Source organism: Sorangium sp. So ce281 (assembly GCF_051527395.1).
Lineage (GTDB): Bacteria > Myxococcota_A > Polyangia > Polyangiales > Polyangiaceae > Sorangium > Sorangium cellulosum_B.
The window spans coordinates 115,343-173,013 of record NZ_CP150322.1 but is presented as its reverse complement, the minus strand read 5'-3'; the positions used below and the strand labels follow the sequence as shown (position 1 = coordinate 173,013).

45 protein-coding genes (2 of these 45 running past the window's edge) are annotated in these 57,671 nt (G+C 70.4%); 26 read left to right on the top strand and 19 right to left on the bottom strand.

The window, feature by feature from the left end:
- Nucleotides 1–728: the 5' portion of a hypothetical protein gene (locus WMF27_RS00650; protein ID WP_437943719.1), read on the bottom strand. Its footprint begins 181 nt before the window's first position; only the first 728 of its 909 coding nucleotides appear in the window; the start codon lies at nt 726–728; its stop codon lies off the left edge, out of view.
- Between the two features lie 219 nt (nt 729–947).
- Between WMF27_RS00650 and WMF27_RS00645 the strand changes: the two genes are divergently transcribed.
- The 3 genes from WMF27_RS00645 (at nt 948) to WMF27_RS00635 (ending at nt 3,821) form a co-directional block, all read left to right on the top strand.
- The gene (locus WMF27_RS00645; RefSeq protein WP_437943718.1) at nt 948–1,568 is read left to right on the top strand and encodes a hypothetical protein; all 621 of its coding nucleotides are present in this window, start codon (nt 948–950) and stop codon (nt 1,566–1,568) included.
- Between the two features lie 168 nt (nt 1,569–1,736).
- Nucleotides 1,737–1,904 carry a hypothetical protein gene (locus tag WMF27_RS00640; protein ID WP_437943717.1) on the top strand — a complete coding sequence of 56 codons (168 nt, stop codon included), beginning with the start codon at nt 1,737–1,739 and terminating at the stop codon, nt 1,902–1,904.
- A gap of 48 nt (nt 1,905–1,952) precedes the next feature.
- Nucleotides 1,953–3,821 (top strand): hypothetical protein, encoded by a 1,869-nt coding sequence (locus WMF27_RS00635; protein WP_437943716.1) that lies wholly within the window; start codon nt 1,953–1,955, stop codon nt 3,819–3,821.
- 21 nt (nt 3,822–3,842) lie between these two features.
- Here the strand turns inward: WMF27_RS00635 and WMF27_RS00630 are convergent, their stop codons facing one another.
- Nucleotides 3,843–3,992, bottom strand: a complete 150-nt coding sequence (locus WMF27_RS00630) for a hypothetical protein (RefSeq protein ID WP_437762214.1) — start codon at nt 3,990–3,992, stop codon at nt 3,843–3,845.
- A gap of 98 nt (nt 3,993–4,090) precedes the next feature.
- Here WMF27_RS00630 and WMF27_RS00625 point away from each other — a divergent pair, with 98 nt between their 5' ends.
- The gene (locus tag WMF27_RS00625) at nt 4,091–5,404 is read left to right on the top strand and encodes a hypothetical protein (protein ID WP_437943715.1); all 1,314 of its coding nucleotides are present in this window, start codon (nt 4,091–4,093) and stop codon (nt 5,402–5,404) included.
- Here WMF27_RS00625 and WMF27_RS00620 read toward each other — a convergent pair.
- Complete coding sequence (locus tag WMF27_RS00620; RefSeq protein WP_437943714.1) at nt 5,394–5,534, bottom strand: hypothetical protein; 141 nt, start codon at nt 5,532–5,534, stop codon at nt 5,394–5,396. The genes WMF27_RS00625 and WMF27_RS00620 overlap by 11 nt on opposite strands.
- A gap of 55 nt (nt 5,535–5,589) precedes the next feature.
- Between WMF27_RS00620 and WMF27_RS00615 the strand changes: the two genes are divergently transcribed.
- Nucleotides 5,590–5,910: a hypothetical protein gene (locus WMF27_RS00615; RefSeq protein ID WP_437943713.1), complete on the top strand. Its 321-nt coding sequence runs from the start codon at nt 5,590–5,592 to the stop codon at nt 5,908–5,910.
- A gap of 146 nt (nt 5,911–6,056) precedes the next feature.
- Here WMF27_RS00615 and WMF27_RS00610 read toward each other — a convergent pair whose 3' ends face one another.
- A complete protein-coding gene (locus tag WMF27_RS00610) occupies nt 6,057–6,563 on the bottom strand; it encodes an RDD family protein (protein WP_437943712.1) in 507 nt (168 codons plus the stop codon).
- Between the two features lie 418 nt (nt 6,564–6,981).
- Here WMF27_RS00610 and WMF27_RS00605 point away from each other — a divergent pair, with 418 nt between their 5' ends.
- On the top strand, nt 6,982–8,613 hold the full coding sequence (locus WMF27_RS00605; RefSeq protein ID WP_437943711.1) for a DUF1552 domain-containing protein: 1,632 nt from the start codon (nt 6,982–6,984) through the stop codon (nt 8,611–8,613).
- A 217-nt stretch (nt 8,614–8,830) separates the two neighbouring features.
- Here the strand turns inward: WMF27_RS00605 and WMF27_RS00600 are convergent, their stop codons facing one another.
- Nucleotides 8,831–9,064: an FG-GAP repeat domain-containing protein gene (locus WMF27_RS00600; protein ID WP_437762220.1), complete on the bottom strand. Its 234-nt coding sequence runs from the start codon at nt 9,062–9,064 to the stop codon at nt 8,831–8,833.
- Between the two features lie 289 nt (nt 9,065–9,353).
- On the opposite strand from WMF27_RS00600, the gene WMF27_RS00595 reads away from it, so the two are divergent.
- The 5 genes from WMF27_RS00595 (at nt 9,354) to WMF27_RS00575 (ending at nt 18,111) form a co-directional block, all read left to right on the top strand.
- Nucleotides 9,354–9,701, top strand: coding sequence for a hypothetical protein (locus WMF27_RS00595; protein ID WP_437943710.1), 348 nt, complete (start codon nt 9,354–9,356; stop codon nt 9,699–9,701).
- A gap of 522 nt (nt 9,702–10,223) precedes the next feature.
- The gene (locus WMF27_RS00590; protein ID WP_437943709.1) at nt 10,224–12,959 is read left to right on the top strand and encodes a Kelch repeat-containing protein; all 2,736 of its coding nucleotides are present in this window, start codon (nt 10,224–10,226) and stop codon (nt 12,957–12,959) included.
- Between the two features lie 563 nt (nt 12,960–13,522).
- Complete coding sequence (locus tag WMF27_RS00585; RefSeq protein ID WP_437762223.1) at nt 13,523–14,386, top strand: DUF6209 family protein; 864 nt, start codon at nt 13,523–13,525, stop codon at nt 14,384–14,386.
- A gap of 55 nt (nt 14,387–14,441) precedes the next feature.
- A complete protein-coding gene (gene metG / locus WMF27_RS00580; RefSeq protein ID WP_437943708.1) occupies nt 14,442–16,532 on the top strand; it encodes a methionine--tRNA ligase in 2,091 nt (696 codons plus the stop codon).
- Nucleotides 16,533–16,704: 172 nt separating this feature from the next.
- Complete coding sequence (locus tag WMF27_RS00575; protein WP_437943707.1) at nt 16,705–18,111, top strand: hypothetical protein; 1,407 nt, start codon at nt 16,705–16,707, stop codon at nt 18,109–18,111.
- 10 nt (nt 18,112–18,121) lie between these two features.
- Here the strand turns inward: WMF27_RS00575 and WMF27_RS00570 are convergent, their stop codons facing one another.
- The 4 genes from WMF27_RS00570 to WMF27_RS00555 all read right to left on the bottom strand — a co-directional run bounded on the left by WMF27_RS00570 (nt 18,122) and on the right by WMF27_RS00555 (nt 24,742).
- Nucleotides 18,122–19,813, bottom strand: a complete 1,692-nt coding sequence (locus WMF27_RS00570; protein WP_437943706.1) for a glycoside hydrolase family 43 protein — start codon at nt 19,811–19,813, stop codon at nt 18,122–18,124.
- Nucleotides 19,814–19,925: 112 nt separating this feature from the next.
- Nucleotides 19,926–21,740: an SLC13 family permease gene (locus tag WMF27_RS00565; RefSeq protein WP_437943705.1), complete on the bottom strand. Its 1,815-nt coding sequence runs from the start codon at nt 21,738–21,740 to the stop codon at nt 19,926–19,928.
- Between the two features lie 163 nt (nt 21,741–21,903).
- The gene (locus tag WMF27_RS00560; RefSeq protein WP_437943704.1) at nt 21,904–22,905 is read right to left on the bottom strand and encodes a universal stress protein; all 1,002 of its coding nucleotides are present in this window, start codon (nt 22,903–22,905) and stop codon (nt 21,904–21,906) included.
- Between the two features lie 286 nt (nt 22,906–23,191).
- Nucleotides 23,192–24,742, bottom strand: a complete 1,551-nt coding sequence (locus WMF27_RS00555) for an FAD-dependent oxidoreductase (RefSeq protein ID WP_437943703.1) — start codon at nt 24,740–24,742, stop codon at nt 23,192–23,194.
- On the opposite strand from WMF27_RS00555, the gene WMF27_RS00550 reads away from it, so the two are divergent.
- Entirely contained in the window at nt 24,741–25,259 is a 519-nt protein-coding gene (locus WMF27_RS00550; RefSeq protein ID WP_437944565.1) for a MarR family winged helix-turn-helix transcriptional regulator, read from the top strand. The genes WMF27_RS00555 and WMF27_RS00550 overlap by 2 nt on opposite strands.
- A gap of 30 nt (nt 25,260–25,289) precedes the next feature.
- Here the strand turns inward: WMF27_RS00550 and WMF27_RS00545 are convergent, their stop codons facing one another.
- Nucleotides 25,290–26,507 (bottom strand): cytochrome P450, encoded by a 1,218-nt coding sequence (locus WMF27_RS00545; protein WP_437943702.1) that lies wholly within the window; start codon nt 26,505–26,507, stop codon nt 25,290–25,292.
- Nucleotides 26,508–27,439: 932 nt separating this feature from the next.
- Between WMF27_RS00545 and WMF27_RS00540 the strand changes: the two genes are divergently transcribed.
- The 3 genes from WMF27_RS00540 to WMF27_RS00530 all read left to right on the top strand — a co-directional run bounded on the left by WMF27_RS00540 (nt 27,440) and on the right by WMF27_RS00530 (nt 33,890).
- Complete coding sequence (locus WMF27_RS00540; protein WP_437943701.1) at nt 27,440–29,143, top strand: OmpA family protein; 1,704 nt, start codon at nt 27,440–27,442, stop codon at nt 29,141–29,143.
- Entirely contained in the window at nt 29,140–33,240 is a 4,101-nt protein-coding gene (locus WMF27_RS00535) for a hypothetical protein (RefSeq protein ID WP_437943700.1), read from the top strand. Before WMF27_RS00540 ends, WMF27_RS00535 begins: the two co-directional genes overlap by 4 nt.
- Nucleotides 33,241–33,476: 236 nt before the next feature.
- Nucleotides 33,477–33,890 carry a PilZ domain-containing protein gene (locus WMF27_RS00530; protein ID WP_437762232.1) on the top strand — a complete coding sequence of 138 codons (414 nt, stop codon included), beginning with the start codon at nt 33,477–33,479 and terminating at the stop codon, nt 33,888–33,890.
- Between the two features lie 64 nt (nt 33,891–33,954).
- Here the strand turns inward: WMF27_RS00530 and WMF27_RS00525 are convergent, their stop codons facing one another.
- From WMF27_RS00525 to WMF27_RS00515, 3 genes are all read right to left on the bottom strand, one after another.
- Nucleotides 33,955–34,128, bottom strand: coding sequence for a hypothetical protein (locus WMF27_RS00525; RefSeq protein ID WP_437943699.1), 174 nt, complete (start codon nt 34,126–34,128; stop codon nt 33,955–33,957).
- The gene (locus WMF27_RS00520; protein WP_437943698.1) at nt 34,128–35,822 is read right to left on the bottom strand and encodes an amidase; all 1,695 of its coding nucleotides are present in this window, start codon (nt 35,820–35,822) and stop codon (nt 34,128–34,130) included. The genes WMF27_RS00525 and WMF27_RS00520 overlap by 1 nt, the downstream gene beginning before the upstream one ends.
- A gap of 524 nt (nt 35,823–36,346) precedes the next feature.
- Nucleotides 36,347–36,721 carry a hypothetical protein gene (locus WMF27_RS00515; protein WP_437762235.1) on the bottom strand — a complete coding sequence of 125 codons (375 nt, stop codon included), beginning with the start codon at nt 36,719–36,721 and terminating at the stop codon, nt 36,347–36,349.
- A gap of 411 nt (nt 36,722–37,132) precedes the next feature.
- Here WMF27_RS00515 and WMF27_RS00510 point away from each other — a divergent pair, with 411 nt between their 5' ends.
- Nucleotides 37,133–37,360, top strand: a complete 228-nt coding sequence (locus tag WMF27_RS00510) for an alpha/beta fold hydrolase (RefSeq protein WP_437762236.1) — start codon at nt 37,133–37,135, stop codon at nt 37,358–37,360.
- Nucleotides 37,361–37,392: 32 nt separating this feature from the next.
- On the opposite strand, the gene WMF27_RS00505 is transcribed toward WMF27_RS00510, so the two are convergent.
- The 3 genes from WMF27_RS00505 to WMF27_RS00495 all read right to left on the bottom strand — a co-directional run bounded on the left by WMF27_RS00505 (nt 37,393) and on the right by WMF27_RS00495 (nt 39,858).
- Nucleotides 37,393–37,869 carry a DUF2059 domain-containing protein gene (locus WMF27_RS00505; RefSeq protein WP_437762237.1) on the bottom strand — a complete coding sequence of 159 codons (477 nt, stop codon included), beginning with the start codon at nt 37,867–37,869 and terminating at the stop codon, nt 37,393–37,395.
- A 121-nt stretch (nt 37,870–37,990) separates the two neighbouring features.
- Complete coding sequence (locus tag WMF27_RS00500; RefSeq protein ID WP_437762238.1) at nt 37,991–38,809, bottom strand: MOSC domain-containing protein; 819 nt, start codon at nt 38,807–38,809, stop codon at nt 37,991–37,993.
- Between the two features lie 65 nt (nt 38,810–38,874).
- Nucleotides 38,875–39,858, bottom strand: coding sequence for a hypothetical protein (locus WMF27_RS00495; RefSeq protein WP_437762239.1), 984 nt, complete (start codon nt 39,856–39,858; stop codon nt 38,875–38,877).
- A 79-nt stretch (nt 39,859–39,937) separates the two neighbouring features.
- On the opposite strand from WMF27_RS00495, the gene WMF27_RS00490 reads away from it, so the two are divergent.
- The 3 genes from WMF27_RS00490 to WMF27_RS00480 all read left to right on the top strand — a co-directional run bounded on the left by WMF27_RS00490 (nt 39,938) and on the right by WMF27_RS00480 (nt 42,615).
- On the top strand, nt 39,938–40,594 hold the full coding sequence (locus WMF27_RS00490; protein WP_437762240.1) for a ferritin-like domain-containing protein: 657 nt from the start codon (nt 39,938–39,940) through the stop codon (nt 40,592–40,594).
- A gap of 380 nt (nt 40,595–40,974) precedes the next feature.
- On the top strand, nt 40,975–41,313 hold the full coding sequence (locus WMF27_RS00485) for a four-helix bundle copper-binding protein (RefSeq protein ID WP_437297157.1): 339 nt from the start codon (nt 40,975–40,977) through the stop codon (nt 41,311–41,313).
- A gap of 180 nt (nt 41,314–41,493) precedes the next feature.
- Nucleotides 41,494–42,615: a DUF4185 domain-containing protein gene (locus WMF27_RS00480; protein ID WP_437762241.1), complete on the top strand. Its 1,122-nt coding sequence runs from the start codon at nt 41,494–41,496 to the stop codon at nt 42,613–42,615.
- 527 nt (nt 42,616–43,142) lie between these two features.
- Here the strand turns inward: WMF27_RS00480 and WMF27_RS00475 are convergent.
- Nucleotides 43,143–44,063 carry a transposase gene (locus tag WMF27_RS00475; RefSeq protein ID WP_437769916.1) on the bottom strand — a complete coding sequence of 307 codons (921 nt, stop codon included), beginning with the start codon at nt 44,061–44,063 and terminating at the stop codon, nt 43,143–43,145.
- Nucleotides 44,064–44,598: 535 nt separating this feature from the next.
- On the opposite strand from WMF27_RS00475, the gene WMF27_RS00470 reads away from it, so the two are divergent.
- Together WMF27_RS00470 and WMF27_RS00465 are read left to right on the top strand one after the other, a co-directional pair.
- Nucleotides 44,599–45,564: an AraC family transcriptional regulator gene (locus tag WMF27_RS00470; RefSeq protein WP_437762242.1), complete on the top strand. Its 966-nt coding sequence runs from the start codon at nt 44,599–44,601 to the stop codon at nt 45,562–45,564.
- A 217-nt stretch (nt 45,565–45,781) separates the two neighbouring features.
- Nucleotides 45,782–47,326, top strand: coding sequence for an IMP dehydrogenase (locus WMF27_RS00465; RefSeq protein ID WP_437762243.1), 1,545 nt, complete (start codon nt 45,782–45,784; stop codon nt 47,324–47,326).
- 124 nt (nt 47,327–47,450) lie between these two features.
- Here the strand turns inward: WMF27_RS00465 and WMF27_RS00460 are convergent, their stop codons facing one another.
- Nucleotides 47,451–48,362: a LysR family transcriptional regulator gene (locus tag WMF27_RS00460; RefSeq protein WP_437943697.1), complete on the bottom strand. Its 912-nt coding sequence runs from the start codon at nt 48,360–48,362 to the stop codon at nt 47,451–47,453.
- Between the two features lie 229 nt (nt 48,363–48,591).
- On the opposite strand from WMF27_RS00460, the gene leuC reads away from it, so the two are divergent.
- The 5 genes from leuC (at nt 48,592) to WMF27_RS00435 (ending at nt 56,799) form a co-directional block, all read left to right on the top strand.
- Nucleotides 48,592–50,001 (top strand): 3-isopropylmalate dehydratase large subunit, encoded by a 1,410-nt coding sequence (leuC, locus tag WMF27_RS00455; RefSeq protein ID WP_437762245.1) that lies wholly within the window; start codon nt 48,592–48,594, stop codon nt 49,999–50,001.
- Between the two features lie 27 nt (nt 50,002–50,028).
- The gene (gene leuD, locus WMF27_RS00450; protein WP_437762246.1) at nt 50,029–50,646 is read left to right on the top strand and encodes a 3-isopropylmalate dehydratase small subunit; all 618 of its coding nucleotides are present in this window, start codon (nt 50,029–50,031) and stop codon (nt 50,644–50,646) included.
- 941 nt (nt 50,647–51,587) lie between these two features.
- Nucleotides 51,588–52,946 (top strand): hypothetical protein, encoded by a 1,359-nt coding sequence (locus WMF27_RS00445; RefSeq protein WP_437762247.1) that lies wholly within the window; start codon nt 51,588–51,590, stop codon nt 52,944–52,946.
- Nucleotides 52,947–53,217: 271 nt separating this feature from the next.
- Nucleotides 53,218–53,439 carry a hypothetical protein gene (locus tag WMF27_RS00440; RefSeq protein WP_437769992.1) on the top strand — a complete coding sequence of 74 codons (222 nt, stop codon included), beginning with the start codon at nt 53,218–53,220 and terminating at the stop codon, nt 53,437–53,439.
- A gap of 843 nt (nt 53,440–54,282) precedes the next feature.
- Nucleotides 54,283–56,799: a glycoside hydrolase family 31 protein gene (locus WMF27_RS00435; RefSeq protein WP_437762248.1), complete on the top strand. Its 2,517-nt coding sequence runs from the start codon at nt 54,283–54,285 to the stop codon at nt 56,797–56,799.
- A 40-nt stretch (nt 56,800–56,839) separates the two neighbouring features.
- Here WMF27_RS00435 and WMF27_RS00430 read toward each other — a convergent pair whose 3' ends face one another.
- A protein-coding gene (locus WMF27_RS00430; protein WP_437943696.1) for a UbiA family prenyltransferase crosses the window boundary here: on the bottom strand, nt 56,840–57,671 show its 3' portion. It continues 791 nt past the right edge of the window; only the last 832 of its 1,623 coding nucleotides appear in the window; the start codon falls outside the window, past its right edge — the gene reads right to left on this strand; it ends in the stop codon at nt 56,840–56,842.

Below are 57,671 nucleotides of genomic sequence, written 5' to 3'. Positions count from 1 at the left end.
TCGCCGGTCGCGACCACCTCGCCGGAGCAGCGGTCCTCGAGCGTGAAGCCCCCGGACGCGTCCAGGAGGAGCGTCCGCAGCCCCGCAGCGTAGAGGCCGACCAGCTCTGCCTCCGCGCTGCCAGGCTCCAGCGCGCCGCCTCTGGCGGCCGCTGGCACCGCGGCGAGCGCGTCCAGGGCGTCCTGCGCCGCCGAGGGCGCGAGCGCGGCGGGATCGCCGGGATCGCGCCGCGCGTCGGGCAGGGCCTCGATCACGCCCTCGGGCGGCTCGAGGAAGGAGCCACGCTCCAGCAGATCCGGCGCCGTGAGCGTCCACATGCCGTCGCGGCGCGGGGAGATCTCGCCGCCGACGAGCGCCGCGAGCGCCGCCGCGGCCGCTTTGCTCGCGTGCAGCGTCAGGCGGTCGTCCCGCGCCTCCTCCCCCAGCGCGAGCCAGCGGATCTCGCCCTCGGCGCCGCGGACGTGCGCGAGCATGCCCCCGCGCAGCGCGATCCGCTCCGCGCCCTCCGGGCCGCGCAGCACGGCCTTCTCTTCCACGTCGAGGGCGACCGGCAGGATCGGCGCGCCTTGCCAGCCGTCGCTGGCCACGGTCCAGCGAGCGCGCGCCGCGGGATCGAGCAGCACGTACGCGGTCGCGTCCGGAGCGTCGATCGGCGCGGCACACCCGGCGGAGAGCAACGCCGGACAAAGAAGGGAGAACGCAAGGAAGAGACCACGACGTCTGGGCATCGGGCGGAACCTCCGGGGAGCTGAGACGCCCCACGGCGGTGAAAGTTTCATGATGAATGCTTACAGGACGCGCCCTGCCTACCAGCAAAACGATGATATCGGGTGGATCCATCGAGCGAGGCGGCAGGACACCAGGGAGAAGCGCCTCCGCCAGAGGCTGGATGAGCTCGAAGCCGGCGGTGGTTACATGAACATGAAACATCCGGCATCGGAGAAGACATGAGTTATCCCGCGGAAGGGAACGGCGAGTCCCTGTTGGCCTATGTGTTCTGGCACTGGAGGCAACCGCAGGCCGCCGCGGGCGAGTACGAGCGCCGGCAGCGCGCCTTCCACGCGGCGCTCGCCGCGGCGCCCGCGCCGGGCTTTCTCCGGTCGTTCAGCGTCGGGCTCTCCGGGGCCCCGTGGGCGGCCGGCGGCGGCGACGTCTACGAGGACTGGTACCTCGTGCAGGATTTCGGTGCGCTCGGCGCCTTGAACGAGGCCGCGGTCTCCGCCAGCCGCTCGGCGCCGCACGACGCGGCGGCCGCGGTCGCCGGCGGCGGCGCCGGGGGCCTGTATCGCCTCCGGGGCGGGGTTGCGCTGAACGCGCCCGGCTACGCCCACTGGTTCGGCAAGCCCGGCGGCGTGTCCTACGGTGAGCTGTTCGCCCGGCTCACGCCGATCCTGGAGCAAGCGAGCGCCGGCCTGTGGATGCGCCAGATGGTGCTCGGGCCCGGCCGGGAGTTCTGCTTGCACGCGGCGACCCCTGTATCGCTGCCCGCGCCGTTCGATGCGCTCGTCCTCCCGCTCCGGCCGGCCTGGCCGGCGCTCGACGGCACGGGCATGCCTCCGGCGCGCTGAGGCGCGCGCCCCGCGGCGTTCGATCGCGTCTGGATCGAGCTCTTCTCCCTCGTGCGGCCGGCCCTTGTCGACCTCGGCATGCCCGAGTCGCTCATCGCGCTGGCCCGCTGATACGACAGCGCCCGGCAGCAGCGAACAGCACGAGCGCTCCGAGTCGACGCCGAGAGCGTGTACTGGACGAACGACGACGGCAGCGTGAAGAAGGTGCCCATCGGAGGCGGCGATCCCGAGACGCTCGCGACGGGGCAAGATCATCCGCTGGGCATCACCGTGGACGCGACCAGCGTCTACTGGACGAACAGCGCCGCAGGCACGGTGATGAAGCTCCCGAAGTGACACCCCGCTTGCCAGGAACCCGGTTCGAGCGCGACGATCGGCGCCTCCATGAAGCGCGCCGCCCTCCTCCCGATCGCCCTCCTCACCGCGTGCGCCGGCGCCCCGGCCCCCCAGCGTGCTCCTGTCGCGCCGCTGCCCGCGGCGCCGCGCCCCGCCGTCGCCGCGCCCGCGGTCGCGGCGGCGCAGCCCGTGAGCGCGCCGGCGGAGCTCGCCTTCGTGCTGAGGATCGCCCATCCGAAGCGGTCCTGGAACAACGCCGCGCAGCTCCTGCCGAGCAGCGCGCTCGTGTTCAGCATGGGCTCGACGGACCCCACGAAGAGGCTCGAGCCAGCGGTGGGCCCGGACCTCGCCGAGATCGTCGATCTGGACAGGCCGCTCGACATCGCCTTCCTGGGCACCACGCGCGATCACGTGGTGGCCTCCCTGTCGGTCGCGGAGCAGGAGGTGCCGCGGCTGGCCGATCGCTTCGTGCTCAGCGAGCTCAAGGAGCACCCGGGCCTGTTGCGCGTCGAGCGCGCGCGTGACGCAGAGCCCGACGAGGAGGCGCCGCCCTGGGCCTGCGCCTTCGATCCCGGCGAGCGGCGGGGCGGCGCGCGCCTGCTCTGCGGCGAGGACGTGGAGGACATCGAGACCGCCGCGGCCTACCTCGTCCAGGTCGTGGCCCGGGAGCCGCTCGACGCGGACGCCCGGATCGAGCTCTCGGAGCGGACCCTCCGCCAGGCCGTGGAGGAGGCGACCGCCACGGACGACGCGGACGAGGACGACGGCCGCGCGGAGGCGCTGGGCCAGGAGCTCGCCGCGGGCTTCCTGCGCGACATCGAGAGGTTGAACGTCGACCTCACGTGGGGCCGCGCGGACGTCGAGGTCGGCCTCACGCTGCGCTTCGCGAGCCGGCGCTCGCCCCTCACGCTGGCCTTCGTGCCGGCGGCGGCGCAGGACGCCGCGCCGCCGCCGGCGTTCTTCCGCCTCCCGGCCGACACGGCGGTCGCGTTCCACACGCAGGGCGCGTCGCGCGCCGAGCTCGCCCCGGTGCGGGAGGCCGTCTTCAAGGCGCTGCGCGACGACATGATCGACGACGGCTACGACGAGACGCGGCTCGATCAGGTCCTCGATCGCCTCGGCACCCTGGCCCTCACGGGCGGCCCCCTCGTCGTCGGCGCGGGCGCGAACGGCGCGGCGGCGGAGAAGGCGCTCGCGGCCTACCAGCGCGACAAGGGCGCGCCGCGCGCGCGAAAGGCGGCGCGCCTCGCGCTCCAGGGGTGGGTGCTGGCCTCGGTCGAGGAGCCGGCGCAGACCTGGATCTCCGGGGTGAAGGAGCTCCTCCAGCGCGGCGATGAGCTCGACAAGCTCAAGCGGAGCGCGCCGAAGGACGGCGCTCGCAAGGACGACGAGGACAAGCAGAACACGACGCACGCGATCGTCCGCGCGCCCGCCTCGCTGCCCGCGGGGACGCTCCACGTCGAGCTCCGCTCCAGGCCGCTCACGAAGGGCGCCCCGCCCGCGCACACGACCCACCTCTATGTCGTCCCCGCCGGCCAGCGGACGTGGCTCGGGATCGGCGAGGACGACGCCGCCCTGGTGGCTCGGCTGCGCGTCGCGGTGGATCCGGGGCGCGACGAGGGCACGCTCGGCGCGGCGCCGGACATGGACGTGCTGCGGAGGCGCGGGACGCTGGCCGGCGGGCTCTTCTCGCTGGCTGGCGTGGCGCTGCTCACGGCGAGCGGCGACACGCCGGAGGCGCTGGACGAGGCCGCCAAGGGCCTCGCCGCGCTCGCTGCGCTGCCGGCGCGGGGCGCGGTCGCCACCCCGCTCGCCGTCACCTCCGAGGTGCTCGACTCCGGCGCGGCCCGCCTCGACGTCCGCGTACGGCTGACCCACGCCGGGATCCAGGACGCGATCGCGCTCCTCGCCCGCTGACGTGCCCCGCGCGCCTCGCGGTCAGCCCCACCCCTCCAGCACCGGCTTGCCCACCTCGGTGCTCTGCGTAGTGAAGATGAGCTCCACGTGCTGCAGCCCCGCGGCCTCGAGCCGCGGCCGGCGCGACGGACAATCCACGCGCAGCGACGAAGATCTGTGAATGCGGTTCACAGATCGACCCGGTCGCAATCGTGCCACTGCCTCTCCCCGCAGGTTACGTCTGTTATTTTTACGACATGCGAAGAGGCTTACTTCCGTTTCTCTTGTTCATGAGCGCTGGCCTCGCGTGCCAGCCGGAGCCGACGCCCTCCAAGTCGGACACGGGCGGCGAGGAGCCGCTCCCTGACGACGGCGAAGAGCCGCTCCCTGACGACGGCGAAGAGCCGCTCCCCGACGACGGCGAAGAGCCGCTCCCTGACGACGGCGACAACCCCGACCAGCTCTGCCCCGGCCCCGTCGAGCCGGACACCAGCGAGGTCGCGGCGCTCTCGCTCCCGGCGCGCACGGTATCGACGGTGACCGGCGCTTACTACGCGAGCAACCAGCGCTCGACGCGGACGCGCGTGGTCGTGGAGGGTCAGGCCGCGCTGGCCATCGGGCCCGACTATCCGAGCTCCGTGACGATGGCGCTGGATTCGGTCATCGACCCGCGCTGCTGCTGTAGTCCGATCCCGGGCGCGATCACCATTGACCAGATAGGCGCCATCCAGGGTGCGATCGACGTCGAGCAGACGGGGCCCACGACGTTCTCCGTCCGCGTGAGCGAGGAGGGGACGTCGACCTTCGAGGTCTCGGGCGTGATCGCGGTGCCGGAGGGCGGCCTCGACGCGTGCTCCGCGTACGACGACACCCGCGAGCTCCCCGTCACGCTGTTGATGACCGTCCGGGCGGCGCGCCCGCGCTGGCAGATCCAGACACCGGCCGAGTGCGGCGCGAGCGCCGTCATCCAGTCGAACCGGCCTCTCCCGATCACCACGGCGGCGTTCGACGCGGCGGGCGTGCGCTTCTCTCCACAGAACGTCAAGCACCCGGCGGTCGACGTGGTGGGGACCGGCGTGGGGCTCAGGGTGCGCGAGGGGGGCGCGCCCTCCGATATCGTCGCGACCGGAGACGGCAGCGTGGTGATCACCGCGGCCGACGGCGGCGCATCGCGCGAGGTCTCGGTGATCCCTGCCGCCCGCATCGACGCCATGGACGTGGTGTTCGCACTCCCGGGCGTCGCGGGGAGCGTCAGGACCCTCGTGGATGGCGGGACGTTCGATGGGTTCCACCGCACGGGGAACCGGGTGGTCGCCGTGATCTCCGGGCTCGCGTCCGGCGGTGTTCCGCTGTGCAGCGAGGCGAGGACCGAGGATTTCGAGGTGACGTCCTCCACGCCGGAGGCTTGCGCCGTCGACGGCCGGTTCTGCGAGAGCACCGAGGTCCCCCCCGGGGATATGCTGACGCGCTCCGCGGAGGTCATCGCCGATGGGACGTGCGCGGTGCGCGTCGATGCGCCGGCATTCGCCGGCGGGGCGGGCCTGGACGCGGAGATCTCCGTGACCCTGAAGGGCACCGAATCGCTGATCGTGCTCACGCCCTAGGTCGTATTACCGGCCACTCGTCGAGGAGCGGGGCGAGCCTCTTCTCGAGGTCGGCCGGGTGGACGAGGCTGAGCGCGACCAGCGGCCCGAGGTGGGCCCTGTCTTCTTCCTTGCGTGCGAAAGCCGCCACAACGTACTTCTTGATGCGAGAGCCGTCTCCGCTCGAACAGCTCGAGGAGATCACCATGCCCTGGTATGTCCATCTCGCGTACTTCTTCGGCGGGGCGTTCCTCGCCAATGCGCTCCCCCACTTGATCGCCGGCGTGTCCGGCCAGCCGTTGCAGACCCCGTTCGCATCACCGCCATTCAAGGGGTTGTCGCCGCCGGCGGTGAACGTCGCCTGGGCGCTGGCCAACCTCGCCCTCGCGTACCTCTTGCTTGTGCGCGTCGAAGCCCTCGACCTCCGGCGCTGGTCCGACGTTGGTGTCTGTTTTGTCGGCTTCGGCGCCATGGCCCTCCAGTGCTCTCGCTCTCTCGCTCGCATTCGCAAGCAGGCCGTCCCCTGACCTGCCCCTTCGCAGGGCGACGAAAGCACGCGCCGCGAACACCATGAGACCACGGCGAGACGATCGAATTTTTGCGACGGGCACCGCGCGCTCCGCCAGCCCCCGGAGACGCCGCTCGCCCACACAGGACCTCGGCGCACCGCCTCTCAACGTGCGTCGCCGGAGCCGCGCACGAGGACGACGCGCGTCTTCGACAGCCCGTCGTGCAGGCCCACGGGCGCCTCGCCGCGCTTCAGGAACGTGAACGCCTCGAAGGGGATGAACCGGCACAGGGTGCGGATCGCGATCCGACCGAGGCCTGCGCGGCTGCCGTCCTCCATCACGACCCGCGTGCCAGTGACGAGCTTGCCCAGCGTGGCGCCGAAGAGCGCCTCCATCGAGACATAGTACACGAACATCATCACGAGACCGAGCAACGTGTCGTTGGCCTGCTCGAACACCTCGGCGCCTCCGAGGAGCCCGAAGATGATGCCCACGAAGAACGTGAACAGCATCATTCCCATGTAGTCGACGACGAGGTTCACGAACCGCCGGCCGCCGCTCGCGAGCAGCAACCGCGAGCGCTCCTCCGGTTGCAGCGCCGCGGGTGCGTCTGCCCTGGGTGCCTCGTAGGGGTTGTAGCTCTCGGCGGGCTGGGCGGTCGGAGAACGCATGAGACCTCTCGATGCGGGTTGGGTGACGTCGCGGCGCAGCGCTCGAGGGCAGGCTGCCCTGGAGTCGACGCGCCCAAGCGCATGCTACGCCCCGTATGCGGCGGCGTGAAGGCAGCCCCGTCGACGGCGATGAACGATCGAGCCGGCGTCGCTTTTCGGAGTGTGGACGGATCGCAAGGGCGATCGGTGCGCTCTCTGCGCTCTCGAGGACTGCCGCGACGTGCCGGGCTGCCGCGTCGCGCGCTGATCGCGGGGCATCCTTCCGCTCGACGAACGCTCCCGGCCGAGCGAAACCCAAATACGTTCACGGGCCAGCGGGCATTGTAGGGGTGATGGAGACGTGGCGAACGCGGGCATCCGGAGGGCGTTCCGCGTGTCAGCCGGGCGTTATCTCCACTGAGGCAGGATAAATACGATCATGGCAAAGCGCGTAAACCGAAGAATTTTCCTCCGGGGGCTGGGCGGAGCTTGCGTCGCGGCGCCGTTCCTCGGCTCGATCCTCGACCGCTCCGTGATGGCGCAGCCGGCCACGCCGCCGAAGCGGCTGATCGTGATGTACACGCACTATGGCTGCATCACGACGCGGTGGTTCCCGAAGAAGTCGCACGGCCCGCTCACCGCCGCGGACCTCGAGTCGACGACGCTCAAGCACCTGGCGCCTTACGTCGACAAGCTCCTCATGCCCCGAGGCATCCGCGCGATGAACGAGTGGACGGCGACGATGGTTCGGGGACAAGGGAACGATGAAAACACGCAGGTGAACGGGTCGTACTTCACTTGCCACCCGGTCACTCCCAACAGCAACGACCCGTTCAGCTTCAACACGGCGACGAAGTTCCACGCCATGCCGACCGGTCCCTCGCTGGACCACGTCATCGCACGACAGCTCAGCCCGCAAGGCACTCCGTTGCTCATGAACACGATTGGTGGGAATGACAACTCTCAGTCGGCGATCTCCTACTCGGCCGCCGAGACCCTCTTCAAGGCCCTCGACGCGCAGCAGGCCTTCAGCAGCCTCACCGGCCTCTTCGAGGCGGGGAAGCCGACGTCTCCGGACACCTACGCGGCGATGCGCGGCAAGAGCGTCCTCGACATCGTGAGGGATGATCTGCAGACGCTCGAGCGGTTCGACATGAGCCGTTCCGACAAGCAGAAGCTCGCAGCCTGGAAGGAGCTCCTCCACGCGACAGGAAACGTGGTGGTTCCTTCGCAGTGCAACACGTCCCTCGCCACGGCGCTCGGCGTGACCCAAGAAAACATCGACCTGACGAGCACGGCCTCGTACGCCGACAAGCTGACGCTGCGAATCTCGGACAGCCTGGACGGAGCCGACCTCTATTCGAACCTCGCCGTGCTCGCGGCGGCGTGCAACGCGAACCCCGTCATCTTCCTGAAGTACCCCGCGGCTTACAGCTTCAAGGGGCTCGGCTTGACGCAAGAGGCCGCCGGTCTCGCGAGTCGCCTGGACCACGCGGGCATGACGGGCACCTGCGTCCCGGGGGTGATCGACATGATCCTCACGATCGACGACTACTATGCGAGGAAGTTCGCCCACCTCGTCGGGCAGCTGAACGGTATCGACGAGGGCGACGGGACGCTCCTCGACAACTGCGCGGCCGTCTGGTTCCAGGACGCGTCGGACGGCTGCGCCCGCAACCTCAACAACCTGCCGATCGTCCAGGCCGGCAGCGCCGGCGGCTATTTCAAGACCGGCTGGGCCGTGAACGTCGATGACGGCTCGCCCGCTCTCACGACCGGCAACAGCGAGATCACGTGTGCTGACGGCACGTCGGACCAGGTCGACGCGATCTCCCAGGAAACGGGGACCGATCCGTCGCTCGCCAACGCGCCGATCAACAAGTACTACTGCAGCTTGATGAACGCCCTCGGGGTCAAGGCGGGCGCGGATGGTTTCCCGGCGCGGGGCGGTTCGGGACCGGTGACGCACTTCGGCATGTATGACCGGACGGAAGACTTCATCGGTGGCGGGACCAATCCCCCCACCATCCACGATCCAGGCGAGTTCACCGCGCTCAGGGCGAACTCCTGAGCGGTCTCCCTCGTCTTCATCGGCCTCGGGACCGCCGTGCTCCCCGAGCCCTCCAGCGACCGCGCCGACGCCCCCGGAAGCCGTAGGCACCGAATCGCTGATCGATCTCACCCCCTGTTCGTCCTACCTCGAGCGCTGCTGGAGCCGGCCCGGCATGCGCTCGCGCCGAGAGCACGAGTTCGTCCACCTCGCGGATGGAAGCAGCCAGCCTGCGGGTTCAGAGATTGATGACCAGCACGGTCACGGCTTCGCCGTCGTCGTACACGATGTCGGGCTTTTGGTCCCCGTCGAGGTCGCCGACACCGAGAGACAATCCCTCCCTGCTGCTCGCCTCGTCGAAGGTGTGATCTTCGCCGAACGCCGTCCCCTCGCTCACGACCAGGTGGATCACGCCGTCCATGGCCCAGTTCCCGACGACATCGTCTCTCCCGTCGCCGGTGAAGTCGGCCATCGCGGTCCTGGCCCTCATCGTCGAGAATTGACCCAGCTCTGCTCGCGAAAAGTGGTCCACCCCCTGGCTGACGGTGGTCGTGCCGAGCGCGCCGCCGGCGCGTTCGCGGTGGAGGCGTTGGTGAGCTCGCGGACCGTGACGAGGAGCAACGTGCGACGCTCGGGGGATGCGTCGTGCACGACCGTGCCGGGTCTGCCGTCGGTGGTTCCAGCCTGATCCTTGCGTTGGCGATCGGCAGCACGTGTGCTCGTCGCCATCGTGCCAGGCCGCGAACCTCGGGCAGGACACGGTGCGGGCTACGGCGTGGGATCTGGGCGAGGCGGAGGCGCTGTTGCTCGTGCGGATGACGCGCGCGGGCGACGCGGACAACGCGCTGGAGCAGGGCTGGTTTCTGCGCGAGCTGCGGGAGCGATTCGGCCTCAGCGGCGAGAAGCTGAGCAAGCGATTCGGCCGGACGCCGAGCAGGGTGAGCCGGCGGCTAGCGCTGGTCGCGGAGCTGCCGGAGTCGGTACACGCGCACGTGCGCGCGGGCTCGATCGGCGCGCACGCGGCCATGAAATACCTGGTGCCTTTGGCGCGCGCCAACCGCGCTGACGCAGAGCCGGATCTTCCGGCCATCAAGCAGCCTGCTCGGTAACACGCGTCTCATCGACCACATCCTGCCCGGCGCGCTCGCGTCGGGCAGGGAGGAGGGCCAGCAACGCGACGCTCGCCGAGCCCGGCGGGGTCTTCGAACCTGGATGGCAGCCCGGCGACGGCTGCGCAGATCGGAGCTCTGGGCCGTGGGGGCGCTCCCCGCCGACGCTCGGCGCGCAGGGCGACCAGAGCAGCACGGGACCGATCGTGACATGTCACGCTTGCACCGTGACATGTCACGCCGGAAAACCCTCTCCGCGAGCGACGTCGCCGGTCGCTGCGCGCCCGGCTCCGGAGACATCGACCCGCTTCGCGGTCTCGGGCATCGTCGAGACCGATCACGTCGCCTCCCCCTGGCGCCATAACCCTGCGATGGGGTGGCCCCATGCCCCTGCGACGTGGCAGCCTGCATGCAGGCAGCATCGCGTTTGGATTTCCTGGCCGCACACGCCGCCGAGGTTCTCTTTTCCTTTCCGCCCCGAGACCGCGGTCTCTGGAAACCGATGACTCAAGGAGGAGCGTCATGATGCGTTTCGATTCCCCCTTCCAGCGCTGGCTGTTCATCTTGTCTACCTTGCTCTTTTGCGGGGCGCTGTCCACGGGCGGCGCCGGCTGCGCGCTGGGCCCCGAGCCGCCCGCGGGCGACGAGCTCCGGCTTCGCTTCCCCGAGCACGCGCTGCAGATCCTCGGGGGCGGCGAGGCATTCGTCGCGGTCGACCGCGGCTTCGCGCTCGCCTCGACCGTCGGATTGGCCGGCGACGGCGAGATCGAGGCCTCGCTCCAGCGACGCGGCGGGCTGCACGCCGCGCTGCCGGCGCGCGGCGAGGGGGAGATCCGGTTCCATCTGCCCGGCGGCTTCGAGGCGCGTGTGCGCGAGATCGGCGCCGAGGGCGAGGGCGTTGTCGCCGAGCAGGCGGTGGCGTTCCGGCGCGAAGGCGGCACGTCGTTCTGGTCGGCGATCGAGGAAGGCTACGAGGAGTGGCTGCTGCTCGACGCGGGCGTCGCGCACGCGGGCGCTCCCGCGGCCGCGTGGGAGGTCGCGGGCGCGACCCTGAGGCAGCAGGGCGACGCCGTCGAGGTCGTCGACGAGTCCGGCGCGCCGCGGCTGCGCGTGACGGCGCCGGCCGCGTTCGCGCGCGGCGGTCGCCCGATCGCCGCGCGCCTCGCGGTGCGCGGGGCGACCATCGAGCTCTGGGCGGACGCGGGCGGCGAGCCCGCGCTGGTCGACCCCGTGTGGGCGCCGGCCGGCGCGATGAGCACCGCGCGCCACGGGCACTCTGCAACGCTGCTCCAGCACGGCGACGTGCTCGTCGTGGGCGGGTACAACGGCGCTCTCCTGGCGAGCGCCGAGTTCTACAGCCCGAGCACGAACACCTGGTCATCCGCCGGATCGGTGGCCGCCGCCCGCCGCTACCACACGGCGACACGGCTGAACGACCACAGGGTGCTCATCGCGGGCGGAAACGGGGCCTCGAACGCGCCAGTCGCGAGCGCCGAGCTCTACGACCCGAGCACGAACACCTGGTCGACGGCCGCGCCGATGGCCGCTTCGCGCGAGGGGCATACCGCGACGCTGCTCAACGATGGCACGGTGCTGGTGACCGGCGGGCTCACCGCCGGCAACACCTACGTGGCCAGCGCCGAGATTTATCATCCCGCGACCGACACCTGGTCGGCGGCCGCACCGATGACCCAGGGCCGTGGCGAGCACACCGCGACGTTGCTCACGAGCGGCAAGGTGCTCGTCGCGGGCGGGCGCAACGGCTCCTACCTCTCGAGCGCGGAGCTCTACGATCCGAGCACCGGCGCGTGGTCGTCGGCTGGATCGATGAGCACGCCCCGCAATCAACACGCCGCGGCTCGGCTCGCGAGCGGCAAGGTGCTCGTCACGGGCGGCTACAACCCCTCCTCCAACAAGCTCGCGAGCGCCGAGATCTTCGATCCGGCAGCACCCTCGTGGACGGCGGCCGCTCCGATGGCTGCCCCCCGCACCGGACACACTGCGACGCTGCTCTACAATGGCGACGTGCTCGTGACAGGAGGGGCCACCGGCATCACATCGACCGCGACCGCCGCCCTCTACAATCCGGCGGCCGATGCGTGGACCTCGGTTCCAGCGATGAGCGACGAGCGCAGCGGGCACACCGCGACGCGGCTCGGGAACGGCAAGGTGCTCCTCGCGGGCGGCCTGGGGTTTGGAATCTTCACGAACGTGTACCTGTCCAGCGCAGAGCTCTATGCCGATCCGACCACGACGTGGGCTGCCACGAAATGGACGATGGTCACGCCAATGAATGACGATCGAGCCGAGCACGCAGCGATCGTGCTCAACGACGGCAGGGTGCTGGTGACGGGGGGTGGCCATGCGTCAGCGGCCAACCGCGCCGAGCTGTACGCTCGGACAACCAATACCTGGACAGCGGCCCCTCCCATGGCGACTGGGCGAGATGAGCACACGATGACGCGGCTCCCGAACGGCAAGGTGCTGGTCGTGGGAGGCCACGGGACGTCCGCGTCCAACGCCGCCGAGGTGTACGATCCGACGACCAATTCATGGTCGCCCGCGGCATCGCCGCACGCCGCCCGAGTCGGACACTCGGCCACGCTGCTCCTGAACGGCAAGGTGCTGGTCGTGGGTGGGTTCCTGCGCGACGCTCTCACTGCCCCAGTCGCGCTTTACGATCCGGCGAACAACACCTGGTCGCCTGCCGCGCCGGACGGCGCCACCCTCGGCCAGCATACCGCGACGCGGCTCACGAGCGGCGACGTGCTGGTCACGGGCGGTAACGGCAACGGGACGCTGTTGGACAGGGCCATGCTCTATCATCCGGCGACCGACAGCTGGTCGCCCGCGGGCAGCATGAGCGTCCCGCGTTGGTATCACACGGCGACGTTGCTGAACAATGGCGACGTGCTGATCGCCGGAGGTGTCGACGGCCACAACTATCTGTCGAGCACCGAGCTGTATCATCCGGCGACGAACAGCTGGTCAGCCGGACCGTCCATCGGTATCCGCGCCTACCACACGGCGACGCGGCTCGCGGACGGCAGGGTGTTGATCGCTGGAGGCTATATGGGGACGTCTCAGGTGGCGACAGCCTGGCTCGTGAATTCGACAGGAACGACTTCGGCCCCCACCGGCTCGATGCACCAGGCACGAAACAGCCATACAGCGCTCCTGCTCGGGAACGGCATGGTACTGGTCACAGGCGGAATATACTTCGGAAGTCTGCCGAGCGCCGAGGTCTACACGCCCTGACCCCGGCGAGGCCCGCGCATCCCCGCGGGAGCGAGGCCGTCGCGCAGGCGCACGGCTCGCGCGGGCCACGCCGCGCAAGATCCGCCGGAACCTGTTCCGGGTGACGGCCGAGCCGAGGGTCCGCGTGGCGTTTGCCCCGTAATCGTCCCCGCGCCAGCTCAGCGCGCCGGTGATGATGAAGCTCTCCGACGCGCCGGGGCGCGCGCCGCGCGCCCCTACGCTGCCTACGCGCTCCGGCGTGCGCCCCTCGGCCGGGCCGTCGCCGCCGCTGCCCGCGCCCTCGAGCGCCCCCGCTCCTGTCGCTGCCCGCGGCGCCCACGCGGCCAGACAACCTCATGATCGACGTCGACGACCTGTCGCCGATCTCCCCAGGCCCGGGGCTTGACAGCTGGGCCCGATCTGGGTCCGCGCCGTCCGAGGGGGCGCGGTCCACCGTCACGCCCCCCTCAAACAGCACCCGCGCGATCAGCCGACGCGCGATCGGCCTTCACGCCGGCCGAAACGTCGCCCCGCTTGCATCGGCTGCCCGTTCCTGGCTACGCGTCCATGCAAGGAGGGTCCCGATGGCAACGACCGCTGTTCTCCAGTTCCTGCCTGACTGGCAGCACGCGCAGCAGGGTCCGATCGAGCGCGGGGGGAAGCTCAGGATCGAGTACGAGCTGAGCCGCCTGTCGCGCTGCTTCACGACGTGGCGCGGCGCCGAGATCGGCGACATCACCGCCTACGTCCGCTTTCACCCGCGCGGCGCGATCGTGCAGGGGAGCGTCGTCGAGGAGGTGCGGGCCCCGGGGAACCCGCCCGGGCACGTCGTCGCGCACAGGCCCGCGGCCCTGGAGATCTCGGTGCCCGACGACGCGACCCAGGCGGAGATCTGGTTCCACGGCTTCTCTCAGACCAGCCGCCGGTGCGAGGCGTGGGACTCGCGCTTCGGCGACAACTACTGGTTCGACGTGGGCGGCCCGCCGCCGCGGATCCCGGCGCAGCCGGTCCTCTACCGCGCGGGGGCGCAGCGGCGCCCCGACATCACGAACGTCCGGGCCTTTCGGGTCTCGAAGGTCTACGCGTTCCCGAGGCCCGCGCAGGGGCCGATCGCGGGGACAGACATCCAGATCCACCTGGACCTCGACGCGTGGGTCAGCCATTCGGCGTGGGGCGCCAGCGCATGGATCGATGTCCACGTGTTCGACGGCCACGACGCGCTCGTCCACGCCGAGACGATCCCGCTTTCGTACACCGGGTGGGGCCCGAACCAGCAGTTCAGCTTCGCCGGCAAGATTTTCCAGGGATCCACCGCGACGCCGGGCTCGGTGTCGCCGCGGCCGGACGCGCGCAAGGTGCAGCTCCGGCTCTATTACGAGATCGACGGCCAGGTGTTCACGGATGGAGTCCTGCACCAGGCCGAGCTCCCCGAGGACGCGCTGATCTGATCGGCGCCGCGCCGGCTCGCCGCGGGAGAGCGCCCCATGCTAAGAGGGCGCTGCCATGGCGAGCCGCTTCTACGTCACGACGCCCATCTATTACATCAACGACGTCCCGCACCTCGGCACCGCCTACACGACGATCGCCGCGGATGTGCTGTGCCGCTACCACCGGCTGCGCGGCCACGAGAGCCGCATGCTCACCGGCACGGACGAGCACGGCCTCAAGATCCAGCGCGCCGCCGAGGCGCGCGGCGTCGCGCCGGGCGCCCACGCCGACGAGATCGCCGCCGTCTTCCGCGCCACGTGGCCGAAGCTCGGCTGCGCTCCCGACGACTTCATCCGCACGAGCGAGCCGCGCCACAAGAAGGCCGTGCAGGAGCTCTGGAGCCGGATCAAGGCGCGCGGGGACATCTACCTCGGCCACTACGAGGGGCTCTACTGCGTCGGGTGCGAGGCTTACTACACCGAGAAGGACCTGGAGCAGCCCGGGAACGTCTGCCCGCTGCACAAGAAGCCCGCCGAGAGCGTCAAGGAAGAGAGCTACTTCTTCCGGCTGTCCAGGTACGGAGACGCGCTGCTCGATTATTACAAGCGCAACCCGACCTTCGTGCAGCCGGCGAGCCGCCTGAACGAGGTGGTGAGCTTCGTGCGCGAGGGGCTCCAGGATCTGTCGGTCTCCCGCACCACGTTCGAGTGGGGCATCCCCGTCCCCGACGACCCGAAGCACGTCATGTACGTCTGGTTCGACGCGCTGGCGAACTACATGACCGCCCTCCGGGAGCCGGAGGACAACACGCGCTTCTGGCCCGCGGACGTGCACCTCGTCGGCAAGGACATCCTGCGCTTCCACGCCGTCTACTGGCCCGCGTTCCTGCTCTCGGCCGGCTACGGCGAGGCGGAGCTGCCGCGCCAGGTCTTCGCCCACGGATTCCTCACGTACAGCGGGCAGAAGATGTCGAAGACGCTCCGCAACACCATCAGCCCCGTCGAGGTGGCGGCCGCCCTCTCCGAGGCGGCCGCGGCGGCCCTGCCCGGCGGCCCCGGCGCGGCGGCCGGCGCGCCCCTCGTCGGGGCGGACGTGGTGCGGTATTGCCTGATGCGCGCGATCTCGTTCGGCCAGGACGGCGACTTCAGCCTCCAGGACGTGCTGTCGCGGTATGGCTCGGAGCTCGGCAACGCGCTCGGCAACCTGCTGAATCGCGTGCTCCCGTTCGCCGAGGAGGTCCCCGCGAAGGGGGCCTCGGGCCCGCTCGAGGAGGAGCTCGCCGGGGCGCAGCGGCAGGCCGCGGCGGCCGCGGCGACGGCGTTCGACGCGAACCAGCCGACGCGCGCGCTCGACGCGATCTGGACGGTGATCGCCGCGGCGAACCTCTACGTCGACAAGGCCGCGCCGTGGGTGGCCAAGAAGACGGACCCGGCGCGCCTCGGGACGATCATCGCGACCTTGATCGAGCAGCTCGAGGCGATCAGCGTGATGATCTCCCCGGTGATGCCGGTCGTGGCGGGCAGGATGCGCGAGCAGCTCGGGCTGCCGCCGATCGCGTTCGAGGAGGGCAGCGATCGCTGGCCGATGGCGCTCCCCTCGCGAGCGCCGGGCGAGAAGCTCCGCAGGGGCTCGCCCATCTTCCCGCGCCTCGAGAAGGAGAAAGAGGCCGAGCTGCTCGCCCGGTTCGCCCCGCCGCGGCCGGACGCCGAGCCGGGGAAGGCCGATGCGAAGGCCGATCCCGGCGCGAAGGCCGATTCGAAGGCCGCCCCGGAGGCGAAGGCCGCGCCCGGGGCGAGCGGCGGCGCCGAGGTGGCCGCCCCGCCGGCGCGCCAGGGCAAGAGCCCTGTGGCCTTCGACGATTTCGCCCGGCTGGACCTCCGGATCGGCGTGGTCACGAGCGCTGAGCGCGTGAAGAAGAAGGACCGGCTGCTCGATCTGCGGGTCGACACCGGCGACGGCGCTCCGCGGCGCATCATCTCGGGCATCGCGGCGAGCTACGCCCCGGAAGAGCTGGTGGGCAAGCGGATCGTCGTCATCTGCAACCTGCCGCCGCGCGACTTCGGCAAAGGGCTCGTGTCCGAAGGCATGCTGCTGACCGCCGAGGTCGAAGGGCGAGTCCGCACCATCACGGTCGAGGACGCCGCGCCGGGCACGCCGGTGCTCTGATACCGCACGTCGGCACGCGATTCACAGCGCAGCGCGCGGCATGGCCGCGATCGCAGCGCCGCGATCGTGCTTTTCACGCCGGTGGGCGGGGGACCAAAGGGGGATGCCGGTCCGCGCGCCGGGGGGCGTGCTAGACTTGGTGGATGCGCGCTTGCCTTGGCACGAGGAGGCGGTGAGCATCTCCCTGCGGGGGCGCGATGCCGTGGCCCTGGCCATGGCGGTCGCGGCGCACGCCGCGATCCTCGCCGCGCCGACGCCGGAACGGCCTCTCGAGGGCTTTGCCGAGCCGTCGGCGCTCGTGGATGGCATCGATTTCGAGCTGGAACCACCGGCTCCCCGGGCCGCAACCGCGGCGCCGGCCGGGGGCGAGCCTGTCGCGGGCGAGCCGGAGGCGGCCGGCGAGATCGGCAAGGCCCCTCCGGCCGAGAAGGCGCAGGCGCCCGCGCCGGGCGCCGCAGCGGCCAAGGTCGCCTCGGTGGAGCGCGCGAGGCCTGCGCCGGCCGCCCGCGCCGCAGAGCCGAAGGCCGCACCTCCGGAGACCGCGCCGCCCGCAGCCGAAGGCGCCGCCCGGCCTGCGGCCGAGGCCGCCGCGCCCACCGCCGAGGCCCACGGCGCACCCGCGCCCACCGCCGAGGCCCCTGCGCCCGCCGCCGAGGCACCAGGGACCCCGGCGACGGCGCCGCCCGGCGACGAGTACGGCGGGGCACCTCCCGCTGCGGGCGGGGGCATCGCGCTCGCGCCAGGGCTCGGGACGCCCCTCTGGACCGTGCCCGGCGTGCTCCCCGGCCCGGACGCGCCGCGCGCCGCCCCGACGGCCGCCCCGCGCGCTCGCCCCGTGGATCCGGCGATCGCAGGCACGGTGCTCAACGAGACGCTGCACGGCAAGGACAAGAGCGTGGGGATCAGCGTCCCCGCCGCGGGCGCGGTGGCGAGCACCCTGGCGGACATGGTGCGCTCCTCGACCGCGCCCCTCGACGCGCGGGCGACCTTCGAGGTCAAGCTCGGCGCCGACGGCCAGGTCCTCGGCGTCCGGCTGGTGAGCGCGTCGGCCGGAGACGGCCCCACGTGGGATCGCATCGTGGACGGGGCCAAGGGCGCGCTCGCGGGGAGCGCGCTGCAGATGGGGCCTGACCGGCAGCCGGTGACCGTCACGGTCAAGGTCCAGTCCAAGGTGCAGTATCCGTCCGGCAGCAGGAAGAAGCCCAAGCCGGAGCTCGTGTGCGCCGAGGAGGTGCTCGAGCAGCTCCAGCAGGCGATGGAGGACCCGAGTCGGCTCGGCCAGCTGCGCGGCCCGGGCGACGGGGCGCCGCCGGGGGGCGACATGGCTGAAGAAGAGCGGAAGAGGATGTTCTGCATCCCTGTCGGGCTCCGCGCCAAGGGCGATCTGTCCGATATCGGCGCCCACAAGGTCAACGTGGTCTCGGCGTCGTTCGCGGTGAAGCGCGAGGGCGAGCGCGCCCTGCCGCACGAGGACATCCTGCCGATCGACACGCGCGTTCCGTGGGCGCCGAAGGACCCGAACAAGACGAAGCTCCCGCCGCCCAAGAAGAAGAAGTGGAAGAAGAAGAAGGAGCCTTGAGCGCCCCGGGTCAACAACGAGGTTCCTTACCCGCCTCCCTCGTGGGAAAGTGACGCTGCGGGCGCCTGGGGTCGATCAGGTACTCGCGCTCGCGGTACTCGAAGTAGTCGAAATCGGCTGGGCGCGCGGTACCCGACATGTCTTGGCACGCCATGCCGACGAACGCACCGGTGAAGTTGGGAAGGCCTGGCGCGGAGGCCTCGTCCGAGAGGATGCTGGCGTCCAGGTGCTCCGGGAACCAGCTCCAGTCCGTACCGTCGAGGCTGTAGGCGAAGTAGAGCCGATCGTGGTCGAGCTCGGCGCGCAGGTGCACGGGCGCGGTGCCCGGGATGGGGACGGGTGCGGTGAAGGCGTCCGCCATGACCCCATCCGGAATCGCCGACATGATCCGGATATACCGCCCGACCGTCTCATCGTGCGAGATGTGCAGGTAATGGAACTTGCTCGCGTTGTAGTAGCAGATGAGCCCGGCCATCTGCTGATACGCCTCGGGCGCGAAGTCGACCGACGTGACCGCGGTGTAGCAGTGCGCCTGCTGGCGGCGTGCGACGAGCGACTGGCGGAACAGGCTGCCGAGCGTCTCGCGGCCGTAGAGCCGGAGATGACCCGGACGTGCGGTGAGGCTGAACAGCTCGTCGGGGTAGGGCGAGCGCAGCCACTGGAAGTCGATCGGCAGCTGCGGTGAATCGAAGTCCTCGCGCGCGGCCGGGGCGGGGAAGGGATGCGCGGGCAGGCCGGGGGCTGGGACCTCGACGCGCGGGACACTTTCACCATCGGCCGTGCGAAGCCAGCCGTCGTCCGACCAGACCATCCTCTGGATCGCGGTCTCGCGGCCGAGCGTCGAGCGCCCGCGGTTCGGGATGGGACGGCTGCACAGGTGGACCATGTACACGTCGCCCGACGGCGTATCGCAAAGGTCAGCGTGGCCCGCGCGCTGCAGCGCGACGTCGGCGCGAGCGCGCGAGGTCAGGATGTACGTCTCGGGGTGCAGCTCGTACGGGCCGGTGAGGTGACGGGAGCGCGCCATGGTGACGGCGTGGCCCTGGTACGTGCCGCCCTCGGCGGTGATCAGATAGTAGTAGCCGCCGCGCTTGTAGATGTGCGGTCCTTCGGTGTAGCCGATCGGCGTGCCTTTGAAGATGTTCGTGACAGGCCCGATGAGCTTGCGCTCGGCGTGCGAGTACTCCTGGAGCACGATGCCGGCAAAGCGATTGCGGCCGGGCCGGTGGTCCCACAGCATGTTGCTCAGGTACTTGCGGCCGTCGTCGTCGTGGAACAGCGAGGGGTCGAAGCCGCTCGAGTTGAGATGAACGGGATCCGACCACTCGCCGTCGATGGTGAGGCTGGTCACCAGGTAGTTGTGGAAGTCGCGCATGGACGCGCCGGACGCGCCGCCGACGCTGGTCCGGCCGTAGCGCTTCACGTCGGTGTAGATCAACCAGAACAGGCCATCCGCATACGTCAGGCACGGCGCCCAGACGCCGCACGAATCGCCGTCGCCAAGCAGGTTCAACTGGCTCGCGCGGTTGAGCGGACGCGAGAGCAGACGCCAGTGCACGAGGTCGCGCGAGTGGTGGATCTGCACGCCGGGGTACCACTCGAAGGTCGACGTCGCGACGTAGTAGTCGTCGCCGACGCGGACGATGGACGGATCGGGGTTGAAGCCCGGCAGGATCGGATTGCGGATGACGGCATCAGGCATGGATGACTGGCTCGCCGGCGAGGGTCCAGAGGACGATCGCGCCGAGGATATCGAGGAACGGGGGGAAGGAAAAGTGAAACGATTCGAGGATATCCAGGGCGAATCCCCGCGCTCAGAAGCCCCACACGAGCGGGACGACGATGACGGTGGTCGCGAGCACCAGGAGCTGCAGCGGCAGCCCGACGCGCGTGAAATCGTTGAAGCGATAGCCGCCTGGCGCGATCACCAGGACGTTCACCGGAGACGCGATCGGCGTGGCGAACGCCGCGGAAGACGCGAACGCGACGCCGATGAGCAATGGCTCTGGCGCGAGGCCCAGCGCGCCGGCCAGACGAACCGCGAGGGGAGCCACGAGCAAGGCCGTCGTGGTGTTGGAGAGGACCATCCCGAGGGCCGAGGTGAAGAGGACGAGCAGACCGAGGACCACCGTGGGCCGCGCCCCCGTGAGGAGCCCCTCGACCGCGGACACGGCGGCCCCCATCGCCGCGGTGCGCTCGAGCGCCGTGCAGACGGGGATCATCCCGGCGATGAGCACGACGCTCTCCCAGTTCACGGCGCGGTAGGCGTCCGCCGGGCGCACGCACCGCGCGAGCACCAGGAGGACCGCGGCGAGCAGCACGGCGACCACGTTGGGCAGCCACCCGAACGCCATGATGACGAGCATACCCAGGGTGACCCCCACGGCAGCGAGGGCGCGCTTGCGATCGACGAACACGGCGCTCGGCGCGTCGGGCTCGGCGACGAGCACGAGATCCCGCCGCTCGTCGCGGAGGTTCCTCAGGTGCTTCTGCCGCCCTTTCACGAGGAGCGTATCGCCGGCGCGGAGCTTGAGATCGCGCAGCTCGGGCGTCGCATGGAACACCGGCAGCGATCCTCCGCCTCGGCGGATCGCGAGCACGTTCGCGCGGTAGCGATCGCGGAACTTGGCTTCCCGCAGGGTCTGTCCCGCCAGCCGGGAGCGCCGCGGGAGCACGACTTCACACATGGACTCTTCGTCGGGCAGCGAGAAGACGGGGCGCTCCGGGAGCGCTTCGAGCCCGAAGCGCTCTGCGAGCGCGGCGATCGCGCTGTCGCTCCCGAGCACGCGCAGCTCGTCGCCCACGACGAACACGGCTTGCGGGACGACGCGCTTGGCCGAGGGGCCACGAGGCCCGGCGTGCGCGATCCCCACCACGGTCACGCCGAACTCGGCGCGGAGGTTCGCGGCGCCGAGCGTGAGGCCGGCGAGCTTCGAGCGGGCAACGACGCGCAAGACGCGCAGCGACGTGTCGAGCGCGTAGTCCATCGCGAGATCGTTCAGCGTGAGCGAGCGCGGCGCGCCCGCGTCCGCCGCGTCCGCCTTGCCAGGGAGCATGCGACGACCGAACGACACGAGGTAGGCCACGCCGATCACGAGCACGGCGAGGCCGGGGACGAGGAAGCTGAAGAATCGAAATGGCTCGCGCCCCGCCTCACGGAGGGTGTCGCTCACGAGGAGGTTCGGCGGCGTGCTGATGAGCGTAAGGTTGCTCCCGAGGTGCGCGGCGAACGCCATGGGCATGAGGAGCCTCGCGGGCGCAATTCCGCGCTTCAGCGCGAGGGTCCCGACCACCGGCAGGAGGATCGCCACGGTCCCTGTGGAGCTCATGAAGGCGGACAGGAGCGCCGTCGCCCCCATCACGACCACCATCACCCTCGCCTCTCCCGATCCCGCGACGCGCTCGAGGCGGTGGCCCAGCCAGTCGGCGACGCCGGTGTCCGTCAGCGCGGCCCCCACGATGAACAGGCCCGCTATCATGAGCACGGCCGGGTTGCTGAACCCGGCGAGCGCTTCCGAGACCGTGGTGACGCCGGAGAGGGTGAGCGCGAGCAAGGACATCATCGCCACGACGTCGAGCCGCAGGCGATCGCTCACGAACAGGACGATCGTAACTCCGAGGATGGCCAACGTGAGGGCAGCTTCCGGCATCATGCGACGGCGCAGCCTATCCGAAGGGGCCGCAGAGCCAACCCCCTATCGTCTCACCGGCGCTCACGCCGTCTTGCCCTCGGCGGGTCGAGTCGACGCGCGTTTCCAGGCGCCGCCGGAGCATGCTTCGCTGCCGCGCCGCTCAGGGCAGCTCCAGCACGAACGTGGAGGGGCGCGCGACCAGCACGTCGCACGGCGCCGAGCGCATGACGGATTCGGCCACGCTGCCCAGGAGAGCGCGCGAGATCCCCGAGCGCCCGTGCGTGCCCATGATGATGAGATCGGCCTTCCATCGCCCGGCTTCGCGGACGATCGCGCGCCTCGCGTCGCCGCGCCGGACCGACGACTCCCATGTCACGCCGAGCCCGTCGAACGAGTCGAGGAGGCGCCTGAGGCCGGCGCGCGCGTCGTCATGGTATCGCGCCTTGTAGGCCGCGAACTCCAGCGAGGGGAGGGCGAGCGCCATCCTGTCCTCGAAGGGCACGTGGTAGGCGTGGATCGCCCGGATGCGGCTCACCTCGGGGTCGATGACCTTCGTCGCGAGCGCGGCGCTCCGAAGCGCGACGTCCGAGAGCTCGACGGCGAGCAGCGGCCGGCTGTAGGCGCCCGCGGGGGGTCCCTGTACGACGAGCACGGGAGTGTCCGCGTGACGGATGGTGAGCTCGGCCGTCGACCCGAGCAGGAGATCGAGGAACGGGCGCTCCCCGTGCCTGCCGAGGACGATCAGCTCCGCGCCGCGGCTGCGCGCATGGCGGATGATCTCGACGAACGCTCTGCCGACGAGCACGCTCGGGGCGACCTGCAGACCTGCGTTCCCCGCGCCTCGGGCGACGTCGAGGGCGCGGGCCGCGATCTCGTCGAGCGAGCGACGCGCGGCCTGCTCCGCGCTCTCGCCCTCCGCGGGCGAGGCGGGCGCTGGCAGCACGTGAACGAGGTGCAAGGTGCTGCCCGCCGAGAGGGGGAGGCGCGCGGCGCGCTCGATCGCCGCGAGGGCGCCCGGCGAGAAATCGGTCGCAGCGAGGACGTCGCCGAGGCGAGCCTCGCGGCGCGGCGTGCCCGCCGTGCGGCCGTCGAGCAGGGGGGCCGGCTCCGCCTGGGCGGGCGAGCTGGGCGGCGTCGTGGGCATGGCGTTGGTGCGGCGCATCGGCTGGTCGCGCAAACATAGCAAGCTGCGGGCCAGGCATCGCGGCCCGCCCTGCGCAGGGCGCACGTGCCGCTGAGGGCCTGCGAGGCACCGAAGACGCGGAAGATGCACCACGCCACGTAAGGATTGCGCTCGATGTGGCGCGGGAGCTCGATCGCGCCAGAGCGGTGGTAGTGGCGTCCAGGTGCCCTGGTCGATGTTCCGTCTCCCCTGACGCGAGCGGCCGCGCCGCTGGCTCGGTGAACTCCCCTGCTCGCGGCGTGGCGAGAGCGCGCTCTCGCCCTTGTCATCCCCGTGAGGGGAGGCCGACGCTGGCAAGGTAGGCTTCCAGCGCGGGAGCATGATCGGACGACACGATGGCGCCGATATATCCGTCCGGCCGGACGAGCACCCAGTCGCCGAGCGACACGCCATAAGCGGCGCGGAGATGGCCGCCATCATCGACGATGTCGCCGCGCGGCCCGACGGCGTGGATGTGAAGTCCGGGGCGCGGCTCGACGGCCGAGAGCCGGTCCGACCCGTAACCCAGCAAGGTCCAATGCGGACCCTGGAAGAGCTTGAAGAGCCGTGTCGGCACCCCCGCCGCGCCGCGGACGGGCGCGTCCGGCGCTCGGTTGCCCGCGAGGATGCCGCCGCTGCGCTTCGGCTTTTCCATGGCCAGCGACGATTGCGGGTATCCGAGATCGAGCTGCTGCACCTCGCGTCCGCGGCGCATGACGCCTCGCTTCGCCGCCTCCAGGAGCTTCGTCGTCAGGCCGAGCGTCTCCGCGGCGATCGGCCGGCGCTCCTCCTCGTAGGTCGCGAGCAGCGCCTCCGGCGCGCCTGCCAGGACGGCGGCGAGCTTCCAGCCGAGGTTGTAGGCATCCTGCACGCTCGTATTGAGGCCCTGCCCGCCCGTCGGCGGGTGGATATGCGCGGCATCGCCGGCGAGGAAGACGCGCCCGTCCCGGTAACGGTCGGCGAGGCGCGCGTTCATGGTGTAGGCGGAGGCCCAGGAGACCGAGCGGATCACGATGTCGCCTCGGCCCAGGCGGCTCGTGACCATCGCTGTGAGGCCTTCCGCGGAGAGATCGACGTCGCCCTCGAGAGGAATCGGCGCCTGCAGCTGGAACATGTCGGTGCCGACGAGCGGGCACAGCGATATCTGCTTTTCCATCGACCCTTCGTTGAAGCGATGCCAGGCGGCCCTGCTGAGTCCATCCAGAACGACGTCGGCGACGAGCGCGCGCACCCCCAGGGTCTTGCCGGGAAAGCCGATCGCGAGCGCGTGCCGTACGACGCTGCGGCCGCCGTCCGCTCCGACGAGATAGCGGACGCGGACGGCCTCCTCGCCCCTCGGGCCGGCGATGCGGGCGCTCACGCCCTCGCCGTCCTGCTCGAAGCGCTTCAGCTCGCGGCCGAGCTCCGGGTACTTCCCGAGCTCCGCCAGACGCTCGCGCATCGCGGCTTCGGTCAGGAATTGAGGCACGAGGAGCGGCAGGCGATAGGGCTCGCCAGGCGTCGGGGCCTGAGGCTCCATCATCTGCGACTCCTCGTAGCCTCCGTCGTCGCGAACTACCCGCGGGGGTGGGTACAGGCCGCCGGTCGCAACGACGCGGTCGAGGATGCCCAGATCCTCGAACACCTCCTGGCTGCGCGGCTGGATCCCCTTGCCGCGCGAGCCGCGAAAGGGCCCGTCCTGCCTGTCGATGAGCCGGAACGCAACGCCCCGACGGGCGAGCTCAATGGCGAGGGTCAACCCAGCAGCACCTGCACCGACGATCAGGACGTCCGTCGAAGAATTAGATTCCACAGCGAGCTCCGCTTTTTTGGACCGCGTTTCAGATATGTGTATCATGCATATAACTGCGCCCTCCGGAGCGTCAAGGAAATTTGTGCAAAATACACGCATCACAAAAAAGAAGCTCCGTGAGCTCCACGGAGCCATGGTCGATCTGACGGCGCTCATGAACCAGCCGCAGCGCGATCAGGCGCTGCTCGCGGAGGCAGGCGTCTCCCTGGATCAAGCCCTCTTCCGGCTGCTGGTGGGGATCGAGCGCTTCGGGCCGATCGGCGTGGTCGAGCTCTCGAACCGAGCCGGGCGCGATTACACGACCGTCAGCCGCCAGGTCGCGAAGCTCGAGAGCCTGGGGCTGATCGAACGCCGACCGAGCGCGGCCGATCGTCGCATCCATGAGGCGGTGATCACCGACAAGGGGCGGCAGATGACGGACGCCTTGGACGCCGCGCGTCAGAGGCTTGCGGCCCCTATCCTCGCCACGTGGAGTGAGGAGGACTTCGGCGACCTGGTGCGCCTGATGCGCCGGTTCGTGGACGACTTGATGGCGCAGTCAAGCGGAACGGACAGGACCTGAGTTGGTCGCAGGCCTCTTGCGGCGCCGCCTTCACCCGGGGCACGGCGTGTGCGCCCCCGCGGCTTGCACCGCGGCGCGCCACCCCGGCTCGAAGCGGATCGGCAAGCGCGCCGGACCGTGCACGATGATCGCCTTGCGCGGCTCCCACGGCTCGTCGCTCGCGCGCCGGAGGCCCTTCAGACGGCAGAGGAGATCCGGCAGCGCGATCCGCGCCTCCAGGCGCGCCAGCGCCGCCCCGATGCAGAAGTGGATGCCGTGGCCGAACGCGATGTGCGGGTTGGGGTCGCGCCCGATGTCGAAGCGGCCAGGGTCGTGGAATTGATGCGGATCCCGGTTCGCGGAGCCGATCACGGGCAGCACCAGCTTCCCGGCCGGGATCACCTGGCCGTGCACCTCGACGGCGCGCCTCGTCTCGCGGAACACCATCTGCAGCGGCGAGCGGTGGCGCAGGACCTCCTCGATCGCCGAGGGCAAGAGCTCGGGCGCCGCCCGGAGGCGGAAGAGCTCCGCCGGGCTCTCGAGGAAGCACAAGATCGCGTTGTCGATCAGGTTCGTCGTCGTCTCGGTGCCCGCCGCGAGCAGGAACTGGAAGAAGCTCAGGATGTCTCCCTCGGTCAGCCGCTCGCCGTCCACCTCGGCCTCGACGAGCCGGGTCAAGAGATCCTCCGCCGGCGCCCGCCGGCGCGCCTCGATCAGGTCCGCCAGATACGCCTTCATCTCTTCCTTCACCACGGCGTGCGCGCTCACGGCCCTCGCCGCCTCCTCGCCGCCGGAGATCGCGTGGCTGAGGTTCGCTATCACCTCGCTCCAGCGCAGCAGCCGCGCCCGGTCCTCGGGGGGAATGCCGAGCATCTCCGCGATCACCATCGTGGGCAACGGCCCTGCGTAGTCCGCCGCGAGGTCCATCTCCCCGCGCTCGATCCAGGGATCCAGGAGATCGCGCGACAGCTCCCGGATGCGCGGCTCCAGGCCCGCGATCGAGCGCGGCGTGAACGCCCGCAGGACGATGGATCGAAGCTTCGTGTGGCGCGGCGGGTCGGAGAAGACGATCCAGTCCGGCGCCTTGCCGGTGGGAGGCGTCACCGCGGAGCTGAAGGCGTCATGATCGGTCAGCGCCCGCTTCACCCCGTCGTAATCGAAGACCATCCAGAGATCGAGCGGAGCGACGTGGAACACGGGAGAGCCGGTCCGCAGCTGATCGTAGAGGGGATAAGGATCCCGCCGCATCTCGTCCGGGAAAAGGTTCATCGTCGAGACCTCCGTCGTCTGGAGTCGCCGGTGGCAGCCGCCCTTCGGAGACGATGGTAATCGATGCACCCACGAGATGGAGCGCTGGAACGCGCCTCCCGCGCGAAATGCGCCAGTCGACACAACCCGGACGGACGCGGCGCCCGAGCACCGACGCGGTCACGCGGGCAGGCCGAGTCGCTCTCACCGATCGACGCGCTCCGCTCGCCGATGCCGGCCGTCACGCCAGGATCCAGGTTCACCGCCGTTGGCAAGATCGGCTCGAACCCTGGTATCCTTCAATTCAGCGGCACCCTCCGGACGAACGCTCGGTCCCACGGTGAACCCGGGCCTCCGGCGACGCAGCGCCCGGGCCGCGAGCGCCGCAGAGCCCGCCGGCCGGGCGCGCCGGCGCGCCCCCGCTCGGTCCCGGTCGCCACCGCCGCTCCGAGGCCGCAGAGCTGATGTCTGCAGGCCTCAATCGGCCCGCCGCAGCGCCGGCTGGAGCCGCGAGATCCCCGACGAACCACCCGCCCCACGCGACGGCGAGGCGTGCACACGCCTTGCATAGGCCGCGCTGCGAAGGCCGGCTCGCAGGAGAGCCGCCCTGTCGAGGCCGATCCGAATTCGGACGGCCGCCCATCGAAAAGTCCACCTGTAACGTCCTGCGACGCCTATAAGACGGCCCGGGATTTCGAGGATGCTCGCCGATCCTCCTCGTCGAGCACGCCGCGTTTCCCCCAACTTGCCTGCGCGCCGGAGCAGTCGACGGCCGCTCGCCCAAAGCACCGAAGGTGATCCTGCGCATGAGAGCCCCCTTGCCCCCTCGATGGATCTGCGGCGCCGCCGCCCTAGCCGCGGCGGCGTGGGCCGCGCCAGCGTCCGCTCAGGAAGCGGGACCGGCGCGCGGCCTAGCCCTAAACCGCTTCAGCCCCGCGCCCGCCGGCGACCGGATGTTCGGTGTGCCGTCGCCGTACGCAGCCTCGCCGAACCAGGACGGCAGCGCGACGCTGCACGTGATGCTGCTCGGCGACTACGCGCACAACCCGCTCGTGCTCACGCGGGAGGGCAGCGACGAGAACCTCGGCGCGATCGTCGGCCACCAGCTGTTCCTGCACCTGAACTCCTCGCTCACGCTCTGGGACCGGCTGCACGTCAACGTCGACCTGCCCCTCGCCGTGCTGCAGCAGGGTGACAGCCCCGCGGCCGAGGGCCTCTCGTTCAGGTCGCCGAGCGACGTGCAGCTCGGCGATCTCCGGGTCGGGCTGCGCCTGCGCCTCCTCGGCGATTACTTCGACCCGTTCCAGCTCGCCGTCGGCGGCTTCGTGTGGTTGCCGACCGGCGACCGCGACGGCTCGTTCGTGGGCGAGGACTCGGTCCGCGGCCTGCCGCAGATCCTCGCCGGCGGCCGGATCCCGGGCTTCGTCTGGTCGGCCGCGGCCGGCGTCGATCTGCGCCCGGCGCAGACGTTCGCGCAGGTGCGGCAGGGCCTGATGTTCAACGGCGGCGCGGGCGTCGGCCTGCTGCTGGGCTCGGAGGAGCAGCTCCAGATCGGCCCCGAGGCGACCGTCTCGACGGTGCTGGAGGACCCGGAGGCCCGGAACACGAACGTCGAGGCGCTGCTCGGCCTGCGCTACCGCTTCGCGCCGACGCTCCGCGACTTCGAGCTCGGCGTCGCCGCCGGCCCCGGCTTCACCTCGGGCATCGGCACCCCGGATTTCCGCGCCGTCGCGATGCTCGCGTACTCGCCCGAGGTCCGGCGCGCGGACCCGGACCGCGACAAGGACGGCATCGTCAACGAGAAGGACGCCTGCCCGGACGTGCCCGGCGTCGGCGACCCGGATCCGAAGAAGAACGGCTGCCCGCCGTCCGATCGCGACGAGGACGGCATCCTCGATCGCGTCGACGCGTGCCCGGACACGCCCGGCATCGCGAACGACGACCCGAAGAAGCACGGCTGCCCGCCGCCAGGGGACCGCGACAAGGACGGCATCACCGACGACGTCGACGCGTGCCCGGACGAGGCCGGCCCGGCGAACGAGGATCCGAAGAAGCACGGCTGCCCGCCGCCGCCCGACAGGGACGGCGACGGCGTGATCGACGCGGAGGACGCCTGCCCCGACATCCCCGGTATCCGCACCTCGGATCCGGCGACGAACGGCTGCCCCGGTGACCGCGACGGCGACACGGTGCGAGACGACAAGGACGCCTGCCCCGACGAGAAGGGCAAGCCCGATCCGGATCCGGCGAAGAACGGCTGCCCCGTCGCGGTGCGCGTCACCGAGCAGGAGATCGTCATCCTCCAGCAGGTGCAGTTCGACACCGGCAAGGCGACCATCAAGAAGGCGAGCGACGAGCTCCTCGACGAGGTCGCAGGTGTGCTGAAGGAGCACCCGGAGATCACCAAGATCGAGGTGCAGGGGCACACCGATCCGCGCGGCGGACGCGCGTACAATATCAAGCTCAGCCAGGCGAGGGCCGAGTCGGTCACGAAGGCGCTGGTCCAGCGCGGCATCGAGGCCGAGCGGCTCGCGTCGAAGGGCTACGGGCCCGACGTCCCGATCGCGGAGAACGACACCGACGAGGGACGCCAGAAGAACCGCCGCGTGCAGTTCAAGATCCTCGAGAAGAAGCCGAAGCAGCAGGAGGCGCCGTGAAGAGACGTTGGATCCTAGGTAGTCTTGTCGGGCTCGCCTGCGTGGGCGGGCAGGGCAGCGTCGCGCACGCCGCGCCCACGCTGCGCGTGCAGGTCGACCAGCGGGGAGACTTCCTCCTGGTCGGCAACACGCTCGGCTACGAGTGCGCCCCCGCGGACATCGACCGGCCCGCGCTGGGCACCGCCGCCTGTGCAGGCAGCACCTTCGACGAGGACAGCGCGCCCGATATCTACTGGCGCGCCGACTCGCCCGCGGAGGGCCAGGCGGAGGCGCGCACCACCGTCACCGCCGAGCAGGCGCGCAGCTCCGCGGTGCTTGCCGTGCCGGACGGCGCGACGGTGACGCACGCCTTCCTCTACTGGGCCGCGCACAAGCAGAACACTCAGCCCGCGGACACGGCGGTCACCCTGGACCGGCCCGGCGCGGGCGGCTTCATCGAGAACCTGACCGCCCTGCGCTCGGTCGTCACCACCAGCTCGGCCCAGACCTACTACCAGTCGGTCTCGGACATCACCGCGATCGTGCAGGAGCGAGGCTCCGGCGCGTACCGGGTGAGCGGGGTGAACAGCGCGAGCTTCGTGAACAGCGACTTCAACAACCACTTCGCCGGGTGGTGGCTTGTCGTGTTCTATCAGCTCGCCTCGGAGCCGCCGCGCAATCTGGCGCTCTTCGACGGGCTGGACTCGGTTCCTAGCGGAGGGAGGCAGGAGGCGACCCTCTCGGGGTTCCTGGTGCCGACTGCGGGCTACGACGCGAAGATCGGCATGGTCACGTTCGAGGGAGATGCGTCCATCCCGGGGGACCAGTTCTTCTTCAACGGAGGGAACGCCCTCGGCGACGATCTGAACCCGGACACCAACTTCTTCAACGGGACGCGCTCGTACCTGGGCGCGCCGGTGTCGACCGTGGGAGACCTGCCGCAGCTCGCGGGGACTCCCGGCACCATGGCCGGCATGGACATCGACGTCCTCGACATCACCTCCAAGGTGACCCCGGGGCAGGAGTCGGCGCCGATCGTGGCGTCGAGCACCAACGACCTGTACTTCCTCGCCGGGTTCGTCACGTCGATCTCGACGTTCAAGCCGGACTTCACGACCTCCACGAAGTCGGCCGTCGATGTGAACGGCGGATCGCTGCTCCCGGGCGACGTGATCCAGTACACGATCGAGGTCCGCAACACCGGCAACGACGCGTCGATCGACACGGTGCTCGCCGATGAGCTGCCCGCGGGCGTGACCTACGTGCCGGGCTCGCTCTCGATCACGGCGGGCGCCGGCGCGGGCCCGCAGACGGACGCGGCCGGCGACGACCAGGGCGAGTACGACGCGGGGACGGTCCGCGTGCGGCTCGGCACGGGCGCGAACGCGACGGAGGGGGGCTCGATCGCCGCCGGCGGGGCGACGACGGTCACCTTCCGGGTGACGGTCGACGCCGGCGCCTCGGGGCTCATCTCCAACCAGGCGGTCATCACCGCCGCCGGGCAGCAGGGCGCGCAGTCCGAGGAGACGCCGACCGACGGCAACGGCCCGGCCGGCGGCACCCCGCCGACCGACGTCGAGATCGAGGCGTGCGAGACGAACGCGCAGTGCGCCGCGCCGACGCCGTACTGCAACACGGAGGCGACCCCGAACGAGTGCGTCGAGTGCCTCACCGACGCGCACTGCGGGCCGCTGTCGCCGACCTGCGACGCCGACGCCAACACCTGCGTGTGCGTGCCCTCGGGGGCCGAGGTCTGCGGCGACGCGTTCGACAACGACTGCGACGGGGTCATCAACAACGGCTGCGACTCGGACAACGACGGGATCGACGATCCCGACGAGCTCGAGGCCGGCACCGACCCGAACGACGCGGACAGCGACGACGACGGGGTGCCCGACGGGCAGGAGCCGCGCTGGAACGAGGACGCCGACGAGGACGGCCTCATCAACGCGCTCGACCCCGACAGCGACAACGACGGGCTCTACGACGGCACCGAGCTCGGCCTGCCCTGCGATCGTCCGGGCACCAACGTGGCCGCGGGCCACTGCCGCCCCGACGCCGACGAAGGGGCGACCAAGACCGACCCGCTCGACCCCGACACCGATGACGGCGGCGTGCCCGACGGCCTGGAGGACTTCAACCTCGACGGAGCCATCGACGAGGGCGAGACCGATCCGAACAACGGCGCCGACGACGTGCCGCCGGTGGACTCCGACGGCGACGGGCTGAGCGACGCGCTCGAGGAGACGATCGGGACCGATCCGAACGACGCCGACAGCGACGACGACGGCGTGATCGACGGGCAGGAGCCGAACTTCAGCGACGATACGGACGGCGACGGGCTCATCAACGCGCTCGACCCCGACAGCGACGACGACGGGCTGTTCGACGGCACCGAGCTCGGCCTGCCCTGCGACAACGCCGCCACCGACGTCACCGCGGGCCACTGCCGCCCCGACGCCGACGAAGGGGCGACCAAGACGTCGCCGGTCAACCCCGATACCGACGGCGGCGGCGTGAGCGACGGCAACGAGGACACCAACCTGGACGGCGCCATCGATGGCGACGAGATCGATCCGAACGATCCCGCCGACGACGTGCCGCCGGTGGACTCCGACGGCGACGGGCTGAGCGACGCGCTCGAGGAGACGATCGGGACCGATCCGAACGACGCCGACAGCGACGACGACGGCGTGATCGACGGCGATGAGCCGAACTTCAGCGACGACCACGACGGCGATGGCCTCATCAACGCGCTCGACCCCGACAGCGACGACGACGGGCTGTTCGACGGCACCGAGCTCGGCCTGCCCTGCGACAACGCCGCCACCGACGCCGCCGCGGAGACCTGCATCGCGGACGCCGATCCCACGACGAAGACGAACCCGCTCGATCCGGACACGGACGACGGCGGCGTGCCCGACGGCGTGGAGGACGCGAACCACAACGGCGCCATCGACGAGGGCGAGACCGATCCCAACAACGGCGACGACGACGCGGTGGGCGAGGACCGCGACGGCGACGGGTTGCCCGACGCGGTGGAGGAGATGATCGGGACCGATCCGGACGACGCCGACAGCGACGACGACGGCGTGCCCGACGGCCAGGAGCCGAAGCCCGGCGAGGACACCGACGGCGACGGGCTCATCAACGCGCTCGACGTCGACAGCGACAACGACGGGCTGTTCGACGGCACCGAGCTCGGCCTGCCCTGCGACAACGAGGGCACCGACGCGGCGGCGGGCCACTGCCGACCCGACGCCGACGAAGGGGCGACCAAGACCGACCCGCTCGATCCGGACACGGACGACGGCGGCGTGCCCGACGGCCTGGAGGACTTCAACCTCGACGGAGCCATCGACGAGGGCGAGACCGATCCGAACAACGGCGCCGACGACGTGCCGCCGGTGGACTCCGACGGCGACGGGCTGAGCGACGCGCTCGAGGAGACGATCGGGACCGATCCGAACGACGCCGACAGCGACGACGACGGCGTGATCGACGGCGATGAGCCGAACTTCAGCGACGACCACGACGGCGATGGCCTCATCAACGCGCTCGACCCCGACAGCGACGACGACGGGCTGTTCGACGGCACCGAGCTCGGCCTGCCCTGCGACAACGCGGCGACCAACGCGGACGCGAAGACCTGCATCGCGGACGCCGATCCCACGACGAGGACGAACCCGCTCGATCCGGACACGGACGACGGCGGCGTGCCCGACGGCGTGGAGGACGCGAACCACAACGGCGCCATCGACGAGGGCGAGACCGATCCCAACAACGGCGACGACGATCAGCCGGCGTGCAGGCAGGACAGCGACTGCGGCGGCGCGACGAGCGGGATGATCTGCGAGGATCACGCCTGCGTGGAGGGCTGCCGCGGCAGCGACGGCAACAGCTGCCCGTCCGGCGAGGTGTGCAGCTCGACCGACAGCACGGCGGGCACCTGCGCGCCCGAGAGCGAGAACGACCCGACCGGCATCTTCGCCGAGGGCAACGGCTTCTGCGCCGCGCGGCCCACGCCCGCGGGGAGCACCCGCGGCGCCGCCGCGCTCCTGCCCATGCTCGCCGCCCTCGCCGGCCTCGCCCTGCGCCGGCGCCGCGCGGGCCGCTGACCGGCGGATAGAGGCCCACGGCCGCACGCCGCCCCGCCTTCCTGGCGGGGCGGCGCCCCCCAGCGGCCGCGGGCGCCTCTCGCCGCGAGCGCCCTCAGGGGCGCCGACATCCCCCCTACCCGCTCCTCAACAACCAGCGTTCGTCCTGGACCGGCCGAAGCACGGGACGCCACGTTGTAAGTTTCTTGTCCACCTGTAGCCGTCCTCCGTAGCGTGGCGCGCCAAGGAGAACGACCATGGAGATGCTGCTCGCCAGCGAGCGCCGCGCCACGCGCCGCGCTGCGATCGTGGAGTGCCAGGCCGTGCGCGAGCGGGGCTTCCGGCTGCTCGGGACCCGGGCGATCGACCTGTCGATCGACGGCATGCTCGTGCTGACGAGCGCCCGCCCGCTCACGGGTGAGCCGGTGATCGTCTCGTTCCGGATCCCGGACACGAACGTCTGGATCGACGCGACGGCGACGATCGCGCGCACGCTCCACGGCCGGCGGCTGGGCGACCCGGGGCGCGCCGTGGGCCTGCGCTTCGACCCGCTCGACAGGGCGTCGATCCGGCGCCTCCGCGCGGCGCTCGAGCATTTCCCGCCGACGTACCCCTACCGCGCACAGCGCGTCGACTACGCGGCGACGGCCGCGATGATCGCGCTCAGCTGATCTGCGCGACCGAGCGACCGAGCGGCCCTGACGCCGCTGCGGGGCAGCTCCCCGCGGTGCGAGATCAGAGCGCGCGGTGGGGCTCGACGTCGGCGACCGGGAACTCGGCCCTGAAGCTCTGCTCCCGGAGCAGCCGCCCCGGGAGCTCGAGCATCACGACGGTTGCATCGCCAGCCAGCGCCCACGGCGCCGGCGCTGGCTTCACGTCGGGAGGACGACCTCCGGCGCTCTGGCTCATCACGACCTCTCCTTGGGCTCGATGGGATCGGGTACCTCGAGCAGATCGATCGCCCCCGGGGGGCGCCGCGCGCTCGCGAGCTCCGATCGCTCGAGGTGGGCGAGGACGGCGAGGACGGCCGCTTCGTCCCACGCGTCGCCGAGGATCTGCAGGCCGATGGGCAGGCGCTCGGCGTCGACGCCGACGGGCGCCGTGCCGGCGGGGAGGCCGGTGAGGTTGCCGAGGAAGGCGAAGCGGCACATGCCGTCGAGGGCGACGGGATCCAGGAAGGCGCGGCCTTCCTCGGCCTGCGCGTAGCGGGGCGCGGTGATCGCCGTCGTCGGGAGCGCGAGGACGTCGACGCCGGCGAGGGCGCGCGCCACCTCGCGCCGCATGCCCGCGCGCAGCCGCGCGGCGTCGATCTGCTCGAGCGCGGTGACGCCCGAGAGGAGGCTGAAGGTGACGCGCAGGTCCTCGCTGATGAGGTCGCGCTGCTCCCGCCAGGCGCGCTGGTTCGCCGCGAGCGACTCGGGGCCGATGATGAGGTAGCCGATGGAGGCCGCGTGCCTGGCGAGGGGGATCTTCACGTCCACGAGGGTCGCGCCCTCGCGCTCGAGCGCGCGAAGCGCCCCCCAGCACACGCTCGCGACCGGGGTGGAGGCGTCGCGCCACTCCGCCTCGTCGACGCCGATGCGCAGGCCGCGCACGCCGGCGCCGAGGCGCGCGCCGAAGCCTCCGGGGGGCGGCGGGGGCGCCCATGCGGTGAGGTCGTCGTCGGGGTCGGGCTCGCTGGCGACGGCGTCGAGGAAACGCGCGAGATCGGCCGTGCTGCAGGCGATCGGGCCGGCGTGGGCGACCGAGCCCTTGAAGCCGTCGCCGGCGCGGCTGACGCGGCCGAAGGTCGGCTTGATGCCGAAGACACCGTTCAGCGCGGCGGGCGCCCGGATGGAGCCGCCGCCGTCGCCGCTGGCCGCGAGCGGCGCGAGCCCGAGCGCCACGCCGACGGCGGAGCCGGTGGAGGAGCCGCCCGCGGCGCGCTCCTTGTGGTGCGGGTTGTGGGGCATGCGCTGGTGGACGCTGTTGCCGATCGGCGACATGCCCCACTCGGTGAGCACGGTCTTGCAGAGGAACACGGCGCCCGCCTGCCGGAGCCGGGCGACCACGGCGGCGTCGCGCGGCGCGGGCGGCTGGGGGCCGCAGGGCGAGCCGAGCGTGGTCGGGAGGCCCTCGACGTCGAACTCGTCCTTGACGAGCAGGGGCACGCCGTCGAGCAGGCCGCGCGGCCGCCCCGCGGCGTGGCGCGCGGTCGACGCGTCGGCGTCCCTGAGCGTCGCCTCGCGCGAGGTGGCGACGGCGATGTTCATGCACGGGCGCTCGGCGGCGAGCGCCTCGAGCGCCGAGAGCGCGCGCTCGGCGACGCGGAGCGGGGTGGTGGCGCCCTTGCGGTAGGCCGCGGCGTAGGCCACCGAGGGCCTGGGCCAGTCGCGGACGGGGGGCGCGCCGAGCCCGGCGTCCTCCCAGCGCCGCGGCGGCGCGGCCTGGAGGGGGCGCGCCTCGGCGGGGACGTCGTCACGGAAGGCGTCCGGAAGCGAGGCGAGGCGATCGATGCCCAGGCTGCGCTTCATCACTTCCCGGAGCGCGGCGGAGGATCCGGGCGCCTCCGCGGCGAGGCGCGCCGCGGTGAGCGCGCGGCCGGTGAGTCGGGGGACCTTCATGCGGCGCAGCTTACTCGACGGGGCGGGCAGCGCGGCGCTCATGGTCAGGGTGCTCCGCGAGTCCGCGAGATCACGCCGTAGCTGCGTGTCGTCGGTGGCGGGATCGGTCGTCGTTCCTCGTCGATCCACGCAGCTCGAAGTTCGCAGCACGCCACGGCTCGAGCCTTTCCGCCACCTCGTTCAGCTGCGCCAGGGAGGCCGTGAGCTGCTTGGCCCCGCAGATGGATCGGAGCTGGGGGTTGAACGTACCTTTCTCGATGGTTCCGAGAAGGGGATGGCTGAATCGAGGTTTCACGTCCGCCCCCAATCGTTGTTCTCACCGGCGCCTCCGAAGACGCCGGGAGTCATTCCGGTCACGCGATCGGTGCGGCGCTGAATCTCCGCATCCGAGCCATCTCTATCTGAAGCGATCTGCGATGGCCAGCACGTCCGACACGCTGGACACGCGGCGGGACATTCGCTGAATGCCGCACGCCTCGACGAGCCAGACGGCATCCCCGTCCACAGATACCTGCACAGCAGCATCAGAGATGTCTCCGCGTAGATTGAATCTGTTCGAAGGCGCCTCCAGGACCCCGACGAATGATGGCAGCCGATCGGCAGGTGGCTCGCTCGGCGCTCCTCGTCGGGCCAGGCGTACGCACGCCCGCCGACCGGGAGCGCGCCACCAGCGTGAACGGCGCGGATGCGCCTGTGGCGCTCGCCTCGCGCTCCACCATCTCCTCCAGGAGGTCCTCGCCATCCCAGCGGTAGCGGTGCCGCGCCATCGCCGCGTCCCGCTGCAGCACGCGCTTCTCGATCCGCCGCGCGAACCCATCGTAGACGAACTCCAGCCGTGTGCCGTCGGGCAGCGTCATGCCCGAGAGCAGGCCGAGCGCGCTCCATGCGTAGGTGGTCACCGCGGTGCCCTCCACCTTCTTCGCGAGCCGGCCGCGCGCGTCGTACGTGAGGCCGCGCCGTTCGTGGTCACGAGGCGGCCACCGCTGAGGTGGGACTGCGCGCGGCCGTCAATCCACTGCACGTCGCCTCGCGGCGAGAGCGCGTAGTCCTCGGTCCTGGCCCGCCCCTCATGCTGCTTCTGCCTCATCGACCGGGCGAAGCGGATCGTCGCGGAGCGCGGCACGGAGCAGCAGAGAGCGGCGTGCGAACGCCTCTGGGCCGGCGAGATCGAGAGCGACGAGCGGTTCGCCGACCTCCTCCAGATCCTGGGGCCGCTCTGCTCGACCACCTTCGATCCACAGAAGGCGGCCGGGGCCCGCGCGCGCACCATCTACAACGTCGACGCGTGGAACGTCGGCCTGGAGGGGTTCGTGCGGAGATTCGATTTCACGCCGCGCCTCCCCGAGATCGCGGTGCCCACGCTCGTCATCGCCGGCCGACACGACTGGATCTGCCCACCCGATCTCTCGGAGGAGATAGCGCGGCTCATCCCGGGCGCGGTCCTACGTATCTTGGAGCGCAGCAGCCGCTGGGTGCGCGCCGACGAGCCGCGGGCGCTGCTCGACGCCATCGCCGGCTTCCTGGCCCAGAGGCGGTAGCGCGCAGAGCGCACCGCCGAGCGCCGCGCCCTCTACTGGATCCCGGCCTTCTTCATCGCCGCCGGCATCCGCTGGACGATGACCGTCCCGACCTTCTTCCCCACCTCCCCGCTGATCTCCGGGAGGAGCTTCGCGGCCTTCTTTCCGACCGGCGTGCCGTAGAACTTGATGAGCTCCTTCAGCTCATCGGCGGTGAACTTCCCCGCATAGATCTCGACGTTCCACTGGACGAGCTCGTCGTACGGCAGCACCTCGGCGACCACCGCCTTCAACTTGCTGGCGTCCCTGGCCGAGATCTTCGCGCCCGCTTGCTGCATCGAAGCTCCCATGTTGGTCATCAGCTGATCGAGGAGCGCGTTGTAGACGTCCTTCGGCATCACGAGGTGCGTGAGCTCCAGGGCGAGCTTCTTCTCCGCCTCTCCGGCGTACGCGCTCCCGAGCGACACGAAGGAGAGCAGGGTCACAACGGCGAGCGAGACGATCCATGAACGAAGCGCGTGCTTTTTCATGGGCCCTTTGTATCACGACCACGCCGCGCTCCGCGCCGCGCAGGCAGGCCAGCCGCGTCCCCTCCCCGGAGCCGCCGCGACACCCGAAGAGCCGCCACGCAGGCGCCGTTCGGGCGCTCGGTCACACGACCGTCACCTCGTCCCCCACGCGCAACGTGCCGGCTTTCGTCTCCTGGATGTAGTTCTGTCCGAAGTTCACGTCGCTGGGCTTCTGCGCGTCGCGCCGGTACGTGGCCAGCGTGCGGAGCGGCTCCGGGCCGCGCTCTGCGGTGCGCTGGTCGGTCGTGGTGACGACGCAGCGGGCGCACGGGCCGCCGGCGCGGAGCACGAGATCTCCGATGCGGACGCGGCCCCACCGGTCCTCGTCGAAGGCAGCGCAGCCGCTCACGACGAGGTTGGGCCGGAAGCGATCCATCGGCAACGGCGCGGCGCCCTGGCCCTCGAGGTGAGCGTTCAGATCGGCGAGGGAGGCCTCGGAGATCACGAGCAGCGGGAACTCGTCGGCGAACGACACGACGTCTTCGGGGCCTGCGACCGAGGCCTTGAGGACGGGCCGCCGGAACGCCTCGCCGATGCGGACGAGCCGCCCCGGGTGATCCAGGACGCCGCTGAGCCACGCGGCGGCTTCGTCGCCGCAATCCTCGGCCAGGAGGCCGCTGCTGCTCCAGACCTCGACCGTGAGCAGGCGCGCGCCCTCGGCCCTGCGCGGCACGGAGATCGACGGCCGGCCGGCGAAGCCGAGCGTGAGCGCGCTCTCGGAGAGCTGCGTCTCGATGAGCGCCATGCGCGGCAGCGGGCGCTGCGTGAGGGGCTTTCCCTCGGGGTCGACGATCATGAACCGCCGATCGCCCGCGAGCCCGAGCGCGTCGACGGCGGCCGCGTCGACCGCGAGGCCCCGGCAACCTTTGACAGGATAGATGTGGATCGCGGAGAGTCGCATTGCGGAGCTTATACCACCCCTCCGAAGCGCGGCGCGCACGTTCCGAGCGCTCGCGCTCCCCGTCGTCATGCCACGGCGCCTCCCTCCGCCGGTATCCCGAGCACCTGCCGCAGGTCCATCCCCACGACGACGTCGGCGTTCTGCTGCACCCAGTCGACGAGCGCGGGGCGCAGGGCGCGCGCGATCTCTTCCTTGACGAGCCCTTCCACGACGCTCGGCCCGAGGCGCTGCGGGTCGAGCGCGACGCCGCCGCCCGCGACCAGGGCGCCGAACAGCCGCACGAGCGACTCGGCGCCCGCTGCCTGGCCTGCCGCGCCGAGCGGCTCGACCCGCTCGACGGCGATCTCGCCGCCGCGCTTCACGACGAAGCGACGGACGTCGGCCTGGTCGACTCCCCCCTTGTGGAGCACCGCCGAGGAGCAGTCGACCTCGATGCGCTGCACGCGCGGCGCGGTCTCGATCTCCTGCCGTGTGCCCTCGATATCGACGCTGGCCGCGATGGTCGCGCCGGCCGGGATGCGGAACCCGTCCGAGCCCACCCCGCCCGCGAGCTCCTGGTGCAGCGTCAGCCGCGCAGACAAGCGGGCGCCCCGCACGGCCGTGCTGCTGCCGGCCTCGAGGTTCGAGAGCACCTGACGCACCGTCACGACGAGATCGGGGTCGCTGGTGGGGTCGTACGGGGGCACGGCCATGGGCGTCGACGTGACCAGTCCGCGCATGAAGGCGCGCGCCTCGTCCTCCGCCGATCCCTTTCCGACCCGGACGAGCCCTCCCGTGTAAAAGACGTTGGGCGTCATCGCGCCTGAACGGAAGTCGTACTCGACCTGCTGGAGCCCCATGTCGCCGAGCGGCGGCGGCAGGTCGATGACGAGGTACGGCTCGAAGGTGATCCGGAGGAGCGTCGGCGCGAGCGTCAGGCGGAGCGCCGTCGCGCTCGACGTGGCGAGCTCGGCGATTCCGGTGCGCCTGAGGACGGTGCGAGCGGGGAGGTCGAACGAGATCGAGACCGACTCGAGATCGATCCACGACGGCAGGAAGCACCAGGCCATTCGAGGAGGGTACACCCACCTGGCCGCCGGAAGCGCGGCCTCTTGACCCGCCGCACGGGGCGCGCCCATCATGCCCCGCATGAAGCCAGAGGAATTCCTCGACGAGCTCGACCGCAAGGTCGGTGAGCGCCTCGCCCACATCGGCGCAGTGGCCCGCGCGGCGGAGCCGGCGAGCGGCGTCGGCATCCCGGCGCTGCTCGCGACCGCGCTCAAGAAGGAGCTCGAGGCGACCGAGGAGGCTGCGCTCTGGCTCACCACCGAGACCGACGTGGAGGTGAAGCTCGCCCTCGCCCGCCAGTGCGGCGACGAGGCGAGGCACTACCGGCTCGTCGCCGAGCGGCTCCGCGCGCTCGGCGTCGACCCCGCCGCGATCCCGGCGAAGTTCGGGCCGCCCACGCCGATGTTCGGGTACCTGAAGGGGCTCGGCTCCACGGTCGAGCGCGTCGCAGCGGGCCAGTTCACGCGGGAGGCGCTCGCGAAGGTGCACAACCAGGCGTTCATCGATTACTGCGAGTCGCAAGGCGACGCCGAGACCGCGCGCCTTTACCGCGAGGTCATCCAGCCGGACGAGGGCCATCACCACGAGATGGGCCGGCGGCTCCTCACGCGGCTCGCGGTCACCGAGGAGGCCCAGGCGCTCGCGCGCGCCGCCGCGATGCGCACGCTCGAGATCGCCGAGGAGCTCCAGGAGATCGCCCGCCTGAAGATGGGTATCTGCCGCGCGCCTGGGTGCTAGTGTTCAGGCGCGGTCCTGGCGGACCGCCAGCTGCTCGATCCAGCCGCTCCGATGCGGTTCGTCGATCTGACCGTCGATGTCCGGGCGTCGATCGCGAGCTAGCGTGTCGTGGAGTCGCGCTGTCACGCAGAGAGAGCGACCAGGGCGGGAGCAGCCGTTCGGGCGGGGCGTTCGCGCATGCCTCGCGGCGTCCCGGCTGTCCGCGAGGCGCGTTCCGGACACGGCGGTCTCTGCGTCGGTCGCTGTTCCGAGGCCTATATGCGGGATGGCCCGACATGCGAAAGCCATCGAATCCATGCACCCTCCAGATACCGAAGTTGCCGCCTTGTCGCGAGGTTTCCTCGCGGCGAGAGGCGGCCAGCTGGGTCAAGGGGGTTCTCATGATCAAGTTTCCGGGGGACAGATCGTTCCGGGAGGTGGCCCGGTTCACCCAGGATTGTGGTTCGATCTGCACGCACGCGGCTCAGTATTGCCTCGAGATGGGAGGCTCTCACGTGAGCGCCCCGCACATGCGGCTGCTCCAGGACTGCGCCGACATCTGCGAGGCGACGTCGAAGCTCCTCCTGCGCAGCTCGCCGCAGATCACGCAGATGATGAGCGTGTGCGCGAGCCTCTGCGAACAGTGCGCGGCGAGCTGCGATAAGCTCACTGGTGATACGCAGATGAAGACGTGCGCTGACGAGTGCCGCCGCTGCGCTGCCGCCTGCAGGCAGATCTGAGGGCGGCGGAGACATCGTGGTCTTTCGGACCGTGAGCCGAGCAGCGGAGTAGCTTCCCTCGCCTCTTGCGGATCGCCGCCATCCTCCCCGCCAGAGGCCTCGCGCGCGGCGGCCCGTCGGCGCCGCGGTCGCGCGTGGTCCGGCGGCGGGGTTCTGGCTCCCCATGGTACCCTCGCGCGCATGCGTTATCGAAGGACCATGGGAGCCGCCGGGTTCGCTCTCCTGTGCGCCGGGTGTGGCGGGGACGCGCCCGAGGCTGCGGTGCGCGCGGTGCGCGACCTGGGTGCGCTGGAGTTTGCCCCGTCGATTCGAGGGCGGGACGGCGGCTACAGCGCGCGGTGGGGCGACCGATCGGTGTGGGTGTTCGGCGATACGACCCTGGAGAAGCCAGGGGAAGACGGAGCGCTGTGGAGGTCGAGCACCTTCTGCGCGACCGACGATCTGGATGCGTCGGATGGGCTCTCGTCGCTCACCGAGCCGCTCGACGCGGCCGGCGCGCCGCGGGAGTTCCTGCCGTTCACCAAGGAGGAGCTCGAGTTCAACCTCACGCACTCCGACCCTCGGGCGGAGGAGACGTGCGAGGAGGATTGCGGAGCGCGCTATGCGCTGTGGCCGGGCCCCATCGTCGTCGACGAGGCGACCGGCCGTGCGCTCGTCTTCTACAGCAAGGTGACGGGGCGGCTCGGGGCGTTCGACTTCGACATGCGGGGTTCGTCGGTCGCGGTCTGGGAGAGCTTCGATGCGCCCCTCGCGCGCCCGGAGGTACGCCCGGGCGCTGCGGAGCCGACGCTCCTCTTCGGTGCGGCTGAGCCCTCGCTCACGTCGGCGGCGCTCGTCCGCGAGGGGATGCTCTACGCCTACGCCTGCGCGTGCTCGGGTCTCACGTGCCCGTGCCTCGTCGCGCGCGCCGCGCTCGCGGAGGCAACGGAGCGCGACGCGTGGCGGTTCTTCTCGGACGGGCGCTGGGTGGAGGGCCATGAGGAGGCGGAGCCGGTCATGGCGGGGGCACCGATGATGTCGGTGCATTGGAACGAGCACGTCGGCAGGTACATCGCGCTGTACAGCGAGCCGGTATCGTCGGAGATCTCGCTCCGGACGGCGCCGGCGCCGGAGGGCCCATGGTCGGACAGCGCGGTGGTTTTCACCGCCGAGGTGCCGCCTACCCCGGAGGCGTGGCCCTATGCTGGGCTCGTGCACGCGGAGCTCGCGCGGGAAGGAGGGCGGGTGGAGTACGTGACGTACTTCCGGGAGACGGGGTTCCTGGAGGGAGAGATCCGACTCGTCGAGCTGGAGCTCGAGTAGACGAGTAGGCGACCCGACCCAGGTTGAGGCCTGCCGGAGAGATCCGACTCGTCGAGCTGGAGCTCGAGTAGACGAGTAGGCGACCCGACCCAGGTTGAGGCCTGCCGGAACCCCGACCCGACCCAGGTTGAGGCCTGCGGCCTGACCCAGGTTGAGGCCTGCGGCCTGACCCAGGTTGCAACCTGCGGCCTGCCGGAGACCGCCCCACCAGGTAAAGAGGGGCAGCTGAAGACGGTCGAACCGGGTTGAGACGACCTGGCTCGGTCGACCATCCGCCATGAACCTAACCCGAATGGCCCCAGCCGGATCGCTCCATCAGCTGGGCAGGTCTACTTCACCGGCACCCAAGGTGCCATTCGCTCAGACCCAGCCGACCCCAACCTCAACGCGGTTTCGCGCCAGCCCAGCGCGGCAACTCATCCCCAGCGACACGTGAACGCTGCCGCTCGCTTCACCTACCCCTGACGGACCTTCCCCACGACGGCGCCTTGGCCCCGCTGTGGCGCTGTGACGCACCGCCGATGTGCCTACATCATGAGCACGACGTCCGCCACGCTGGCGCCATGATAGATGCGCATCCACCACGTCCCCGCCGGAAAGACGGCGCTTCGTACCCCGGCACGCCATCGTTCGAGCGCCGCACGGTACGACGCACGAAACGCTCGCACAGCGGCACCAGCGATTCGCCGTGCATCGCCCTGGTTACGGCCGACGGCAAACGTCGGATTGCGATCGCGCAGCGCCTCGAAGCTCGTCGCGCGGCTGTAAGGGGAGACCGTGCTGGCACCTTTGTTGCCTAATAATCGGAGCCCTTGCCGCTGCAACTCCGCATGGGCTTGCGTTTCCTGTCGCTCGAGCTCGGCCGCGACTTCACGGCGAAAGCCTTCTGCGTTGTCGTGCTCGATGGCGGGTGGTAGCGCGAGCAAAAGCGTTGCTTCCTCCGGCCACTGCCGATTCTCTGGATCAAGATACACGGAGGGACGCGCTGCACGGAGAACGCCACCGCCGAGCTCGCTCACATCCGACTTGGCCCCCGGCCACTGGTGCGCGTGGCGGACGAGGCCAGCGGCTACGGGGTTCGCGAGGACGTAGGCGATCTTCTCCACCATAGCCGCGCGCGTCAGCAGCCGCACCACGCTCGTGGGTTCGTGGTCCCACACCGGCCCTTCCCACGTGCGGAGGACCTTCGTTCCAAGCGCAACGATGCGGTGAAAAAACTGCAAGAAGCGCGGCAAAACGCCTTGCACATCGGTCACGACGAGGTGCAGATGCGTTGACATCGCGCAAAGAGCGTGGACTTCGATGCCAAATCGACGGGTCGAAACGGCGAGAGAGTAGACCAGGAACTGGGTGAGGGCAGCATCCGGGCGGAGAAGGAGATGCCGGCGCAGGACGCGACGGGTGATGAGGTAGGTGGCGCCGGGAGCGATCTCGCGAGGCTGGCTCATGGCCGGGGCATACGAACAAATGCCGTACCAGGGATCGCGATCAATCATTTCAATGACTTATGCCGGCGCGACGGGTACGACGGGTGGCGGCCGCCACGTGGTCCGCCACCTGGACCGCTGTCGCAGCGACGGCTGCTAGCCTTGGCGCCATCGGCTGGATAGCCGAACCTCCGGCTCACAGAAACCGAGGCGCGCACCCCAGGTTGCGCGCAACCCGGGGGGTGCGCGCAACCTGGGGTGCGGTCGCCTGGCCTCGACCGCCGTCGGTCGCAACCCGGGTGTGGTCGTCTTCTCAGCCCGATCACCTCCGATCACCTCCGATTACCTCAACCTGGGTGCGGTCGATCACCTCAACCTGGGTGCGGTCGTGCCCAACCTGGGTGCGGTCGTGCAACCTGTGCCCAACCTGGGTGCGGTCGTGCAACCTGGGTGCGGTCGTGCCCCCCTCAACCTCGTGCCCCCCTCAACCTGGGTGCGGTCGCGGTCGCCGCCGAGGCACTTTTTTCTGCAACCAGCCATCAGCTACCCTCCGCCTGTGGCAACGTCCGACAGGAGCCGCGCCGAGTACCAGCGGCGGGTCAACCGCGTGGTCGACTACATCCAGGCCCATCGCGCGGAGGACCTCTCCCTCGACACGCTGGCCGCTGTGGCGGCGTTCTCGCCGTTTCACTTCCACCGCGTGTTCAAGTCCATGACGGGCGAGAACCTTCGCGAGTTCATCCAGCGGACGCGCCTCGAGACCGCGGCGAGCCACCTCGTGCAGCGGCCGCGCGCCGACATCCTTGAGATCGCCCTCGAGAACGGCTTCAGCTCGGCGAGCGCCTTCGCGCGCGCCTTCAAGGAGCGCTTCGGCATGAGCGCGTCCGCCTGGCGCAACGGTGGCGCCACGGACGCGCGCAAGGCGCGGCAAGCGGATCGCAAGCCGGGTCAAGTCGAGCGCAATCCGTGCAAAGAAGCGACCTGCGCGCCCCACCAAGATGCCTCCTCGTCGGGCACGGACGCCCGCCAAGATGAGGAGGAGATCATGAACGTGACCGTGAAGACCCTGCCGAGCTACCACGTGGCCTATGTCCGAAACGTCGGCCCCTATGGCCCGGAAGGGAGCGTCGGCGAGGCCTGGCAGCGGCTCGTCCGCTGGGCGAGCGCCCGCGATCTGTGGACCCCGGACCGCATCTGCCTCAGCATCGCGCACGACAACCCCAAGGTCACCGAGCCTGCGAAGTGCCGCCTCGACGCCGCCATCGTGATCCCGCAGGGCTTCAAGGCGGACGGCAACGTCAACGTGACCGACATCGCCGGCGGCAAGTACGCCGCGGGCGCGTGGGTCGGCGACGCGCGCACGATCGGCTCCGCCTGGGACCAGCTCTTCGGGACGTGGCTCCCTGAGAGCGGCTATCAGCCCGACCATCGGCCCTGCTTCGAGCTCTACCAGGGCGAGTTCCACGATCCCAAGACCAACAACTTCCGCTGCGAGCTCTGCTTGCCCGTGCGCCCGCTCTAGCTCCGGCCCCCAGGGAGCCCGGTCATCCTGCCCGGGCTCCGCTCCTGCACCGCCTCGCCGCAGCGCTGGCGGGCGGCCGGGCCCCGGTCGCCTCGCCCCACGCGCCGCCCTTCAGAGCCCGCCGTTGCCCCCGCAAATCATCGATATTACACGACTTTCACGGGAGACCGGCGCCGTTCGCGTTTGACAGCCGGGGCTCCTTGCACTAGGAGCCGACATGGCATTCATCTACGATGAGCCGAGCAGGACGTTTGGCGAGTACCTGCTCGTCCCGAATCTGACGACGAAGGACTGCGTCCCCGCGAACGTCGATCTCACGGCCCCTGTCGTCCGGTTCAAGGCCGATCCGGGCGCGACGCCGCCGGATCCGAGGCTCGCGCCGCTCACGATCAGCGTGCCGATCACCAGCGCGATGATGCAGTCGGTATCGGGCGCCGATCTCGCGATCGCGCTCGCGCGCTGCGGTGGCCTGTCGTTCGTGTACGGCTCGCAGGGCATCGAGGAGGAAGCCGCCATGGTGCGGCGCGTGAAGAACAACAAGGCCGGGTTCGTCGTGAGCGACTCGAACCTGCGCCCCGACGCGACGCTCGGCGACGTCCTCGCGCTCACCGATCGCACGGGCCACTCCACGATTGCGATCACCGAGGACGGCACGCCCACGGGCAGGTTCGTCGGCATCATCACGAGCCGCGATTACCGGCTCGGCAAGACGCCGCTCAGCACGCCGGTGCGCGAGATCATGACGCCGTTCAAGTCGATCCACTGCGGCAAGGTCGGCCTCGATCTGCAGGAGGCGAATGAGCTCATCTGGCGTCACAAGCTCAACACCCTGCCCGTCATCGACGAGCGACAGCACCTCCAGTACCTGGTGTTTCGCAAGGACTACGAGTCGCACCAGGCGCACCCGCTCGAGAACGTGGATCACGAGAAGCGCCTCATCGTCGGCGCCGGCATCAACTCGCGCGACTACAGAGAGCGCGTGCCCGCGCTGGTGGAGGCGGGCGCCGACGTGCTCTGTATCGACTCGTCGGACGGCTACTCCGAGTGGCAGGGCGACACCATCGCCTTCGTGAAGTCGCTCGGCAAGCCGGCCTATGTCGGCGCCGGCAACGTCGTCGATCGCGAGGGCTTCCTCTACCTGGTCGAGGCCGGCGCCGACTTCGTCAAGGTCGGCATCGGCGGAGGCTCGATCTGCATCACGCGCGAGCAGAAGGGGATCGGCCGCGGCCAGGCGTCGGCCGTGATCGAGGTGGCCAAGGCGCGCGACGAGTACTTCCAGCGGACCGGCGTCTACGTCCCGATCTGCTCCGACGGCGGCATCAGCCAGGACTACCACATCACCATCGCCCTCGCGATGGGCGCCGACTTCGTCATGATGGGCCGCTACTTCGCGCGCTTCGACGAGTCGCCCGGGCGCAAGGTCCGCGTGAACAACCAGTTCATGAAGGAGTACTGGGGCGAAGGGAGCAACCGCGCGCGCAACTGGCAGCGCTACGACCACGGCGATACCAGCAAGAAGAAGGATCAGCTCGAGTTCGAGGAGGGCGTCGACAGCTACGTGCCGTACGCCGGCAAGCTGAAGGACAACCTCGACGTCACCCTCGCCAAGGTGCGCTCGACGATGTGCAACTGCGGCGCCACCTCGCTGCGCGACCTGTACATGCGCGCGCGCCTGACCGTCGCGTCCGCGGTGAGCATCCACGAGGGCGGCGTCCACGACGTGATGCTGAAGGACACGCGCGGCAACACGCGCGAGCCCTGAGCCGCGCAGGCCTCCCGCGCCGACCGTCCCCCGGGCGCCCCGGGGCGCGCGCTCCGGTCGACGAAGCGAGCCCTCGTGTCGCGCCCCCGTCCACCTGACGGGCGGCGGCGCGCCTCGCGCGGTGTCAGCCGCCGAGCAGCGCGCGCGTCCGCTGCTCCGCGCGGCGCCCCTCGGCGGCGAGCCGCTCGACGAAGCGCTCGACGATCGGATTGCGCCGGAAATTCTCGCGCGTCATCAGCTCGACGGGCAGCGGATCGACCTCCGCGACCTCGACGTCGAGCCGCGAGCGCGCCACCTCGGTCAGCGCAAGCGCCGGCGCGAGGCCGATGCCGAGCCCGCCGGAGACGTACGAGACGAGGAGCGACACGCTCGACACGTCGATCGTCGAGATGGCCCGGATCCGCTCGCGATCCAGGTACGCGTCGAGCATCCGCCGCCCCACGCTGCCGGGCGCCAGCCGGAGCAGCGGCTCGTGCCGGAGCCGCTCGCGCAGCGCCGGCGCCGTGCCCTTGAGCCGCGGCCCCACCCAGAGGAACGGCTGCACGAACAGCGGCTGCTTCACGAGGTCGCCGCCCGCCGAGGACGCCGACGCGAGGCCCAGATCCACCTCGCCGCGCTCCACCCCCCGCGCGGCGTCGACCGAGTTCGCCGTCGTGATCGCGAACCGCACCGGCGCGCGCTTCTCGAGCATCTGGCGGATCACCGGCACGAGGAGCCCCTTGCCGAGGTAGTCGCTCGCCGCCACGCGCAGGGTCGTCGACGGCTCCCCCGCCAGCTCCGAGAGCAGCTCGAACACCCCCTCCGCCTCGTCGAACAGCCGCGTGATCGCGCCGAGGGCCGCCTCGCCGGCCGGGCTCAGCCGCACGCCGCGGCCGTCGCGCTCGAACAGCGCCACCCCGAAGCGCTCCTCCACCCGGCGCACCTGCTGGCTGATCGCCGACGGCGTCTTGTGCAGCCGCCGCGCGGCCTCGGCGACCGAGCCCGAACGGGCCACCATCAACACGTCCTCGAGCGCTGGGAGCAGCGACGCGTCCATGTAGCTTTACTTAATCGATCGTGAAAAAAGTTTCATTCGACTTAATTCTCTCGCGCCCGCATAGTCATGCCGCCCGCCCGACGTTGCACCGCCAGACCGGCGGCGGCCGGCCGCCTTCGAGGGAGGCCGCTGGCGCGCCCTGGCGCCGGCGTCGGGCCGGTCCGCTTCGCTTCGCACGCCGTCCCCTTCACCCCCTTCACCCGATTCCAGCGCACCGCGAGAGGCCATCATGGGTAAGAGTCTCTATGACAAGGTTTGGGACCTCCACAAAGTCCGCACGTTGCCGAGCGGCGAGGACCAGCTCTTCATCGGCCTTCACCTGATCCACGAGGTGACGAGCCCCCAGGCGTTCGGGATGCTGCGCGATCTCGGCCTGCGGGTGAGCATGCCCGAGCGGACGTTCGCGACGCTCGATCACATCGTCCCGACCGACAACCGCAAGCGGCCGTTCAAGGACACGCTGGCCGAGGGGATGGTCGACGCGCTCAAGAAGGCGTGCACCGAGCAGGGCGTCACGTTCTTCGATCTCGAGTCGGGGCGGCAGGGCATCGTGCACATCATCGGCCCCGAGCTCGGCCTCACGCAGCCGGGCATGACGATCGCGTGCGGCGACTCGCACACGTCGACGCACGGCGCGTTCGGCGCGATCGCGTTCGGGATCGGGACGACGCAGGTGCGCGACGTGCTCGCCACGCAGACGCTGAGCCTCCAGCGGCTCAAGGTCCGGCGGATCCAGGTGGAGGGCAAGCTCGGGCCGGGCGTCTACGCGAAGGACATCATCCTCGAGATCATCCGCCGGCTCGGCGTGTCCGGCGGCACGGGCTACGCGTACGAGTACGGCGGGTCGACCATCGAGGGGTTCTCGATGGAGGAGCGGATGACCCTGTGCAACATGTCGATCGAGGGCGGCGCCCGGGTCGGCTATGTGAACCCTGACCAGGCGACGTTCGAGTACATGAAGGGGCGTCCGTACGCGCCGAAGGGTGAGGCGTGGGAGAAGGCGCTCGAGTACTGGCGCTCGATCGCGTCGGACGAGGACGCGCGTTACGACGACGTCGTCCGGATCGACGCGAGCGAGATCGCGCCGACGGTCACCTGGGGCATCACGCCGGGGCAGGCGATCTCGGTGAAGGAGAAGGTCCCGGCGGCCGAGGACGTGGCGAACGAGTCCGAGCGGGCGCTGATCCGCGAGGCGCTCGAGTACATGCGGCTCGAGGGCGGCAAGCCGATCGAGGGGACGAAGATCAACGTGGCGTTCATCGGGAGCTGCACGAACGGCCGCCTCTCGGATTTCCGGGAGGTCGCGCGGCGCATCCAGGGGCACAGGGTCGCGCCGCACGTGCGCGCGCTGGCCGTCCCGGGGTCGATGGAGGTGGCGCGCGCGGCCGAGGCCGAGGGGCTGGACCGGGTCTTCCGCGAGGCGGGCTTCGAGTGGCGCGAGCCGGGCTGCTCGATGTGCCTGGCGATGAACCCCGACAAGCTCATCGGGGATGAGCTGTGCGCCTCCTCGTCCAACCGCAACTTCAAGGGCAGGCAGGGGAGCCCCACCGGGCGCACCGTGCTCATGAGCCCGGTGATGGTCGCGGCGGCCGCCGTCCGCGGCGAGATCGCCGACGCTCGTGACGTGTTCGGAATCTGACGACGCTCGCACCCGAGGGAGATCCCAATGGCACTCGATTTGATTCAATCCGTCACCGGTCGCGCCGTTCACGTTCCGGGGGACGACATCGACACGGACCGCATCATCCCGGCGCGCTTCCTGAAGTGCGTCACCTTCGACGGCATCGGCGAGCACCTCTTCCGGGACGTGCGCTTCGACGAGCGCGGCGAGAAGCGGGAGCACCCGCTGAACGACCCGCGCTTCGCGGGGGCCACGGTGCTGATCGCCGATCGCAACTTCGGCTGCGGGTCGTCGCGCGAGCACGCGCCGCAGTCGATCGCGAAGGCGGGCTTCAAGGCCGTCATCGCCGAGAGCTTCGCCGAGATCTTCTTCGGCAACTCGACGACGCTCGGCATCCCCTGCGTCTCGGTGAGCCGCGAGGACCGCGCCGCGCTCGTGGCGCGCGTGAACGCCGACCCGAAGACCCCCGTCACGGTCGACCTGCAGGGGCAGGTCATCCGGGCGGGGAGCGATCTCACCGTGCCCTTCACGATCAAGCCGGGCGCGCGCGAGTCGCTGATCCGGGGCACCTGGGATCCGATCGCCCAGCTGCTCGAGGGGGCCGCGGAGGTCCGGCAGGTGGCGGCGCGGCTGCCCTACGTGCAGGCCGCCTCCGCGCAGTAGCTCCGCGCTCGATCGGGGCGCTGCCCCAACCTGGGGCGCGCGAGCAAGCACCTCAACCTGCAAGCACCTCAACCTGGGTCGGGTTTTCCAGGGTCGGGTCATCCAAACCTCAACCTGGGTCGGGTTTTCCGGGTCGGGTCATCCAAACCTCAACCTGGGTCGGGTTTTCCGGGTCGGGTCATCCAAACCTCAACCTAGGTCAGGTCTTCCAGGGTCGCGAGCACCTCAACCTGGTTCAGGTTTTCCAGGTTCGCGAGCGCCTCAACCTGGGTCGCTACGCTATCCCGACCCGGGTCGCCTCCGCCCCCGCGAACCTCAACCTGGGTCGGGTCATCCCCGCGAACCTCAACCTGGGTCGGGTCGTCCCAACCTGGGTCGGGTCGTCCCAGCCGGCACCCTCCGTGGCGCCGGTTGGCTCAACGTGACACGTAGGCAGCGCTCGCCGTCACACTATGGCCCCATCGCGCTGAGCAAATGCGCGCAGCGGGCGCCGCGCGACCGCGAAAAGCCGGCCGATACGCGTCGCTCCGTGCGGCCGGCGACGCCACCGAGCAGGCGGACGCGCCTGGCATGTCCAGTGCTTTATCTCCACGCGAGCTCTGCGAGTCGGCGCTGAGACGCCGCGCGCAGCAGCGCTCGCATGCCGCGGCGCAGAGCCATCGTTCCTTGATCGCGTGTCGCGCACAGGCACGCAGGATGGAGTACCCCCCATGCGTTTCGCGATCTTCTCCTCTCTTATCTCACGTTCGTCAGCCGCTCGCTCCTCTCTCCAGGGTCTGATTGCGCTCTCCGCGCTCGTTGTGCTCACCGGCGCCAAGGGGCAGGGCTGTGGGCGCGTGGATGAGCCATCACCGCCACCAGAGCCCGACTGCGGGCCTGGCTTTCACTGGGAGACGGTCTGTTCACCGTGCGAGATCGGCGAGATGTGCGAGGAGCAGTGTGTGCCCGACAGCATCTGTCCTCCTGACTGGAGCGAGCAGACCATCTGCCGCGGCGGCACCACCTCTTCGGGCCAGGGTGGCTTCGCCGGCGGCACCGCCGTGCCCGTCGATCCGGCCGAGTGCTGGACCGAGTGCACCCCGCCGCAGCCGTACTGCCCGCCGGGCACGATCGAGCAGACCGTGTGTGGCGGCTCCGGCGGCTGGGGCAGCGCCAGCGCCGTCGGCTCCGGCGGCTGGGGCGCAGGCGGCATGCCGATGCCTCCCGAGCCGTGCTGGACCGAGTGTGTGCCCATCGAGCCCTACTGCCCGCCCGGCACCGCCCCGCAGACCTTCTGCGACGAAGGCACCACCGTCACCAGCAGCACCACCGGCAGCGCCGGCGGCTCGGGTGGCTGGGCGGGCACCGGCGGCGCCGATGGGGGCGCGAGCCCGCCGTACCCCGGCGGCGGCTGCTGGACCGACTGCGTGCCCACCGAGCCCTACTGCCCGCCCGGCACCACCCCGCAGACCTACTGCGACGGCGGCACCTCCGTCACCAGCAGCACCAGCGTCGGCGTCGGCGGCTCGGGCGGCTGGGCGGGCACCGGCGGCGCCGGCGGGGGCACCGCGGGCGGTGACATCGGCGGCAGCGATCCCGGCTTCGCCGCGCCGCGCCCCCCCGGCGGCGGCTGCTGGACCGATTGTGTGCCCACCGAGCCCTACTGCCCGCCGAACAGCATCCCGCAGACCGTCTGCGGCGGCAGCTCTGTCTCTGTCGGCAGCTCGGGCAGCACCGGTACCGGCATGGGCGGCAGCAGCCCGTACCCCGGCCAGGAGTACTGCTGGACCGAGTGTGTGCCCGTCGAGCCCTACTGCCCGCCGGGCACCACCCAGCAGACCATCTGCGAGGACGGCATGCCCGACACGAGCAGCAGCAGCGGCACCGGCATGGGCGGCATGCCCTTCCCCGGCGGCGGCTGCTGGACCGACTGCGTGCCCACCGAGCCCTACTGCCCGCCGGACACCATCCCGCAGACCGTCTGCGGCGGCGGCAGCTCCGTCTCTGTCGGCAGCTCGGGCAGCACCGGTACCGGCGTGGGCGGCATGCCGTATCCCGGCGATTGCTGGACCGACTGCGTGCCCGTCGAGCCTTACTGCCCGCCGGGCATGATCGAGCAGAAGGTCTGCTCCGGGAGCACCAGCAGCAGCACGGGTACCGGCATGGGCGGCGCCGACTCGTACACCGGCGAATGCTGGCTCGAGTGCGTGGAGGGAGCCACCTGCCCCCCCGGCGCGATCATCCGGACCATCTGCGAGGAGACGAGCGTCGGCGGCTCCGCCCCCGTCTGCCGGCAGGAGTGCGTGCTGATGCTGCCGTGACGCGACGAGCGCGGGCGATCCCCCCGACCGCGGGAGGTCTCGAGAGCGCAGCCGCGCCGCCCGCGCCCTCCAGCGCCGCCACGCCCATCGAATGACGAAAGCGCCGGGAGCGCCAGGGGAAGCACGATCCCCTGGCGCTCCCGGCGTATCCGCGTTCCAGCACAGCACCGCCCCGGCCCAGCGCCGCCGCACGCCACCGGCGTCCGCCGGCGACCCGACCCCGCACGCGCCGCAGCACGCGGTCCGTCGTGCGCGCTGGGATGCCGACGCCGTGCGCGATGACCTCCGCGCCTCCGTCGTCGAGCATGATGGTCCGACCGACATCGCCGACTACGCCGTCCAGGTCAAGGCAACCACCTCGCTGTTCGACGTGATCCGTTCCGTTGAACGCCGCTGGTCGATTGAAGAGCGCTTTGAGCGGGCGATGGGCCAGGTCCGCTTCGACCACGATGAGGTTCGCAGTCTCATCGGCTGGTACCGCCACATCCCCTGACGCTCTTTGCGCGCGCCTCCTGACGGCTCATCGGGCAGCCTCCGACGCTTCGCGCTGGTCTGGCGGTCCGGCGGTGACCGCGGTCAGCCGTCACCCTCTTGACGCGACGCTCCGGAGGAGCCCCGCCAGCCTCGTCCTCCCTCGGGCTCGAGGATGCCCGCGGGCCCGTTGATTGGAATTGACTCCGGCCATGTGAGCGTTCACATTGCAGTCGAGGGCCATCCTTTCGTCTCGGCTTGCTCGGATCGTCACGGGCACTGCGTTCTTCGTCGTCTGTTCGCTTTTGGTCGATTTTTGAACCGATTCTCTTCGCTCGGCCTTCGCGAACGCAGCTGCCGATCGAGGGTGATTGGCGTTTTACAAGGGCGATCCACCAGAGAACACGGCCACCATCGATGATTCGACGCATGCCGTGAAAGCCTGGGGGCTGCCCGCCGGAGATGGGCAGGCCGTGCCGCTGCAGCCGAGCTCCTGCGGTAAGTACTCCCGAGGAACCTCGCGTTGAGCACGAACGGTATCCCCCTCAGGGCGATCTGATCAGGCGTACACGGCCGGCCGCCCTGCGGCTCCGGCACCGTCTTCGGCGATAGCGGTTCAAGTCGCTCCCGGAGCTCGTCCGACATCAGCAGCTCGATCAGTCCGTGTCCTGCCGCGCGCCCGCCTCTCCCGAGAGAGCGGGTTCAGCGGCCTATTTCCAGGTGCTCTTACGCCGTTCAGCGGCGCGAAGCGCAGGCGGAAACGGCCCCGTGCCCCGATCGCACGGAGACAGCCCGCACTCTTACAGCTGGCATAAATTATTGAATTCATAAGAACCATCATGAACTCCGTTGCTTGCGAGGAGCCATGCGAAACTTGATTAACCGGTATCTCTACGCGGTTCTGGCCGGCCTCTTGCCGCTCGGCGGCGCATGCTCGAGCGGGTCCGACAACCCCGGTACGGGCGCCGGCGGCGCGTCGACCAGCGCGGCTGGCACGACCACCGGGGAGGGGGGAGGCGGTACGACCGCCGCGGCCGGGGCCGGCGGAGGCGGCGGCTCCGGAGGCCAGGGGGGCGACGACGACCAGCCGGCTTGCCCGCCTGCGCCTCCAGAAACCGGGCTTTATGCCGCCGACGCCACCGGCGTCACCTTCAACCTGGAGACCGGCCTGCTGAGGCTGGAGATCTGCGACGAGAGCATCATCAGGGTCCGGTACACCACGGGCCCTTCCATCCCTGACAAAGAATCTCTATCTGTCAACAACAAGTGGGACAAGCCGAGCTTCTGCGTCGCGGAGAGCCCGGAGGCCGTGACGATCACCACGTCGCGACTGAAGGTCAGCGTCGACCCGACCAACGGGCTGGTCACATATGCCGACTTGAACGACGCCGTCGTCCTGTCGGAAGACAGCAAGAGCTTGACCCCCGCGACCGTCGAGGGGGTCAGCACGCACCGCGTCGAGACCGTCTTCAACTCCCCCGCCGACGAGGCCCTGTTCGGTCTTGGCCAGCACCAGGACAACGTGATGAATCGCAAAGGAACGACCCGGCGAATCGTCAACGTCAACACGGAGATCAACGTCCCGGTATTGGTGTCCAACAAGGGCTACGGGATCTTCTGGGACAACTACTCCGCCTCGAACTTCGACGGGACCAAGTCGAACAACAGCAAGTACAGCTATTCGTCCGAAGCCGGCGAGATGGTGGACTACTACTTCTTCTATGGTCCGAGCATCGACCAGGTCGTCGCCCGATACCGCACCGCGACCGGCGCGGCCCCGTTGTTCCCGAAGTGGGCCTACGGGCTCTTCCAGTCGAAGGACAAGTACGGCAGCCAGGCCGAGCTGCTGCGGATCAAGGACGGCTACCGCAACAACGACATTCCCGTCGACTGCATCGTTCAAGACTGGGATTACTGGACCCCGTACGCGTGGGGCTCCCACTTCATGGATGAAAGCCGCTATCCAGATCCGGCGTCTCTCATCGCCGAGATGCACAAGGCCAACGTTCACACGATGATATCGATCTGGCCGGTGTATCAACGCGTGAACACCGAGCGGAAGGCGGGAGAGCTGGACAACTACAACGCGCTCGACAAGATCGGGGCCCTGTACCCCAGCGGCGGCACACACCATTTCTATGACACATTCAACCCCGCCGCCAGAGCGCTGGTGTACCAGCAGATCCACGATCGCCTGCTGGGGCCGCACGGCTGGGACGGCATCTGGGCGGATAACACCGAACCTCAGGCCTACCCGGACCCCGTGAACGTGCGGGCGGCTGACACAGCGCTCGGCAAGGGGGCGCTGTACCTGAACGCTTATCCCCTGGGACACGCCGCGGGAGTGTACGAGCATTGGCGTGGCATCGGCCCGAAGCAGAAGCGAGTCTACGTCCTCACCCGCAGCGCCTTCGCCGGCCAGCAGCGATACGCCACGACGTGCTGGTCAGGAGACATCGACAGCAATTTCGCGACCTATGCCAAGCAGATCCCCGCCGGGCTCAATTTCTCGCTCGCGGGGATGCCCTATTGGACCACGGATATCGGCGGGTACTGGGGGCACAACGTGAACTGGACCACCAGCGCGAACAATGAGCTCTTTACCCGCTGGTTTCAGTATGGCGCCTTCTCCCCGATCTTCCGGATTCATGGAGGCGGTTCGAGGGAATTGTACAGCAACAGCTGGAGCGCCGCCACCAAGGCCAACCTCCTCAAGATCGACAATCTGCGCTATCGGCTGATGCCTTACATCTACTCATTGGCATGGAAGGTGACAAGCGACAGCTACACCATGATGCGGCACTTGGTATTCGACTATCCCGATGATGCGAATGTATTCAACATCAAGGATCAGTTCCTGTTCGGCCCTGCGTTCCTGGTCAACCCCGTGACCGCCGCGGGCGCTACCAGCCGCTCCGTCTATCTTCCCGCGGGGACCTGGTACGATTTCTGGACAGGCTCGGCGACAGACGGCGGGCGTACGGCGTCGGTGCCCGCGCCGCTGAGCGAAATACCGCTCTTCGTCAAGGCGGGCTCGATCGTCCCCATGGGCCCCAGCATCCAGTATGCGACGCAGAGCATCGACCCGCTGGAGGTCCGGATCTATACAGGCCAAGACGGGTCCTTCACTCTCTACGAGGACGAGGGGGACAGCTACGACTATGAGGACGGCCAGTACTCGCTGATTCCATTCACATGGAACGAGTCCACCAAGGAGTTGACCATCGGGGCGAGGAAGGGAAGCTACGCCGGAATGCCGGCCAGCAGGACGTTCAGGATCGTGCGGGTAGGCTCCGCCCATGGCGCCGGCGTCGACGTCACCGCGGCTCCAGATCAAGTGGTCACGTACAGCGGCTCCGAGGTGGTTGTAGCCGCGAACTGAGCGACGGCCGTTGACGCTCAGGCGGTTCGATGGCCTCATTTCAATCCCCGGCGCTTCCGGCGTGTCCATAGCTGAACGCGAAGGCCCACGCCGGGAACACCGTGGCCACGAAGCCCGCGCCGAGCCCGTAGAGGAGCTCGTCGAGCGGCACGCCGAGCAGCGCCTTGCCTGGCAGCAGCGCGCTGGGCCGCCAGGTGCGCTCGAACACGCCGGGCACGAGCGCCGTGAAGACGAGGCACAGGCCGAGGTAGAGGGCCGCCGACAGGATCGCCCCGAGCAGGCCCGGCACGAGCAGATCGCGGCGCGCCGCGATGAGCGCCGCGGCGACCGCCACCATCACCGCCACAGCGGCGTAGAGGACGGGCACCCCCGCCGCGACCAGCGCCCCGGCCGCCGCGAGCGCGAGCGCGATCACCGCCGCCGCCCGCAACCACGGTCGCGCGCGCGGCGCCCCCTGCGCCGCGCAGGGCACCGGCGCGCGGCGGAACACCACGGCATAGACGGTCGAGGAAAATCCGCTGAGCCCGACGACGAACAGCACGTCCTCGATGCCGAACCCGATCCGATCGGCCAGGTCGAACAGGAACTTCGGGGCCCAGTACCTCGGGTAGAACAGCCGCTCGGTCGCCGCGAACGGCAGCGAGGCGAGCGCCATCCGCTTCATCACGGGGCGCAGATCCGGGCGCGCCAGCCAGATGACGGCCCCCGGCAGGAGGAAGAGCGACGAGAGCAGCAGGAACTCGTGCGACATCGCGCCTCGCTCCTCAGCGCGCGGCGAGGGCGATGAGGGTCGAGCCGACCAGCGACAGCGTCGCCGCGCCCGCCGCCGCGACCCGGACCAGCAGCAGGCGCGAGCCAGCAGCACGACGAGC

Bases quoted from the DNA above. Each gene is read 5' to 3' on its own strand.
- WMF27_RS00645 (WP_437943718.1), top strand. From the start codon at position 948: ATGAGTTATCCCGCGGAAGGGAACGGCGAGTCCCTGTTGGCCTATGTG.
- WMF27_RS00635 (WP_437943716.1), top strand. From the start codon at position 1,953: ATGAAGCGCGCCGCCCTCCTCCCGATCGCCCTCCTCACCGCGTGCGCC.
- WMF27_RS00625 (WP_437943715.1), top strand. From the start codon at position 4,091: ATGAGCGCTGGCCTCGCGTGCCAGCCGGAGCCGACGCCCTCCAAGTCG.
- WMF27_RS00615 (WP_437943713.1), top strand. From the start codon at position 5,590: ATGCCCTGGTATGTCCATCTCGCGTACTTCTTCGGCGGGGCGTTCCTC.
- WMF27_RS00610 (WP_437943712.1), bottom strand. From the start codon at position 6,563: ATGCGTTCTCCGACCGCCCAGCCCGCCGAGAGCTACAACCCCTACGAG.
- WMF27_RS00605 (WP_437943711.1), top strand. From the start codon at position 6,982: ATGGCAAAGCGCGTAAACCGAAGAATTTTCCTCCGGGGGCTGGGCGGA.
- WMF27_RS00600 (WP_437762220.1), bottom strand. From the start codon at position 9,064: ATGGCCGACTTCACCGGCGACGGGAGAGACGATGTCGTCGGGAACTGG.
- WMF27_RS00590 (WP_437943709.1), top strand. From the start codon at position 10,224: ATGATGCGTTTCGATTCCCCCTTCCAGCGCTGGCTGTTCATCTTGTCT.
- WMF27_RS00585 (WP_437762223.1), top strand. From the start codon at position 13,523: ATGGCAACGACCGCTGTTCTCCAGTTCCTGCCTGACTGGCAGCACGCG.
- metG (WP_437943708.1), top strand. From the start codon at position 14,442: ATGGCGAGCCGCTTCTACGTCACGACGCCCATCTATTACATCAACGAC.
- WMF27_RS00570 (WP_437943706.1), bottom strand. From the start codon at position 19,813: ATGCCTGATGCCGTCATCCGCAATCCGATCCTGCCGGGCTTCAACCCC.
- WMF27_RS00560 (WP_437943704.1), bottom strand. From the start codon at position 22,905: ATGCGCCGCACCAACGCCATGCCCACGACGCCGCCCAGCTCGCCCGCC.
- WMF27_RS00550 (WP_437944565.1), top strand. From the start codon at position 24,741: ATGCATATAACTGCGCCCTCCGGAGCGTCAAGGAAATTTGTGCAAAAT.
- WMF27_RS00555 (WP_437943703.1), bottom strand. From the start codon at position 24,742: ATGATACACATATCTGAAACGCGGTCCAAAAAAGCGGAGCTCGCTGTG.
- WMF27_RS00545 (WP_437943702.1), bottom strand. From the start codon at position 26,507: ATGAACCTTTTCCCGGACGAGATGCGGCGGGATCCTTATCCCCTCTAC.
- WMF27_RS00540 (WP_437943701.1), top strand. From the start codon at position 27,440: ATGTTCGGTGTGCCGTCGCCGTACGCAGCCTCGCCGAACCAGGACGGC.
- WMF27_RS00530 (WP_437762232.1), top strand. From the start codon at position 33,477: ATGGAGATGCTGCTCGCCAGCGAGCGCCGCGCCACGCGCCGCGCTGCG.
- WMF27_RS00525 (WP_437943699.1), bottom strand. From the start codon at position 34,128: ATGAGCCAGAGCGCCGGAGGTCGTCCTCCCGACGTGAAGCCAGCGCCG.
- WMF27_RS00520 (WP_437943698.1), bottom strand. From the start codon at position 35,822: ATGAAGGTCCCCCGACTCACCGGCCGCGCGCTCACCGCGGCGCGCCTC.
- WMF27_RS00505 (WP_437762237.1), bottom strand. From the start codon at position 37,869: ATGAAAAAGCACGCGCTTCGTTCATGGATCGTCTCGCTCGCCGTTGTG.
- WMF27_RS00500 (WP_437762238.1), bottom strand. From the start codon at position 38,809: ATGCGACTCTCCGCGATCCACATCTATCCTGTCAAAGGTTGCCGGGGC.
- WMF27_RS00495 (WP_437762239.1), bottom strand. From the start codon at position 39,858: ATGGCCTGGTGCTTCCTGCCGTCGTGGATCGATCTCGAGTCGGTCTCG.
- WMF27_RS00490 (WP_437762240.1), top strand. From the start codon at position 39,938: ATGAAGCCAGAGGAATTCCTCGACGAGCTCGACCGCAAGGTCGGTGAG.
- WMF27_RS00485 (WP_437297157.1), top strand. From the start codon at position 40,975: ATGATCAAGTTTCCGGGGGACAGATCGTTCCGGGAGGTGGCCCGGTTC.
- WMF27_RS00480 (WP_437762241.1), top strand. From the start codon at position 41,494: ATGCGTTATCGAAGGACCATGGGAGCCGCCGGGTTCGCTCTCCTGTGC.
- WMF27_RS00475 (WP_437769916.1), bottom strand. From the start codon at position 44,063: ATGAGCCAGCCTCGCGAGATCGCTCCCGGCGCCACCTACCTCATCACC.
- WMF27_RS00465 (WP_437762243.1), top strand. From the start codon at position 45,782: ATGGCATTCATCTACGATGAGCCGAGCAGGACGTTTGGCGAGTACCTG.
- WMF27_RS00460 (WP_437943697.1), bottom strand. From the start codon at position 48,362: ATGGACGCGTCGCTGCTCCCAGCGCTCGAGGACGTGTTGATGGTGGCC.
- leuC (WP_437762245.1), top strand. From the start codon at position 48,592: ATGGGTAAGAGTCTCTATGACAAGGTTTGGGACCTCCACAAAGTCCGC.
- leuD (WP_437762246.1), top strand. From the start codon at position 50,029: ATGGCACTCGATTTGATTCAATCCGTCACCGGTCGCGCCGTTCACGTT.
- WMF27_RS00435 (WP_437762248.1), top strand. From the start codon at position 54,283: ATGCGAAACTTGATTAACCGGTATCTCTACGCGGTTCTGGCCGGCCTC.